Annotated in this window: 55 protein-coding genes, 1 pseudogene and 1 riboswitch (2 of these 57 only partly in view); of the genes and pseudogenes, 31 read left to right on the top strand and 25 right to left on the bottom strand. The window is 72.7% G+C overall.

Annotated elements, in window-relative coordinates; all coding sequences use genetic code 11:
* The 8 genes from BX283_RS09375 to BX283_RS09410 all read right to left on the bottom strand — a co-directional run.
* Positions 1-358, bottom strand: the start of a protein-coding gene (locus BX283_RS09375) for an alpha/beta hydrolase (protein WP_257582359.1). It extends 1,220 nt beyond the left edge of the window; 358 of the gene's 1,578 nt are visible here — the first part of the coding sequence; it begins with the start codon at positions 356-358; the stop codon falls past the left edge of the window.
* Positions 359-465: 107 nt separating this feature from the next.
* Positions 466-1,248 (bottom strand): urease accessory protein UreD, encoded by a 783-nt coding sequence (locus BX283_RS09380; protein ID WP_101387177.1) that lies wholly within the window; start codon positions 1,246-1,248, stop codon positions 466-468.
* Positions 1,236-1,913, bottom strand: coding sequence for an urease accessory protein UreG (gene ureG, locus BX283_RS09385; RefSeq protein WP_101387178.1), 678 nt, complete (start codon positions 1,911-1,913; stop codon positions 1,236-1,238). The genes BX283_RS09380 and ureG overlap by 13 nt, the downstream gene beginning before the upstream one ends.
* Before the next feature lie 187 nt (positions 1,914-2,100).
* Positions 2,101-2,775 (bottom strand): urease accessory protein UreF, encoded by a 675-nt coding sequence (locus tag BX283_RS09390; protein WP_101387179.1) that lies wholly within the window; start codon positions 2,773-2,775, stop codon positions 2,101-2,103.
* Between the two features lie 13 nt (positions 2,776-2,788).
* On the bottom strand, positions 2,789-4,510 hold the full coding sequence (locus BX283_RS09395) for an urease subunit alpha (RefSeq protein ID WP_101387180.1): 1,722 nt from the start codon (positions 4,508-4,510) through the stop codon (positions 2,789-2,791).
* Positions 4,503-4,814, bottom strand: coding sequence for an urease subunit beta (locus BX283_RS09400; protein WP_101387181.1), 312 nt, complete (start codon positions 4,812-4,814; stop codon positions 4,503-4,505). The genes BX283_RS09395 and BX283_RS09400 overlap by 8 nt, the downstream gene beginning before the upstream one ends.
* Before the next feature lie 15 nt (positions 4,815-4,829).
* Complete coding sequence (locus BX283_RS09405; protein WP_101387182.1) at positions 4,830-5,132, bottom strand: urease subunit gamma; 303 nt, start codon at positions 5,130-5,132, stop codon at positions 4,830-4,832.
* A 210-nt stretch (positions 5,133-5,342) separates the two neighbouring features.
* Positions 5,343-5,624, bottom strand: coding sequence for a type II toxin-antitoxin system Phd/YefM family antitoxin (locus BX283_RS09410; RefSeq protein ID WP_101387183.1), 282 nt, complete (start codon positions 5,622-5,624; stop codon positions 5,343-5,345).
* A gap of 83 nt (positions 5,625-5,707) precedes the next feature.
* Between BX283_RS09410 and BX283_RS09415 the strand changes: the two genes are divergently transcribed.
* From BX283_RS09415 to BX283_RS09425, 3 genes are all read left to right on the top strand, one after another.
* On the top strand, positions 5,708-6,340 hold the full coding sequence (locus BX283_RS09415; RefSeq protein ID WP_101387184.1) for an ATP-dependent Clp protease proteolytic subunit: 633 nt from the start codon (positions 5,708-5,710) through the stop codon (positions 6,338-6,340).
* 4 nt (positions 6,341-6,344) lie between these two features.
* Positions 6,345-6,653, top strand: coding sequence for a hypothetical protein (locus BX283_RS09420; protein ID WP_101387185.1), 309 nt, complete (start codon positions 6,345-6,347; stop codon positions 6,651-6,653).
* A gap of 315 nt (positions 6,654-6,968) precedes the next feature.
* Positions 6,969-7,152, top strand: a riboswitch (cyclic di-AMP (ydaO/yuaA leader).
* Positions 7,153-7,156: 4 nt separating this feature from the next.
* Positions 7,157-7,630, top strand: a complete 474-nt coding sequence (locus BX283_RS09425; RefSeq protein WP_101387186.1) for a C40 family peptidase — start codon at positions 7,157-7,159, stop codon at positions 7,628-7,630.
* A 68-nt stretch (positions 7,631-7,698) separates the two neighbouring features.
* Here the strand turns inward: BX283_RS09425 and BX283_RS09430 are convergent, their stop codons facing one another.
* Entirely contained in the window at positions 7,699-8,130 is a 432-nt protein-coding gene (locus tag BX283_RS09430; RefSeq protein WP_101387187.1) for an ATP-binding protein, read from the bottom strand.
* A 242-nt stretch (positions 8,131-8,372) separates the two neighbouring features.
* On the opposite strand from BX283_RS09430, the gene BX283_RS09435 reads away from it, so the two are divergent.
* Together BX283_RS09435 and BX283_RS09440 are read left to right on the top strand one after the other, a co-directional pair.
* Complete coding sequence (locus tag BX283_RS09435) at positions 8,373-9,230, top strand: helix-turn-helix transcriptional regulator (protein WP_101387188.1); 858 nt, start codon at positions 8,373-8,375, stop codon at positions 9,228-9,230.
* A gap of 10 nt (positions 9,231-9,240) precedes the next feature.
* Complete coding sequence (locus tag BX283_RS09440; protein ID WP_101392242.1) at positions 9,241-9,486, top strand: DUF397 domain-containing protein; 246 nt, start codon at positions 9,241-9,243, stop codon at positions 9,484-9,486.
* Between the two features lie 16 nt (positions 9,487-9,502).
* Here BX283_RS09440 and BX283_RS09445 read toward each other — a convergent pair whose 3' ends face one another.
* The gene (locus tag BX283_RS09445) at positions 9,503-10,645 is read right to left on the bottom strand and encodes an 8-amino-7-oxononanoate synthase (protein ID WP_101387189.1); all 1,143 of its coding nucleotides are present in this window, start codon (positions 10,643-10,645) and stop codon (positions 9,503-9,505) included.
* 144 nt (positions 10,646-10,789) lie between these two features.
* Here BX283_RS09445 and bioB point away from each other — a divergent pair, with 144 nt between their 5' ends.
* The 9 genes from bioB to BX283_RS09490 all read left to right on the top strand — a co-directional run bounded on the left by bioB (position 10,790) and on the right by BX283_RS09490 (position 21,558).
* Positions 10,790-11,983, top strand: a complete 1,194-nt coding sequence (gene bioB, locus BX283_RS09450; protein ID WP_101387190.1) for a biotin synthase BioB — start codon at positions 10,790-10,792, stop codon at positions 11,981-11,983.
* A complete protein-coding gene (locus tag BX283_RS09455) occupies positions 11,976-13,283 on the top strand; it encodes an adenosylmethionine--8-amino-7-oxononanoate transaminase (protein ID WP_101387191.1) in 1,308 nt (435 codons plus the stop codon). The genes bioB and BX283_RS09455 overlap by 8 nt, the downstream gene beginning before the upstream one ends.
* Position 13,284: 1 nt before the next feature.
* Positions 13,285-13,977: a dethiobiotin synthase gene (gene bioD, locus BX283_RS09460; protein WP_101387192.1), complete on the top strand. Its 693-nt coding sequence runs from the start codon at positions 13,285-13,287 to the stop codon at positions 13,975-13,977.
* Positions 13,977-14,330, top strand: coding sequence for a VOC family protein (locus BX283_RS09465; RefSeq protein ID WP_373979153.1), 354 nt, complete (start codon positions 13,977-13,979; stop codon positions 14,328-14,330). The genes bioD and BX283_RS09465 overlap by 1 nt, the downstream gene beginning before the upstream one ends.
* Before the next feature lie 115 nt (positions 14,331-14,445).
* Complete coding sequence (locus BX283_RS09470; protein ID WP_101387193.1) at positions 14,446-15,117, top strand: class I SAM-dependent methyltransferase; 672 nt, start codon at positions 14,446-14,448, stop codon at positions 15,115-15,117.
* Between the two features lie 114 nt (positions 15,118-15,231).
* Positions 15,232-16,056 (top strand): ABC transporter ATP-binding protein, encoded by an 825-nt coding sequence (locus tag BX283_RS09475; RefSeq protein ID WP_373979154.1) that lies wholly within the window; start codon positions 15,232-15,234, stop codon positions 16,054-16,056.
* 6 nt (positions 16,057-16,062) lie between these two features.
* Positions 16,063-18,627 carry an ABC transporter permease gene (locus tag BX283_RS09480; protein ID WP_101387195.1) on the top strand — a complete coding sequence of 855 codons (2,565 nt, stop codon included), beginning with the start codon at positions 16,063-16,065 and terminating at the stop codon, positions 18,625-18,627.
* A gap of 298 nt (positions 18,628-18,925) precedes the next feature.
* Positions 18,926-20,542 carry a hemolysin family protein gene (locus BX283_RS09485; RefSeq protein ID WP_101387196.1) on the top strand — a complete coding sequence of 539 codons (1,617 nt, stop codon included), beginning with the start codon at positions 18,926-18,928 and terminating at the stop codon, positions 20,540-20,542.
* Entirely contained in the window at positions 20,539-21,558 is a 1,020-nt protein-coding gene (locus BX283_RS09490; protein WP_101387197.1) for a hemolysin family protein, read from the top strand. Before BX283_RS09485 ends, BX283_RS09490 begins: the two co-directional genes overlap by 4 nt.
* A 32-nt stretch (positions 21,559-21,590) precedes the next feature.
* Here the strand turns inward: BX283_RS09490 and BX283_RS09495 are convergent, their stop codons facing one another.
* Both BX283_RS09495 and BX283_RS09500 read right to left on the bottom strand, forming a co-directional pair.
* Complete coding sequence (locus BX283_RS09495) at positions 21,591-21,881, bottom strand: holin (RefSeq protein ID WP_101387198.1); 291 nt, start codon at positions 21,879-21,881, stop codon at positions 21,591-21,593.
* 237 nt (positions 21,882-22,118) lie between these two features.
* A complete protein-coding gene (locus BX283_RS09500) occupies positions 22,119-23,159 on the bottom strand; it encodes a maleylpyruvate isomerase family mycothiol-dependent enzyme (RefSeq protein ID WP_101387199.1) in 1,041 nt (346 codons plus the stop codon).
* Between the two features lie 65 nt (positions 23,160-23,224).
* Between BX283_RS09500 and BX283_RS09505 the strand changes: the two genes are divergently transcribed.
* The 3 genes from BX283_RS09505 to mug are packed head-to-tail and all read left to right on the top strand — an operon-like array spanning position 23,225 to position 26,149.
* Positions 23,225-24,052: an SGNH/GDSL hydrolase family protein gene (locus BX283_RS09505; RefSeq protein WP_101387200.1), complete on the top strand. Its 828-nt coding sequence runs from the start codon at positions 23,225-23,227 to the stop codon at positions 24,050-24,052.
* Between the two features lie 59 nt (positions 24,053-24,111).
* A complete protein-coding gene (gene purB / locus BX283_RS09510; RefSeq protein ID WP_180357117.1) occupies positions 24,112-25,554 on the top strand; it encodes an adenylosuccinate lyase in 1,443 nt (480 codons plus the stop codon).
* A gap of 31 nt (positions 25,555-25,585) precedes the next feature.
* Positions 25,586-26,149, top strand: coding sequence for a G/U mismatch-specific DNA glycosylase (gene mug, locus BX283_RS09515; RefSeq protein WP_101387202.1), 564 nt, complete (start codon positions 25,586-25,588; stop codon positions 26,147-26,149).
* Positions 26,150-26,271: 122 nt separating this feature from the next.
* Here mug and BX283_RS09520 read toward each other — a convergent pair whose 3' ends face one another.
* From BX283_RS09520 to BX283_RS09535, 4 genes are all read right to left on the bottom strand, one after another.
* A complete protein-coding gene (locus tag BX283_RS09520) occupies positions 26,272-26,673 on the bottom strand; it encodes a hypothetical protein (RefSeq protein ID WP_101387203.1) in 402 nt (133 codons plus the stop codon).
* A gap of 106 nt (positions 26,674-26,779) precedes the next feature.
* Positions 26,780-27,217: a hypothetical protein gene (locus BX283_RS09525; protein WP_101387204.1), complete on the bottom strand. Its 438-nt coding sequence runs from the start codon at positions 27,215-27,217 to the stop codon at positions 26,780-26,782.
* 37 nt (positions 27,218-27,254) lie between these two features.
* A complete protein-coding gene (locus tag BX283_RS09530; RefSeq protein ID WP_101387205.1) occupies positions 27,255-28,004 on the bottom strand; it encodes an ABC transporter permease in 750 nt (249 codons plus the stop codon).
* A gap of 3 nt (positions 28,005-28,007) precedes the next feature.
* Complete coding sequence (locus tag BX283_RS09535; RefSeq protein WP_101387206.1) at positions 28,008-29,075, bottom strand: ABC transporter ATP-binding protein; 1,068 nt, start codon at positions 29,073-29,075, stop codon at positions 28,008-28,010.
* A gap of 107 nt (positions 29,076-29,182) precedes the next feature.
* Between BX283_RS09535 and BX283_RS09540 the strand changes: the two genes are divergently transcribed.
* From BX283_RS09540 to BX283_RS09550, 3 genes are all read left to right on the top strand, one after another.
* Positions 29,183-30,355, top strand: a complete 1,173-nt coding sequence (locus BX283_RS09540; RefSeq protein WP_101387207.1) for a sensor histidine kinase — start codon at positions 29,183-29,185, stop codon at positions 30,353-30,355.
* A gap of 4 nt (positions 30,356-30,359) precedes the next feature.
* Entirely contained in the window at positions 30,360-31,010 is a 651-nt protein-coding gene (locus tag BX283_RS09545) for a response regulator transcription factor (RefSeq protein ID WP_101387208.1), read from the top strand.
* Between the two features lie 88 nt (positions 31,011-31,098).
* Complete coding sequence (locus BX283_RS09550) at positions 31,099-32,256, top strand: ROK family transcriptional regulator (RefSeq protein WP_101387209.1); 1,158 nt, start codon at positions 31,099-31,101, stop codon at positions 32,254-32,256.
* A gap of 277 nt (positions 32,257-32,533) precedes the next feature.
* Here BX283_RS09550 and BX283_RS09555 read toward each other — a convergent pair whose 3' ends face one another.
* Together BX283_RS09555 and sigJ are read right to left on the bottom strand one after the other, a co-directional pair.
* Entirely contained in the window at positions 32,534-33,295 is a 762-nt protein-coding gene (locus tag BX283_RS09555; RefSeq protein WP_101387210.1) for a GntR family transcriptional regulator, read from the bottom strand.
* 249 nt (positions 33,296-33,544) lie between these two features.
* On the bottom strand, positions 33,545-34,462 hold the full coding sequence (gene sigJ / locus BX283_RS09560) for an RNA polymerase sigma factor SigJ (protein WP_101387211.1): 918 nt from the start codon (positions 34,460-34,462) through the stop codon (positions 33,545-33,547).
* Between the two features lie 186 nt (positions 34,463-34,648).
* Between sigJ and BX283_RS09565 the strand changes: the two genes are divergently transcribed.
* The gene (locus tag BX283_RS09565) at positions 34,649-35,479 is read left to right on the top strand and encodes an alpha/beta fold hydrolase (RefSeq protein WP_101387212.1); all 831 of its coding nucleotides are present in this window, start codon (positions 34,649-34,651) and stop codon (positions 35,477-35,479) included.
* Positions 35,480-35,578: 99 nt separating this feature from the next.
* Here the strand turns inward: BX283_RS09565 and BX283_RS09570 are convergent.
* Positions 35,579-36,424 (bottom strand): annotated as a pseudogene (locus tag BX283_RS09570) (DMT family transporter); the annotation flags it as partial.
* Between BX283_RS09570 and BX283_RS09575 the strand changes: the two are divergent.
* Positions 36,415-37,932 (top strand): PLP-dependent aminotransferase family protein, encoded by a 1,518-nt coding sequence (locus BX283_RS09575; RefSeq protein ID WP_101387213.1) that lies wholly within the window; start codon positions 36,415-36,417, stop codon positions 37,930-37,932. The pseudogene BX283_RS09570 and the gene BX283_RS09575 sit on opposite strands and share 10 nt — an antisense overlap.
* On the opposite strand, the gene BX283_RS09580 is transcribed toward BX283_RS09575, so the two are convergent.
* Positions 37,929-38,342 (bottom strand): VOC family protein, encoded by a 414-nt coding sequence (locus tag BX283_RS09580; protein WP_101387214.1) that lies wholly within the window; start codon positions 38,340-38,342, stop codon positions 37,929-37,931. The genes BX283_RS09575 and BX283_RS09580 overlap by 4 nt on opposite strands.
* Positions 38,343-38,702: 360 nt before the next feature.
* Here BX283_RS09580 and BX283_RS09585 point away from each other — a divergent pair, with 360 nt between their 5' ends.
* Positions 38,703-40,286, top strand: a complete 1,584-nt coding sequence (locus tag BX283_RS09585; protein WP_101387215.1) for an alkaline phosphatase — start codon at positions 38,703-38,705, stop codon at positions 40,284-40,286.
* Positions 40,287-40,482: 196 nt separating this feature from the next.
* Positions 40,483-41,931 (top strand): GNAT family N-acetyltransferase, encoded by a 1,449-nt coding sequence (locus tag BX283_RS09590; protein ID WP_101387216.1) that lies wholly within the window; start codon positions 40,483-40,485, stop codon positions 41,929-41,931.
* Here BX283_RS09590 and BX283_RS09595 read toward each other — a convergent pair.
* The gene (locus tag BX283_RS09595) at positions 41,825-43,072 is read right to left on the bottom strand and encodes a PLP-dependent aspartate aminotransferase family protein (protein WP_101387217.1); all 1,248 of its coding nucleotides are present in this window, start codon (positions 43,070-43,072) and stop codon (positions 41,825-41,827) included. The genes BX283_RS09590 and BX283_RS09595 overlap by 107 nt on opposite strands.
* A 59-nt stretch (positions 43,073-43,131) precedes the next feature.
* Here BX283_RS09595 and BX283_RS09600 point away from each other — a divergent pair, with 59 nt between their 5' ends.
* Positions 43,132-43,662 (top strand): Lrp/AsnC family transcriptional regulator, encoded by a 531-nt coding sequence (locus tag BX283_RS09600; RefSeq protein WP_101387218.1) that lies wholly within the window; start codon positions 43,132-43,134, stop codon positions 43,660-43,662.
* A 50-nt stretch (positions 43,663-43,712) separates the two neighbouring features.
* Positions 43,713-45,395 (top strand): DUF885 domain-containing protein, encoded by a 1,683-nt coding sequence (locus BX283_RS09605; protein WP_101392244.1) that lies wholly within the window; start codon positions 43,713-43,715, stop codon positions 45,393-45,395.
* A 190-nt stretch (positions 45,396-45,585) separates the two neighbouring features.
* On the opposite strand, the gene BX283_RS09610 is transcribed toward BX283_RS09605, so the two are convergent.
* On the bottom strand, positions 45,586-46,074 hold the full coding sequence (locus BX283_RS09610) for a rhodanese-like domain-containing protein (RefSeq protein WP_101387219.1): 489 nt from the start codon (positions 46,072-46,074) through the stop codon (positions 45,586-45,588).
* A 94-nt stretch (positions 46,075-46,168) separates the two neighbouring features.
* Here BX283_RS09610 and BX283_RS09615 point away from each other — a divergent pair, with 94 nt between their 5' ends.
* A complete protein-coding gene (locus BX283_RS09615) occupies positions 46,169-46,615 on the top strand; it encodes an Lrp/AsnC family transcriptional regulator (RefSeq protein WP_101387220.1) in 447 nt (148 codons plus the stop codon).
* Positions 46,616-46,631: 16 nt separating this feature from the next.
* Here the strand turns inward: BX283_RS09615 and BX283_RS09620 are convergent, their stop codons facing one another.
* From BX283_RS09620 to BX283_RS09630, 3 genes are all read right to left on the bottom strand, one after another.
* The gene (locus tag BX283_RS09620; protein WP_101387221.1) at positions 46,632-49,646 is read right to left on the bottom strand and encodes an AAA family ATPase; all 3,015 of its coding nucleotides are present in this window, start codon (positions 49,644-49,646) and stop codon (positions 46,632-46,634) included.
* Positions 49,643-50,842 carry an exonuclease SbcCD subunit D gene (locus BX283_RS09625; RefSeq protein WP_101387222.1) on the bottom strand — a complete coding sequence of 400 codons (1,200 nt, stop codon included), beginning with the start codon at positions 50,840-50,842 and terminating at the stop codon, positions 49,643-49,645. The genes BX283_RS09620 and BX283_RS09625 overlap by 4 nt, the downstream gene beginning before the upstream one ends.
* Positions 50,843-50,912: 70 nt before the next feature.
* Positions 50,913-51,539 (bottom strand): YigZ family protein, encoded by a 627-nt coding sequence (locus tag BX283_RS09630; RefSeq protein ID WP_101387223.1) that lies wholly within the window; start codon positions 51,537-51,539, stop codon positions 50,913-50,915.
* Between the two features lie 304 nt (positions 51,540-51,843).
* Between BX283_RS09630 and BX283_RS09635 the strand changes: the two genes are divergently transcribed.
* The 4 genes from BX283_RS09635 to BX283_RS40570 form a co-directional block, all read left to right on the top strand.
* Positions 51,844-52,494 carry a hypothetical protein gene (locus BX283_RS09635; RefSeq protein WP_101387224.1) on the top strand — a complete coding sequence of 217 codons (651 nt, stop codon included), beginning with the start codon at positions 51,844-51,846 and terminating at the stop codon, positions 52,492-52,494.
* Complete coding sequence (locus tag BX283_RS09640; RefSeq protein WP_101387225.1) at positions 52,481-54,181, top strand: GH3 auxin-responsive promoter family protein; 1,701 nt, start codon at positions 52,481-52,483, stop codon at positions 54,179-54,181. Before BX283_RS09635 ends, BX283_RS09640 begins: the two co-directional genes overlap by 14 nt.
* An 80-nt stretch (positions 54,182-54,261) precedes the next feature.
* Entirely contained in the window at positions 54,262-55,119 is an 858-nt protein-coding gene (locus BX283_RS09645) for an SAM-dependent methyltransferase (RefSeq protein WP_101387226.1), read from the top strand.
* Positions 55,119-55,730, top strand: the 5' end (the start) of a protein-coding gene (locus tag BX283_RS40570) for a hypothetical protein (RefSeq protein WP_180357118.1). It continues 813 nt past the right edge of the window; the window shows 612 of its 1,425 coding nt (coding positions 1-612); it begins with the start codon at positions 55,119-55,121; the stop codon falls past the right edge of the window. Before BX283_RS09645 ends, BX283_RS40570 begins: the two co-directional genes overlap by 1 nt.

Raw genomic sequence — 55,730 nt, forward strand, 5'->3', positions numbered from 1 at the left:
CGGACGCGCCGGGGCCGCCCGGGTTGTAGATGAGCGCGCCCTGGCGCTCGGCCGGGGTGCCGGTCGAGGCGACGCGGTCCACGGCGAGCTTGATCTGCTGGCCGTACGGGTGGGCGTAGTCGAGCGGAACGCTGACGTAACCGCACTGGATCGGCTTGGCGAAGCCCCAGTCGGCGGGGCAGTCGGTCCAGTCGATGCCCTTCTTGGCGGCCCGCTCGGCGGCGAGCTGCACGCCGCGCGCCTCGGACGTGCCCTTGTGACGGCTTTCGGCGGTGGCCGCCGGTGCCGCGATCGCGCCCGCTATGAGCGTGCCCGCGATCAGAGTGCCGGCCGAGCCGAGCACTGCGGTGCGTCTCAAGTCGTTCCCCCCTGCTGAAGTGCGCCGCGTCGGAGCGGCGCGTTCCATGGTCTCGGGGGATCCTCGCGCCTCGGTGGCCGTCGAGAACAGGTCGTACTGGTGTTTCTTTACCGAACCGATAGCCGGGGCAGGAAGTCCCGCTGAGCGGTGCCGATGTCGTCCAGGACGCGCCGCAGCAGCCGGGCGTCCGGCGCGAGGGCCGTCACCAGGAACGCGGGCCCGGCCAGCGGTGTCAGTACCGCGCTCTCCCCCAGCAGCCGCGCCTCGACGGGCTTCTCCCCCAACCCCGGGTCGACGACGAGGAGTTGCCCCACCGCCCGGTGCCCGCCGAGCACCGCCGAACCGTTCCAGCCACCGGGCGCGCCGGGCCCGTACGACAGCGCCTGGTCGAGGAGCGGGCGGCCCGCACGGTGCACGGTGAGCCGGGTGGCGAGCGTACCGGGCTCCTCGCCGTGGCGCCCGAGGATCTGCTCCTCGCGCAGCACGAGCCGCGCGTCCGCCGCGAGCTCGACGCGGGTGCGCATCCGCAGATCGCTGCCGCGCGCCGAGATCAGCTGCTCGGGCAGCCAGTGCAGCGCGCCGCCGGACCCGACGCTCAGGCGTACGTCGTAGTGCGCGGGCGCGCCGGTCCGCCCCGGCAGGGCGATGGTGGCGGCGGCCGAGTCCACGGTGAGCCGGGCCCCGTCCCGCACCTCGGCCTCCACGGCGATCCGGTCGCCGCCGAGCGGGGCGCTCATCGCCCCGACGACGGTGACCCGCTGATGCTCGCCGGTGGCCCGGGTGCGGCGCAGCGCGAGCGGCCCCTCTCCCGCGAGCACCGGCAGCCCGTCGGGGGTGGCGACGATCCGGGCGGTGGCGCGCACTCCCGCGCCCGGGGTCAGCCCGTCCATGCGGCGAGCCGCTCCCGCACCCACTCGGCGACCGCGTCCACGCCGTCCTCGGACCTCAACGACTGGAAGACGACGGGCAGTTCGGCCCGCTGCTCCTTGGCGTCGCGGGCCATCCGCCCCAGGTCCGAGCCGACGTACGGGGCGAGGTCGGTCTTGTTGACGACGAGCAGGTCGGCCGTGGTGACTCCGGGCCCGCCCTTGCGCGGGATGTCGTCGCCGCCCGCCACGTCGATGACGAAGATCTGCGCGTCGACCAGCCCCTTGGAGAAGGTGGCGGTGAGGTTGTCGCCGCCCGACTCGACCAGGATCAGATCGAGCGGCCCGACCGCCTCCTCCAGGTCCTCGACGGCTTCGAGGTTGGCGGAGATGTCGTCCCTGATGGCGGTGTGCGGGCAGGCACCGGTCTCCACGGCCTGGATGCGCTCGGGCGGCAGCACGGCGTTGCGCAGCAGGAACTCGGCGTCCTCGCGGGTGTAGATGTCGTTGGTGACGACGGCGAGCGAGTACCGGTCCCGCAGGGCCCGGCAGAGCGCGGCCACGGTAGCGGTCTTCCCGGACCCGACGGGCCCGCCGAGCCCGACACGCAGGGCACGGCGGGTCCCGTCGGGCCGGTGGGCGTCGGCGCTGAGGGCGGCGGGGCCGGGGTGGGAGTGGTCGAGGTGCATGGTTGCGGCTCCATTTCGGCTTGGAGGCTTCGTGTCCGCCCTGGCGGGGCGGGATTTCCTGTGGTCCGGCGGGCTTGTTGCGGCCCGACCAGGCAGTCTTTTCAGCCCGTCCGGCGTTTGAGGACGAGCCCGTTCAGGGCGATCGGGGGTCGGGGGCGGAGCCCCCAGCGGCTCCGCAAGAGGTCTCTTACGACGCGAACAGCCGCACCGGCCACGCCGCATGCGCCTCCGCCATGACATCGAGCAGCGGCGCCGACGCGGCGGGCAGCGCGTCCAGCCCCTCCACCGCGGCCGAGGCCGCCAGCCGGGCGGCCCGCGAGGCCACCTCGTCCAGCTCGGGCGCCAACCCCGCCAGCACACCCGTCGCGTCGAACGGATCGAGGCTCAGCAGCCGCACCACCGCCGTCGCGGGCCCGCTCACACACTCGTACGCCACACAGTGCGCGGCGTCCTCCGCTCCGAGCCCCGCCGCCCGCGCGGCGAGCCCGAGCACGATCGGCTGATGCGCCCCGCGCGGCCGGGCCGCGGCGAGCGCGGCCAGCTCCTCGCCGGGCCAGGTGGCCCGGGCCGCCCGCATCATCTGGCGGCCGAGCCTGCGCGCGGCCGCCCGCAGCGCCGGGGACGGGGTGCGGGCGTCGGCGGCCTCGTCCAGGGCGAGCGGGTCGAGCCCGAGGGCGGCCGCCGCGGCGAGCGAGGCGGACACCAGACCGGCCGTGTGCAGCCGCCCCCGGCAGAACTCCGCCAGGGAGGCCGCGTCATGGACCCGGCCCGCCTTGACGGCCGGTTCGGCACCCCCCGAGTGGGCGTGCCCACCGGCCGGGAACCGGCCGTCGGCGAGGACGAGCAGAGCTGCGCGAGTCATGTACCAGCCGCTCTCAGAAGAGGAAGTACCGCTGGGCCATGGGCAGTTCGGCGGCGGGCGCGGGCTCGACCGCCTCCCCGTCGATCGTCACCGTGAAGGTGTCCGGATCGACCCTGACGTCCGGCATCGCCGAGTTCTCGCGCATGTCCGCCTTCCCCACCCGCCGCGTGCTCTTGATGGCGGTGAACTCCTTGGCCAGGCCGAGCCGTTCGGGCAGCCCGTCGTCGAGCGCGGCCTGCGACACGAAGTTGAGCGAGTTGGCCGCGGGGGCCTTCCCGTACGCGCCGAACATCGGACGGGGCAGGACCGGCTGCGGCGTGGGGATGGACGCGTTGGCGTCGCCCATCTGCGCGTACGCGATCTGGCCGCCCTTGATGACGAGCTGCGGCTTGACGCCGAAGAACGCGGGCTCCCACAGCACCAGGTCCGCGAGTTTGCCCGGCTCGACCGAGCCGATCTCGCCGTCGAGGCCCTGCGCGACCGCCGGGTTGATCGTGTACTTGGCGACATAGCGGCGCGCCCGGTGATTGTCCGCGCGCCCGTCCCCCGCGAGCGCTCCCCGGCGCACCTTCATGACATGCGCGGTCTGCCACGTACGCAGGATGACCTCGCCGATCCGGCCCATCGCCTGGGAGTCGGAGGAGAGGATCGAGATGGCACCCAGGTCGTGCAGGATGTCCTCGGCCGCGATGGTGGAGGGCCGGATACGGGACTCAGCGAACGCCAGGTCCTCCGGCACGGCCGGGTTGAGGTGGTGACAGACCATCAGCATGTCGAGGTGTTCCTCGATGGTGTTGACGGTGTGCGGCCGGGTCGGATTGGTCGAGCTGGGCAGGACGTACGGCTCGGAGACCACGGTGATGATGTCCGGGGCGTGCCCGCCGCCCGCGCCCTCGGTGTGGTACGCGTGGATGGAGCGGCCGGCGATGGCGGCGAGGGTGTCGCCGACGAAGCCCGCCTCGTTCAACGTGTCGGTGTGGATGGCGAGTTGGGCGCCGGTCTCGTCGCAGACGCTCAGACAGGCGTCGATGACGGCCGGGGTCGCCCCCCAGTCCTCGTGGATCTTGAATCCGAGGGCGCCGCCGCGCAGTTGGGAGTGCATGGCCTCGCGCGACATGGTGTTGCCCTTGCCGAGCAGACCGATGTTGACGGGCGCGTTCTCCAGGGCCGCGAACATCCGGGCGAGGTGCCAGGGGCCGGGGGTGACCGTGGTGGCCTTGGTGCCCTCGGCGGGGCCGGTGCCGCCGCCGACGAGGGTGGTGATGCCCGAGGAGAGCGCCTGGTCGATCAGGGTCGGCGAGATGAAGTGGACATGGGTGTCCACCGCGCCCGCCGTGAGGATCTTCCCGTTGCCCGCGATGATCTCGGTCTCGGGGCCGATGACGAGGTCGGGGTGGACGCCGTCCATGGTGTCCGGATTGCCCGCCTTGCCGAGCGCGGTGATCCGGCCGTCCCGGATGCCGAGGTCCGCCTTGACGATGCCCCAGTGGTCGAGGACGACGACGCCGGTGATCACGGTGTCGGGCGCGCCCTCGGCCCGGGTGGTGCGGGCCTGGCCCATCGACTCGCGGATCACCTTCCCGCCGCCGAACACCGCCTCGTCGCCCGCGCGTCCGGGGCCGCCGCAGCGGTCCTCCTCGATCTCCACGAGCAGATCGGTGTCGGCGAGCCGGACGCGGTCGCCGGTGGTGGGGCCGAACAGGTCGGCGTAGACGGCACGGTGGAGCTCAGTCATCGAGGGGACCTCCGGTCTCGCCGCGCAGCCCGCTGACGATCCGGCGGCCGGTGAGGGGCACGAGCTCGACATCGACGGGGATGCCCGGCTCGAAGCGCACGGCGGTGCCCGCGGCGATGTTCAGCCGCAGCCCGCGGGCGGCGGCGCGGTCGAAGTCCAGGCCGGGGTTGGCCTCGGCGAAGTGGTAGTGCGAGCCGACCTGGACGGGCCGGTCGGCGGCGTTGAGGACGGTCATCGCAGTGATCGCGCGGCCCTCGTTGAGGGCGACGGGCTCGTCCGCGAACAGGATCTCTCCGGGAATCATGGCGGCGCTCCCCCGTCAGACGATGGGCTCGTGGACGGTGACGAGCTTGGTGCCGTCCGGGAAGGTCGCCTCGACCTGCACGTCGTGGATCATCTCCGGGATGCCCGGCATGACGTCGTCGCGGGAGAGCACCTTGCGGCCGGACGCCATGAGTTCGGCGACGCTCCGGCCGTCGCGGGCGCCTTCGAGGATGTGCGAGGTGATGAGCGCGACGGCTTCGGGGTGATTCAGCTTCACCCCGCGGGCGCGGCGTTTCTCCGCGACGTCCGCGGCCACATGGATGAGCAGTCTCTCCTGCTCGTGCGGCGTCAGTTGCACGCTTCCCACCTCACAGTCGTGCCCGGAACGGGGGAATCCCGCCTCGACGCTGCGGGACCCCGGCCAAGTTCAACACCTTGTTGACCTGGGGTTCCCTGCTCCGCAGCCAGGCATTGCACGTTACGGCGGAAGTTTTTCCGGCTCGTTAACTGACGCTTTGCATATCCATGGCCAATGCATCCATCACCGGCCCCGGCGATCCGGAACCCGTCAGTCACCCACCGGCGGCCGCCGGTGCTCGGCGGCGATGCCGAACCGGCGCCGTTCGCCGGGAGCGGACGGAACCTGACCCACCGAGGACACGGAGCTGATCACCTGCTCCTCGGCCGGCTCCGCCGCGCCTTCGAGTCGCTCCAGGTCAGCGGCGGACACCAGGGCGACCAGGGGCTTGCCGTGCCGGGTCACGACGACGCGCTCGCCGCCGTACACCACACGGTTGATCAGCTCGGCGAGCTCGGCTCGGGCTTGCGTCACCGGAATTTCATAGGCCATGCTCCCATCATAACGGCCTGTACGTCCTGTACATTTTTTACAGAAGCACCGGCTGAAGCACCGGCACGAGAAGGAGGTACGTCATGCACGGCCCGTCCGCCCGCTACGTCCTGCCCGAGTTCTCCGAGCGCACCGCGACCGGGGTCCGCACCCTCGATCCGTACGCGAAGCTCCTGGAGGAGCGGATCGTCTTCCTCGGCACCCCCGTCGACGACACCGCGGCCAACGACGTGATGGCGCAGTTCATGCACCTGGAGCACGCCGACCCGGACCGCGACATCTCGCTGTACATCAACTCCCCCGGCGGCTCGCTCACCGCGATGACGGCGATCTACGACACCATGCGGTTCGTCACCTGCGACGTGGAGACGGTGTGTATGGGCCAGGCCGCCTCGGCCGCGGCCGTGCTGCTGGCCGCGGGCACCCCGGGCAAGCGGCTCGCACTGCCCGGCGCGCGGATCCTCATCCATCAGCCCGGGGTCGACGAGCCCATCCAGGGCCAGCCCTCCGATCTGGAGATCTACGCCAGTGAACTCCAGCGCGGGCGCGAGCTGTTGACCGAGCTGCTGGCCCTGCACACCGGGAAGTCCGTCGAGCGGATCAGCGCCGACATCGAGCGGGACACCATCCTCGACGCCGGCGCCGCCGCCGCGTACGGGCTGGTCGACCACGTCGTCACCAGCCGCAAGAACTCGGCCCCGCCGCAAGGGAGGTAGCGCCGTGGTGCCCGAACTGCCGCCGCTGCCCGCGCTGACGCGCGCCGAGGGCGAGTTCATCGACGCGTATCTCGACGCGCTCGACAAGCTGGGCCGGATCAACCCCGCCCGGCACCGCGACACCTACGGCGCGCTGCGGGCCGCCCAGGCGCTCGTCGGGCGGGCCGTGGCACTGCGGGACGCGCTGACGACCATGCACCGGCGTGGTGAGAGCGAGTTGCACTCCGAGACGCTGGCGCGGGCGCTGCGGACCCTCGACGGGGAGCGCCGGGCGGGCCGGCTGACGGTGCCGCCGCCGTCAGCGGCGAGTTGACGCCACGGCGTCCGCTCACCCCGGCGCGGGTACGAGTCGGCGTCCCTCGTTCGCACCATCCGATGGTCCGAACGACGTACCGCAGGTGTTGCTCCGAATGTGCAGACACCGGACGGAATGAATCGTTCCATCGCTGTTGCGACGCAGGTCGGACACGCCGTCAGGGGCGTTGAAACATCGATGTCCACCCGAACGGGTCAGTCGTGAGGAGCCTCACAAAACGCCGTTTCGGCTCGGAAATCCGACACTTCTTGGGTCAAGATCCCTTCCGACGACAAGCCCCCGCCACCGCGGCGGGGCGGTCCGGGCGGACGCCGAGTCCTGCCGCCGTACCCGGATGACTGGTCGACTGAGTGGATCGGCAGGAGTGGAGGACCCAAGCAGTGCGGGCCCACCGGGAGACCGGGAGGCCCTTGGGGTGAAGCCGCGTGAGCGGCCGGGCATCTTCGCCAGTCCGAACCCGACAGGTCATCCTTCGCAGGCGGTTTGACGAAGGGTTGCGCATGCCTGCGCAGAATCATGTCCCGTCCCTGCTGACCCGTGTCGGCGCGGTCTCCGCCCTCACCCTCGCCGCCGTCGGCGGCACCATGCTGGCACCGGGGGCCAGCAGTGAGGCGAGCGCCGCGACACTCGCGACGAAGGCGCTCAATGTCGCCGCGTCGAAGAAGGGATCGCCTTACAAGTACGGGGCCAGCGGCCCGTACCGTTTCGACTGCTCGGGGCTCACCCTCTACTCGTTCAAGAAGGCGGGCAAGAAGCTGCCCCGCACCACCCAGCAGCAGTACAACAGCACCCGGCACATCTCGTCGTCCGCGCGCCAGCGCGGGGACCTGGTGTTCTTCCACTCCGGCTCGAACGTCTACCACGTGGGGATCTACGCCGGGGACGGCAAGATATGGCACTCCCCCAAGACGGGGTCCGTGGTCCGGCTGGAGAAGATCTGGTCGAAGAGCGTCTGGTACGGACGCGTGCGCTGACGCACGCGGCATCAAAGGCCGGTGACGCGGGCGCCCGCGTCACCGGCCTCCGCGAGGGGGCACGGGGCTCAGCTCTGGACCGGCGCCGTCCACGGCAGCGCGATCCAGACGGTCTTGCCGCCGTCCGGCGTCGGGGTGACCGACAGCCGCCCCCCGCACTCGGCGGCGAGCCAGCGGATGATCACCATGCCGCGTCCGTTGTCCTGCTGGACGGCGGCGGGAAGACGTTTCGGCCAGCGGGGATGGCTGTCGGTGACACCGATGTGGAGCTGCTCGTAGCGCTCCAGGCGCAGATCCACGGTGAAGGTGGGCGACTGGCCGAACGTGTGCTGCACGGCGTTGGTCGCGAGTTCGGAGACGATCAGGCGGATCGTATCGGCGGTGTCGGCATCCGTCGGAAGACCCCACTCGGTGAGTACGCCGACGACGTGTCTGCGGGCGGCGGAGACCGAGGCGGGATCGCTCGGCAGAGTGACGGTGGATTCTTGGTGGTCTGCCATGGCGACGCTGTCCCTTTCCCACCCGGGCCGGCCAGCTGGACGCGTAGCGAGCGGACAAACGCGAGGACGGCCCGGACTTGTGCTTCGCGCCAGAGTGCCACTCATCGTGCCGCCGGATGCGCCGATCCACCAAGATGTGCATATATCTGTCGCTCAAAGCGGTGAACTCTGCGACGAAGGACCGTATTTGGGCGCCACACTTGCCCATCACCCGAATCCCGGCCGGGTGGAAGGAGACCGACATGTGGCACGGGCCCGCGGTACGCCGCCGCAAACTCGGCGAGGAACTGCGCCGGCTGCGCTGCGCGGCCGCCCTCACGAGCGGCGAGGTCGCCGGGCAGCTGGGCTGGCACCAGTCCAAGGTGAGCCGGATCGAGACCGGCCGCAGCGGGGTGAAGCCCGCCGACGTGGCCCTCCTCCTTGAGGTGTACGGGGTGGACGACCCCGGGCTGCGGGCGCTGCTCGAGGCGCTCGCGGGGTCGCGGGACGGGCGCGGCGGCCAGTGGTGGCAGGCCTATCGTGGGCTGCTTCCGCCGCAGTACCGCGACTTCATCAGCCTGGAGTCACAGGCGTCGGCGGCGCGCACCCTGGAGACGTCCGTGGTGCCGGGGCTGCTCCAGACGCCCGAGTACGCCCGTGCGGTGACCCGGGCGGCCCTCGGCGGGCTCGACGCGGTACGGGTGGACTCCCTGGTGGAGGTGCGCCTGGCGCGCCAGGAGGTGCTGCGGGCCGATCCGCCGCTGGAGCTGAGCGCGGTGGTCGACGAGGCGGCGCTGCACCGCGAGGTGGGCGGGCCGGACGCGATGCGGCGGCAGTTGCGCCATCTCCTGGAGGCGGCTCAGCTGCCGCATGTCCGGCTGCGGGTGCTGCCTTTCAGCTGCGGTGGCCATATCGGTCTCACCGGGCCTTTCATTATCTTCTCCTTTCCGCACATTTCCGATCTGGACGTTGTTGTTATCGACCACTTGACGAGTAGCCTCTATCTCGAACGGAGAGAAGACCTTGAGGCGTACAGCGCCGCGTTCCACCTGGCCGAGGCGCAGGCCCTCTCGTTCAAGGAATCATTGAATCTCATCGCCGGGATGACTCACGGCGTGTAAGGGAGGCATGATGCCCGCACCCCCCGCGCATGTACCTTCCAGCACTTCTCTGAACGGTGCGCAGTGGCGGCGCAGCAGCCGTAGTACAGGAATGAACAATTGCGTCGAGGCCGCATTCCTCGACGCCGGACTGCTCGCCGTCCGCGATTCCAAGCGGACCGCCGGACCCGCGCTGCTCTTCGGAGCACGGGCCTGGCACAGCTTCCTTTCCGGTCTGCCAGTCGAGCTCAACGAGGCGCCCGACAGCAGGGATTGAGCATGCGAACGGGGGACTAGGCGGTGGGCGCGGTCCGCAGGATCGTGTCCACTGCCCACTGGACCTGATCCTCAGTCAGGTCCGCCCGGGCGGTCAGCCGCAGCCGGGAGACGCCGTCCGGCACCGACGGCGGCCGGAAGCACCCCACCGCGAGTCCCGCGCCCCGGCAGTCGGCCGCCCAGGCCACCGCCTGCTCCGGCGAGGGCGCCCGCACCGAGACCACGGCCGCGTCCGGGCGCGCCGCCCGAAGGCCCGCCGCCGTCAGCCGTCCGTGCAGCTCGGCCGCCACGGCCCTGGCCCGGCCCGCCCGCTCCGGCTCGGCCTCCAGAAGCCGCAGCGCCGCCAGCGCGCCGCCCACCGCAGCGGGTGCGAGACCGGTATCGAAGATGAACGTGCGGGCGGCGTTGACCAGGTGCCGGATGACCCGGGCCGGGCCCAGGACCGCGCCGCCCTGGCTGCCGAGCGACTTGGACAGGGTGAGGGTGGCCACCACGTCGTCGTCGCCCGCGAGCCCCGCGGCGTGCAGCCCGCCCCGGCCGCCCTCGCCCAGGACGCCGAGGCCGTGGGCGTCGTCCACCACCAGCGCCGCCCCGAACTCCCGGCAGGCGGCGGCGAGTCCGGGCAGCGGGGCGGCGTCGCCGTCCACCGAGAAGACCGAGTCGCTCACCGTGAGCGCGGGCCCGCCGTGGGCGTCCAGCGCCTTGCCGACGGCCTCGGGGTCGGCGTGCGGGACCACCTCGGTCCGCGCGCGCGAGAGCCGGCACCCGTCGACGATCGAGGCGTGGTTGCCCGCGTCGGAGACGATCAGCGAGTCCCGCTCGCCGAGGGCGGTCAGCGCGGCGAGGTTGGCCGCGTACCCGGAGGAGAAGACGAGCGCCGCCTCGAACCCGCAGAACCGGGCCAGCGCCTCCTCCAGCTCGGTGTGGAGCGCGGTCGTCCCGGTGACCAGACGCGATCCGGTGGCTCCGGCGCCCCAGCGCAGCGCCGCGTCGGCGGCGCCCCGGGTGACGGCCGGGTGCCGGGTGAGGCCCAGGTAGTCGTTGCTGGCCAGATCCAGGAGGTCCTGGTCGGCGGCGCGCGGCCGCAGCACCCGTACGAGACCGGCGCGCTCGCGCCGCTCGGTCGCTCCGTCGATCCAGTCGAATGGCGCTCGGGGCATGGTGAAGATCCCTTTTGTAGGCAGCGGACAGACCCTATTCCTGGACGGGCGAGGTCAGGGTGTGGCAATACACACACCTTCCGGGAGCGCAGTTGTACGATCCCTCCTTGGCTGGAAGCGGGGTCTTGGGCAAGGATCGGCGCCATGGACCTGCTGAACACGCTGGTGGACAAGGGGCTGCGGCGCGAGCTGCCGAGCCGTGAAGAGGCGCTCGCCGTACTGGCGACCTCCGACGAGGAACTGCTCGACGTGGTGGCCGCGGCCGGCAAGGTGCGCCGTCAGTGGTTCGGGCGCCGGGTGAAGCTGAACTACCTGGTGAACCTGAAGTCCGGGCTGTGCCCCGAGGACTGCTCGTACTGCTCGCAGCGGCTCGGTTCCAAGGCCGAGATCCTCAAGTACACCTGGCTGAAGCCGGACGAGGCGTCCAAGGCGGCCGCCGCGGGTGTCGCGGGCGGCGCCAAGCGCGTCTGCCTGGTGGCCAGCGGCCGCGGCCCGACCGACCGCGACGTGGACCGCGTCTCGAAGACGATCGAGGCGATCAAGGAGCAGAACGAGGGCGTCGAGGTGTGCGCCTGCCTCGGTCTCCTCTCGGACGGCCAGGCCGAGCGGCTGCGCGCGGCGGGCGCCGACGCGTACAACCACAACCTCAACACGTCCGAGGGGACGTACGGGGACATCACGACCACCCACACCTACGCCGACCGCGTCGACACCGTGCAGAAGGCGCACTCCGCCGGGCTCTCGGCCTGCTCGGGGCTGATCGCGGGCATGGGCGAGAGCGACGAGGACCTCGTCGACGTCGTCTACGCGCTGCGCGAGCTCGACCCGGACTCGGTGCCGGTCAACTTCCTCATCCCGTTCGAGGGCACCCCGCTCGCCAAGGAGTGGAACCTCACCCCGCAGCGCTGTCTGCGCATCCTGGCGATGGTCCGGTTCGTCTGCCCGGACGTCGAGGTCCGGCTCGCGGGCGGCCGCGAGGTGCATCTGCGCTCGATGCAGCCGCTCGCCCTGCACCTGGTCAACTCGATCTTCCTCGGCGACTACCTCACCAGTGAGGGCCAGGAGGGCAAGGCGGACCTGGAGATGATCGCGGACGCCGGCTTCGAGGTGGAGGGCGCGGGCACGACCACGCTGCCCGAGCACCGCGCCGACGCGCTGGCCGCCGCGGGCTGCGGCTCGCACGCGCAGAGCGGCTGCGGCTCGCACCAGGGCGGCGGCTGCGGCCCGTGCGGCTCCGAGAGCGTCCCGGCCGCCGCGGCCGAGGTCTCCGAGGCGCGTACGGACCTGGTGGCGGTACGCCGCCGGGGTGCGGGAACGGACCTCGCGCCCAATGCCTGATCGCGGTTACGACGTCGCCGAGCTGCGGGCTCTGGACCGGCAGCACGTCTGGCACCCCTACGGCCCCATGCCGGGCCGCCAGGAGCCGCTGGTCGTGGAGTCCGCGTCCGGGGTGCGGCTGCGCCTCGCCGAGGAAGCGCACGGGCAGCGCGAGCTGGTCGACGGCATGGCGTCCTGGTGGGCGGCGCTGCACGGCTACCGCCACCCGGTCCTGGACGAGGCCGTGCGCGGCCAGCTGGACCGGATGAGCCATGTGATGTTCGGCGGGCTCACCCACGAGCCCGCCGTGCGCCTGAGCACGAAGCTCGTGGAGATCACCCCCGAGCCGCTCCAGCACGTCTTCCTCAGCGACTCCGGTTCGGTGTCGGTCGAGGTCGCCATCAAGATGTGCCTGCAGTACTGGAAGTCGGTCGGGCAGCCGCGCAAGCAGCGGCTGCTGACCTGGCGCGGCGGCTACCACGGCGACACCTGGCAGCCGATGTCGGTGTGCGACCCGGACGGCGGCATGCACTCGCTGTGGTCCGGCCGGCTGCCGGAGCAGGTCTTCGCGGACGCGCCCCCCACGGGGTACGACGCGGAGCCGGACGAGGCCTATGTACGCCATCTGCGGGAGGTGATCGCCCGCCACGCCGACGAGGTGGCGGCGGTGATCGTCGAGCCGGTGGTGCAGAACGCGGGCGGGATGCGGTTCCACTCCCCCGGCTATCTGCGGGTGCTGCGCGAGGCGTGCGACGAGTACGGCGTGCTGCTGGTGTTCGACGAGATCGCCACCGGCTTCGGCCGCACCGGCACGCTCTTCGCGTCCGAGCACGCCGGTGTGTCGCCCGACGTGCTGTGCGTGGGCAAGGCGCTGACCGGCGGCTATCTGTCGATGGCGGCGACGCTGTGCACCACCCGGGTGGCCGAGGGCATCTCCTCGGGCGAGGTCCCGGTGCTTGCGCACGGCCCCACGTACATGGGCAATCCGCTGGCCGCGTCCGTCGCCTGCGCCTCGATCGACCTGTTGCTGTCCCAGGACTGGCAGGGCGAGATCAAGCGCCTGGAGACGGGGATGCGCGACGGTCTGGGCGAGCTGGTGGGGACGCCGGGGGTCAAGGACGTCCGCGTCCTCGGCGCGATCGGCGTCGTCCAGCTCGACCACGACGTGGACATGGCGGCGGCGACCCGGGCGGCGGTCCGCGAGGGCGTGTGGCTGCGCCCGTTCCGCGACCTCGTCTACACGATGCCGCCGTATGTGACGAACGACGAGGACCTGGCGCGGATCTGCCGTGCCGTGGGCGCTGCGGCTCGGGAGGGCTGAGATGACGGTGCTGGTAGTGAGCGGTACGGGGACGGAGATCGGCAAGACGGTCGTCACGGCGGCCGTGGCCGCTCTCGCGCGCGCCGCCGGACGCACGGTCGCCGTACTCAAGCCGGCCCAGACCGGGGTCGCCCCCGGCGAGCACGGCGATGTGGCGGAGGTGCGGCGCCTGGCGGGCGACGACATCACCGGCGCGGAACTCGCCCGCTTCCCCGAGCCGTTGGCCCCCAACACGGCCGCCCGGCGGGCCGGGATGACGGCCGTGCGCCCCGAGGAGGTCGCCGAGGCGGCCGAGAAGCTGGCCGCCGAGCACGACCTGGTCCTCGTGGAGGGCGCGGGCGGGCTGCTGGTCCGCCTCGACGACGAGGGCGGCACGCTCGCGGACGTGGCCCGGCTACTCGGCGCGCCCGTCCTGGTCGTCACCCCGGCCGGGCTCGGCACGCTGAACATGGCGGCGCTGACCGGCGAGGCGCTGCGGGCCCGGGGCATCGCCTGCGCGGGCGTGGTGGTGGGCAGCTGGCCCGCCGAGCCGGACCTGGCGTCCCGCTGCAACCTGGCGGACCTGCCGGAGTCCGCGGGCTCGCCGCTGGTCGGGCTGGTGCCGGAGGGCGCCGGACGGCTGTCGGGCGCCGACTTCCGTGCGGCGGCGCCGAGTTGGCTCGGTCCGGAGCTCGGCGGCGACTGGAGCCTGTGATGGCGGTCATCCGGGCACGGCTGCGCCAGATCGTCGTCGACTGCGCCGTGCCGGACCGCCTGGCGCGGTTCTGGGCGGCGCTGCTCGGCGGCGCCCCGGTGGTCCGCGACGCGGGCTGGGCGTACCTCGACGCACCCGGCACCGCGCGGCTCGCCTTCCAGCGGGTGCCGGAGGCGAAGGCGGGCAAGAACCGGCTCCATCTGGACCTCGTGGTGGAGGACGTCGCCCGTGCCCGGGCCGCCGCGGTGCGCCTGGGCGCGCGGTCGGTGGGCGCGGTCGTGACGGACGCGCAGGGCGCGTTCCAGGTGATGCGCGACCCGGAGGGGAACGAGTTCTGCTTCGTGAGCGGCTGACGGCCGTCCCCCAGACACGAGGGACGGGCCGCGCACGGGTGACGCGGGGCCGGGGCGGGGACAATCACTGTGTCCGCCCCGCCCGTTCTCCCGCCCGTCGTTGGAGGGTTCCCCCATGGCGAAGCGCGCCAAGATCGCCCCGGACGCCGTGCACCATCCCCTGTTCGCCCGCTTCTACGGCCGGTTCAGCGAGGCGGCCGACCAGCGGGCGGGCGTCGCCGCCCACCGCCGCGAGCTGCTGGCCGGGCTCTCCGGCCGGGTCATCGAGATCGGCGCGGGCAACGGCCTGAACTTCCCGCACTATCCGGGCGGCGTCTCCGAAGTGGTCGCCATCGAGCCCGAGCGCGGACTGCGCGCGCTGGCCGTCCGGGCGGCGCTGCGCGCCGAGGTGCCGGTCGACGTGGTGCCGGGCGCCGCCGAGGCACTGCCGGTCAAGAGCGAGGCGTTCGACGCGGCCGTGGTCTCCCTGGTGCTGTGTTCCGTACGCGATGTGGACCGCTCGCTGGCGGAGATCCGCCGGGTCCTGCGCCCCGGCGGCGAGCTGCGGTTCTACGAGCATGTGCGGGCCGAGGGACGGGCCCTCGCGGCCGTCCAGCGCGCCGTGGACCGGACCCTGTGGCCGCTGCTGCTCGGGGGCTGCCACACCTCGCGCGACCCGCTCGCGGCGATCGGGGCGGCGGGGTTCGACGTGGTCGCGTTCCGCCGGCTGCGGGTGCCCGAGAAGGGGCCGCGGCACCCGGCGTCGCCCCATGTGCTCGGCACGGCACGGCGCCCGGATCTCGCCTGACCCCCTTGCGGGATCTCCTGCTTCCGCCGGATGGCCCGGACCGGTCCGCGCCTCTACTCTCGTATGCCGTACGGGAGTCGGTCCAGCCATGACGCAACGACCCGGGAGGCGGCCTTGTCCACACCCGCAGCGGCCACAGCGGCAACGGAAGGGGTCGCCGCGCGGGCCCGGGCGCTGACCAAGGCGTACGGCACGGGCGAGACGGCCGTCCTGGCGCTCGACTCGGTCGACGTGGACATCGCGCGCGGCCGGTTCACCGCGGTCATGGGCCCGTCGGGCTCGGGCAAGTCCACCCTGATGCACTGTCTGGCCGGGCTCGACTCGGTCTCGGCGGGCCAGGTGTGGCTCGGCGACACCGAGATCACCGGGCTCAAGGAGCGCGAGCTGACCCGGCTGCGGCGGGACCGGATCGGCTTTATGTTCCAGGCCTTCAACCTGCTGCCGACGCTCACCGCCGCCGAGAACATCACGCTGCCGATGGACATCGCCGGGCGCAAACCCGACCCGGAGTGGCTGGAACAGGTCATCGACACGCTCGGGCTGCGCGACCGGCTCAAGCACCGGCCCGCCCAGCTCTCCGGCGGCCAGCAGCAGCGGGTGGCGTGCGCGCGGGCGCTGGCGTCCCGCCCGGAGCTGATCTTCGCGGACGAGCCGACCGGCAACCTCGACTCGCGGGCCGGGACGGAGGTCCTCACGTTCCTGCGGGAGGCCGTGGACCGGCTGAGGCAGACGGTCGTCATGGTCACCCACGATCCGGTCGCGGCGGGCCGGGCCGACCTGGTGCTGTTCCTGGCCGACGGGCGGATCGTCGACGAGATGCCCCGCCCGACGGCGGAGGCGGTCCTGGACCGGCTGCGGCTCTTCTCCGGCGGGCCGGGGACGGACTCGGCCACCGCCGAGGACGGCAGCCCCGACTTCGACCCGCTGCGCAAGGGCTGAGCGGCCGTGCTGAAGGCGACCCTGCGCAGCTTCCTCGCCCACAAGGGACGGCTGCTGCTGTCCGCGCTCGCGGTGATCCTCTCGGTGGCGTTCGTCGCCGGTTCGCTGATCTTCTCGGACACCGTGGCCCGTACCTTCGACCGGCTCTTCGCCTCGACGTCCGCGGACGTGACGGTCGGCCCGCCCAAGGGGCTCGACGAGCGGGTGTCGTCCGGCGTGACCCGGACGGTCCCGGCCTCGCTCGCGGCGCGGATCGCGGGCGTCGACGGCGTGGCCGCCACACACGTCGACGCGGCCGTCCAGAACATCACCGTCGTCGACCGCGCCAACGACTCGGTCGGGCCGACCACCGGCGCCCCGACCATCGCCACCAACTGGTACGTCACCGAACGCAGTCCGGTGAAGCTGACCAGCGGCCACGAGCCGCACGGCCCCGGCGAGGCGCTGCTCGACAAGGACACCGCCGACAAGAAGCACGTCCGGATCGGGGACCCGCTCACCATCCTGGCCCAGCCCGGCTCCTTCAAGGTCGAGGTCGTCGGCATCGCCACCTTCACCACCACCAACCCCGGTGCGGCGCTGGTGTTCCTGGACACCCCGACCGCGCAGACCCGGCTGCTGGGCAAGGCGGACGCGGCCACCGCCATCTCGGTGGACGCGGCCGCCGGAGTGTCCGACGAGGTGCTCAAGCAGCGCGTCACGGCGGCCGTCGGCGGCTCGTACGAGATCAAGACGGCCGCCCAGCAGGCCAAGTCGGCCGCCGACGAGCTGGGCGGATTCCTCGACGTCATCAAATATGTGATGTTGGGATTCGCCGGTGTCGCCACGCTCGTGGGCATCTTCCTGATCGTCAACACCTTCTCCATGCTGATCGCCCAACGCACCCGTGAGCTGGGCCTGTTGCGGGCGCTCGGCGCGGACCGCCGCCAGGTGCGCCGGTCGGTGCTGCTCGAAGCGCTGCTGCTCGGCCTGGTCGGCTCCACCCTCGGCCTCGGCGCCGGGATCGGGCTGGCCGCCGGACTGATGGCGCTGATGGGCACGTTGGGGATGAAGCTCAGCGCCGCCGAGATGGTGATCGGCTGGGGGACGCCGGTGGCGGCGTACGCGGTGGGCGTCGGCGTGACGTTCGTGGCCGCGTATCTGCCCGCGCGCCGGGCCGCCAGGGTCTCCCCGATGGCGGCGCTCGCGGACGCCGAAGTCTCCGGCATCGGGCGGCCGTTGAAGGTACGGGCCATGGTGGGCACGGTGCTCACGGTCGCGGGAGCGGCGGCGCTCACCGGGTGCGCCACGTCGACCAAGACCGCCACCTCGTCCTCGCTGCTCGGACTCGGCGTGGTGCTCACGCTGATCGCGACCGTGGTGGCCGGGCCGCTGCTGGTGCGGCCGGTGATCCGGGTGCTCGGCGCCGCCTTCCCGCGCCTGTACGGTCCGGTGGGCCGGATGAGCCAGCGCAACGCCCTGCGCAACCCGCGCCGCACGGGCGCGACCGCGTCCGCCCTGATGGTGGGCATCGCCCTGGTGGCCGGGCTCTCGGTGGCCAGCGCCTCCATGACCAAGTCGTTCGACCAGCAGATCGACAAGACGCTGGGCGCCGACTTCGTCGTACAGAACGGCAACTTCCAGCCGTTCCCGCAGGAGATCACCGACAAGGTGCGCGCGGTGAAGGGCACGGAGACCGTCGTGCGCCAGCGGTTCGCGCCGCTGCGGCTGACGCTGCCCGACGGCAGGACACCGGAGACGACCGCGTCCGGCTACGACCCCCAGCTCGACGACGTCGCCCACATCACCTACGCGGCGGGCGGTTCGGCCGAGGCGCTGGCCCCCGGCAATCTGGCGATGGACCGCGACTACGCGCGCGACCACCGCGTCCGCCTCGGGGACACCCTCCCCGTCACCTTCTCCACCGGCGGCAGGGCACGGCTGCGGGTGGCCGCGCTGACCGACATGGACACCTCGGGCGGCTTCGGCGTGGAGGGCGGGGTGTTCATGGGCCTGGCCACCGTGGAGCGCTACCTTCCGGGCGGCCAGGACGCGGCGGTGTACGTCAACGCGAGCGGCGGCACCGGTGCGGACGAGCTGCGGACCGCGCTGGAGAAGGCCCTGGACCCGTATCCGCAGGTGCAGGTGCGCAACCAGGCGGACTACAAGAAGCTGATCCGCGACCAGATCGCCGTGATGCTCTACCTGGTGTACGCCCTGCTCGGCCTGGCGATCGTCATCGCGGTGCTCGGCGTGGTCAACACGCTGGCCCTGTCGGTGGTGGAGCGCACCCGCGAGATCGGGCTGCTGCGCGCCATCGGGCTCTCGCGGGTCCAGCTGCGGCGCATGATCCGGCTGGAGTCGGTGGTGATCGCGGTGTTCGGGGCGCTCCTGGGGCTGGCGCTCGGCATGGTGTGGGGCGTGGGCATCCAGCAGGTGCTGGCGCTCCAGGGACTCAAGGCGTTCGCCGTGCCCTGGTCCACGGTGATCGCGGTCGCGGTGGGCGCGGCGGCCGTGGGCCTGGTGGCGGCGCTGCTCCCGGCGCTGCGGGCGTCACGGATGAACGTGCTGGCGGCGATCGCGCACGAGTAGGGGGCGCGGCGCGTGCGGCGTTTCGGGTGCGCCGTTTCCGATGCGGCGGATTCGGCGATTCGGATTCGGCGTTTCCGATGCGGCGCTTCAGATGAGGTGCGTTGACCTGGGGTTTCCCGGTCTCCAGAGCCTGCCCCCACCGCCATTTTGCCAATGCTTTACCATGGGTGCACCTACCCACGACTGAAAGGTGTGAGCGTCCGCCCATGGGCGAGCCTCCCAGTACCCGTCCCCGTACCGGTACGCGACATCGCGCGATCCTCCTGGCCCTGCCCGATCATGGGACGGAGGTGAACCGATGACCGAAGTGCTTCTGCTCGTGGTGGCCGTGCTGCTGTCGCTGGCCTGCGGGGCCTTCGTGGCGGCCGAATTCTCCCTCACCACCGTGGAGCGCGGCGAGCTGGAGCGGGCCGTCGAGAACGGCGAGCGCGGCGCGAGCAGCGCTCTCAAGGCCGTCCGCAGCCTCACCTTCCAGCTCTCCGGCGCGCAGCTCGGCATCACCGTCACCAATCTGGTGATCGGCATGCTCGCCGAGCCCTCGATCGCCAAGCTGATCAGTGGCCCGCTCGGCTCCCTGGGCCTGTCCGACGCCGCCTCCCACTCGGCGGCACTGGTGCTCGGCACCGCCCTGTCCACCGTCTTCCTGATGGTCGTCGGCGAGCTCGTCCCCAAGAACTGGGCCATCTCCTCGCCGCTGGCGGTCGCGAAGGTCGTCGCGGCCCCGCAGCGCGCCTTCAGTGCGGCCTTCCGCCCGTTCATCAGCCACCTCAACAACACCGCCAACCACATGGTGCGCCGCCTTGGCCTGGAGCCCGCCGAGGAGCTGGCCTCCGCCCGCACCCCCCAGGAGCTGGTCGCGCTGGCCCGCCACTCCGCCAAAGAGGGCGCCCTCGAAGCGGACACCGCCGAGCTCTTCGTCCGTACGCTCAACCTGGCGGAGCTCGACGCCGAGAACGTGATGACGCCCCGCGTGCAGGTCACCGCGCTGGAGGTGCACGCCACCGCCGAGGACGTCGCGAACGCCACGCGCGCGACGGGCCTGTCCCGCTTCCCCGTCTACCGGGGCAGCCTCGACACCGTCGTCGGCATCGCCCACATCAAGGACGTCCTCGCCATCCCCGCCGAGCAGCGGCCCCGCCATCCGGTCACCGAGCTGCTGCGCGAGCCGCTGCTCGTACCGGAGACGCTGACCGTGGACCGGCTCCTGGACCAGTTGTACGGGCGGCGGACCATGGCCGTGGTCATCGACGAGTACGGCGGTACGGCCGGGGTCGTCACCCTGGAGGACATCGTCGAGGAGGTCGTGGGCGAGGTGCGGGACGAGCACGACCCGCACGAGACGTCCGACCTGGCCCGGGCCGGCGAGGACGCCGACGGGCGCGCGCTCTACTCGGCCGACGGCGCCGCCCGCACCGACCAGCTGGAGGCCATCGGGCTGCGCGTGCCGGAGGGCCCGTACGAGACGCTGGCGGGCCTGATCGCCACCGGGCTCGGCCGGATCCCGGCCCTCGGTGACAGCGTGGAGCTGGGCGGCTGGCGGCTCGACGTCGTCGACGCGTCCGGCCGCCGCGCCGCACGCGTCCTGCTGCACGCGCCGCTGCCCGGCGACGGGGACGACGAGGACGAGGCGGACGGCTCCCGGCGGCGCAGGGAGCACCGGGGCGCGGGGCGTCGCGGGCATGACGGACCCGGCGGGCACGGCGGGCGACGGGGTGCGCGGCGTGGCAGGGGGGCGCGGCGCGCGGGCCGGGACGATGGTGCGGTTGATTCCGTTGATGCCGCTGATTCCGACGGTGCTGTGACTTCCGATGGTGCTGTTGATGCCGACAGTGCTGTCGATGTCGACGGTTCCGCCGATAACAACGGTTCCGCCGATATCAACGGTTCCGCCAAGGACGAGGGGACCGGCCGATGACCGTCATCCAGTTGCTGATCGGTCTGGCGACGCTGGTCGTCAACGCCTTCTTCGTCGGCGCCGAGTTCGCGCTGATCTCCGTGCGCCGCAGCCAGGTGGAACCGCTCGCCGAGCAGGGCAACCGCCGTGCGCGCAGCGTGATCTGGGGTCTGGAACACGTCTCCGCGCTGATGGCGGCGGCCCAACTGGGCATCACGCTGTGCACCCTGGTGCTCGGTGTGGTCGCCGAGCCCGCCATCGAGCATCTCCTGGAGCCGGTGTTCCACCTGGTCGGGATGCCCGACGGCGCGGCACGCCCGGTCTCCTTCTTCATCGCGCTGGCGCTCGCCACCTACCTCCACATGCTGCTCGGCGAGATGGTGCCGAAGAACATCGCGCTGGCCGAGCCGGCCAGGACCGCGCTGCTGCTCGGCCCGCCGCTGGTGACGCTCGCCCGGGCACTGCGTCCGGTGATCTTCGCGATCAACGCCTTCGCCAACGCCCTGCTCAAGCTGTTGCGGGTGGAGACCAAGGACGAGGTCGCGGCGACGTTCTCGGACGACGAGCTGGCCCGGATGGTCCGGGACGCGGGCGACGCCGGGCTGCTCGACGACCGGGCCGCCGAGCGGCTGCACGACGCCCTGGAGCTGGGGCGGCGGCCCGTGCGGGACGTGGTGGTCCCGCTGGAGAAGGTCGTGCACACGCCGGTCGGCACGACCCCGGAGGAGCTGGAGCGGCTCGCCGCCCTGTCGGGCTTCTCCCGCTTCCCGGTCGTGGACGCGGGCAACCGCATCCTCGGCTATCTGCACGTCAAGGACGCGCTCGACGCGATGCCGCGCGACGTGCCGTTCCCGGTGACGGCCCTGTGGCCGATCGCCCGGGTCCGGACCTCGACGCCGCTCGACGACGTACTGACCGCCATGCGCCGCAGCCGTACGCACCTCGCGGCGGTGCTCGGCGAGGACGGACGGCTGTCGGGCCTGGTCACGATGGAGGACGTCCTGCGCGAGCTGGTCGGCCGACCGGACACGGCGTAGGACGGCGGGGCGCCGCCTGTACGGCTAGACGGCTATACGGCGGGCTTGGCGGCGCCTTCGGTTCCGGGTGTCGCCGTCGCCGGCTTGGCGGGGGCGTCGGGCACCGTGGTCTCGGTGAGACCCGGGCCCGGCCGCCCCAGGCCCGACGAGCCGATGGCCATCAGCACGGAGGCCAGCGTCGCCAGACCCGCGGTGGCCAGCGCCGCTTTCCAGTCCACGTCGAACAGGTTGGTCGCCCCGGCCGTCAGGACGGCCGCGAGGGACTGCGCGAACGTACGAATGGCCCGCTCGGCGGTGGCCTTCCAGAAGGCTTTGGTGAACATGGAACGCTCGCTCTCTCGTGCGTGATCAAATGCGGGGTCAAGTGGTCCGGGTACAGCGGGTGTTGAGCTGCGGTGAGTTGAGGTGTTCCTGGCATACCGCGGAACACCCCGCGCCGACAGGGCCCGCGCGGCGGGGATCGGCTGAGTTGGGCCGGGTTCGCCCAGGACAGGTGAGGGGCCGCCGTCGATGACGCCTTCGGCGGCCGGTTCGAGCGACCGGCTTCGGGCGGCAGCGGGTCAGAGCGCCGTCGCGGCCAGCCACGCGTCGAGCACCTCGCGCTCGCCCGTGACCGCGAACTCCTCGTCGCCGGGCGCCCGCCGCCCGTACACGAGCAGCAGCAGTTCGCCCGCCGGGCCCTCGACGGTGACGGTGGCGTCGCCCCTGGGGACGGCGGAGCCGCTCGCGCCGCCTGCGGCGTTCTCCCACCGGAAGTCGTTCGCGCCGCCGAGGACGACCGTCCAGGCAGCGCCGGTGTCGGTGGCGCGCAGCCGCAGGGACGCGCCGTCCCAGCCGAGCGCGGCGACCGACTCCGCGCGCCCGAGGAACGGCAGGTTCTCCAGGAACTCCTCGATGCCGTCGGCCGCCGTACACGCCTCGACGCGTGGCGTACGCCCCAGCGCCAGCTCGGCGTCCGCGAGGTGCACCACGGCCTCGAAGAGCAGCCGCCGGGCGAAGAACCGGACGTGCTGGTCCGCGCCGTGCGACCACATTGGGGTCTCGGGGTCGGCCGAGCGCAGCACCCTCAGCGACTCCTCGGCCGCGGCCGCCAGCCAGTCCGGATAGTCCTTCTCCTCGTCCGGCAGCTCCAGCGGCACGTCCCGCGACCAGACGCGCTCGGTGACCCGGTGGCGTACGAGATGGGCGATCCAGCGGTGCGTGGTGCCGTGGTGGCGGGTGAGGTCGGCGAAGGTCCAGCCCGGGCAGGCGGGCACCTCGGTCGCGGGGTCGACGGCGCGCACGGTCTCGACGAACCGCCGCACCCGCGTCTCGACCGCGTCGCAGTGCCGCTCGTGCTGGTCCTCGTCGAGCCCGAAACCGTCCCCGACCTTGAGCAGGTCGTCGCGCCAGGGCCCGGCCGGTTCGCGCAGCGCGGCGGCCCGGAACAGCTCGGCGAGCCGCCGCCGGTCGGCGGGGGCGAGCCGGTCGAGCACATACGCGCTGCCCTCCAGCCACTTCACTGCGGTGTCGGGGTCGAGCACGTCGTCCTCGCAGGTGTCCACCGCGGTGACCAGCCCCGCCAGCGCCTCCGCCAGCGCCTGTTCCAGCGCCTCGCTCATCCGCTTCCCCCTCGCCGTCACCACCCGGACCGCGTGACACTACCGCGCGGTACGATCGCTCCGCCATGGAGATGAATGCCAGCTACACAAGCTTTGTCGCAGTCGGCGATTCCTTTACCGAGGGCATGTCCGACCTCCTGCCCGACGGCTCCTACCGCGGCTGGGCGGATCTGCTCGCGGCCCGGCTCGCCGCCCGGACACCCGGCTTCCGTTACGCCAATCTCGCCGTACGCGGAAAGCTCATCGGCCAGATCGTCGACGAGCAGGTCGAACCCGCCGCGGCGATGCGGGCGGACGTGGTGACCCTGGTGGGCGGCCTCAACGACGCCCTGCGCCCCAAGTGCGACATGGGCAGGGTGCGCGGGCTCCTCACCGAGGCCGTCGAGAAGCTGGCGCCGTCCTGCGGCCAACTCGTCCTGATGCGCAGCCCCGGCCGCAACGGCCCGGTGATGGAACGCTTCCGCCCCCGTATGGAAGAGCTCTTCGCCCACATCGAGGACCTCGCCGCCAAACACGACGCCCTGGTCGTCGACCTGTACGGCGCGGCCGTGCTCGGCGATCCGCGCCTGTGGGACGTCGACCGGCTCCATCTGACCGCCGAGGGGCACCGCCGGGTGGCCGAGGCGGTCTGGCAGAAGCTCGGGCTCCCGGCCGAGGACGACTGGCTCGCCCCGCTGCCGCACGGTCCGCGGCCGCGCTGGGCGACGCGCCGCGTGGCCGACGCACGGTTCGCCCGGCAGCACCTCGCCCCGTGGATCGCCCGCCGCCTCACCGGCCGGTCCTCGGGCGACGGCCGCCCGGCGAAACGCCCGGAGCTCCTGCCGTACGACACGACCCCGGCGGCGGACGGGCGGGCGGGCACGGCGTCCGGCGATGTGACCGCGCTCTCGTAGCAAGCCACAAACCGGACCGGGGCGCTGGCCTGCAGAAATCGCCAGTAGAATCTGGACACGTGACTGCTGTGTCTGCGAAGCCTCGCATCCCCAATGTCCTGGCCGGCCGCTACGCCTCCACGGAGCTGGCCGTCCTCTGGTCCCCCGAGCAGAAGGTGAAGCTGGAGCGTCAGCTCTGGCTCGCCGTGCTGCGCGCGCAGAAGGACCTCGGGATCGAGGTGCCGGACGCCGCCCTCAGCGACTACGAGCGCGTACTCGACCAGGTCGACCTCGCGTCGATCGCCGAGCGCGAGAAGGTCACGCGCCACGACGTGAAGGCCCGGATCGAGGAGTTCAACGCCCTCGCCGGACACGAGCAGGTCCACAAGGGCATGACGTCCCGCGACCTGACCGAGAACGTCGAGCAGCTCCAGATCCGGCTCTCGCTCGAATTGATGCGCGACCGGACCGTGGCGGTCCTGGCCCGGCTCGGCAAGCTCTCCGGCGAGTACGCGGAGCTGGTCATGGCGGGCCGCTCGCACAACGTCGCCGCGCAGGCCACCACTCTCGGCAAGCGCTTCGCCACCGCCGCCGACGAGCTGCTCGTCGCCTACGGCCGCCTGGAGGAGCTGCTCGCCCGCTACCCGCTGCGCGGCATCAAGGGCCCGGTCGGCACCGCCCAGGACATGCTCGACCTGCTCGGCGGCGACGCCTCGAAGCTCGCCGAGCTCGAACAGCGCATCGCCGGACACCTCGGTTTCGCCCACGCCTTCACCTCCGTCGGTCAGGTCTACCCGCGCTCGCTCGACTACGACGTCGTCACCGCCCTGGTGCAGCTCGCCGCCGCGCCCTCCTCAGTCGCCAAGACGATCCGGCTGATGGCCGGGCACGAGCTGGTCACCGAGGGCTTCAAGCCCGGCCAGGTCGGCTCGTCCGCGATGCCGCACAAGATGAACACCCGCTCCTGCGAGCGCGTGAACGGCCTGATGGTCATCCTGCGCGGCTACGCCTCGATGACCGGCGAGCTCGCCGGCGACCAGTGGAACGAGGGCGACGTCTCCTGCTCGGTCGTCCGCCGGGTCGCGCTGCCCGACGCGTTCTTCGCCTTCGACGGCCTGCTCGAGACCTTCCTCACCGTGCTCGACGAGTTCGGCGCCTTCCCCGCCGTCGTGGCCCGCGAGCTGGACCGCTACCTGCCCTTCCTCGCCACCACCAAGGTGCTGATGGCGGCGGTACGCGCCGGGGTCGGCCGCGAGGCCGCGCACGAGGTCATCAAGGAGCACGCCGTCGCCTCCGCCCTGGCCATGCGCGAGCAGGGCGCCGAGCGCAACGAACTCCTCGACAAGCTGGCCGCCGACGACCGCATGCCGCTCGACCGCGCCCAGCTCGACGCCCTGATGGCCGACAAGCTCTCCTTCACCGGCGCCGCTGGCGACCAGGTCAGCGCGCTGGTCTCCCGTATCGAGGAGATCGCCAAGCAGCACCCGGCCGCCGCCGCTTACACCCCCGGCTCGATCCTCTGACCGCGCCCACCCCCTCCCACGGGTCTTCCCGATGACTCCCGAGGAACTCCAGGCCGCCCGCGACACCGTCATCCCCGACGTGGCCGCGGGCGGTCTGTCCGTGCTCTTCTGCGGCATCAACCCGAGCCTGATGTCCGGCGCCACCGGCCACCACTTCGCCCGCCCGGGCAACCGCTTCTGGCCGGTCCTGCACCTGTCGGGCTTCACCCCGCGCCAGCTGAAGCCCTGGGAGCAGAACGAGTTGCTCACTTACGGCCTCGGCATCACCAACGTCGTCGCCCGGGCCACCGCCCGAGCCGACGAGCTGAGCGCCGAGGAGTTCCGCGAGGGCGGCCGTCTCCTCACCGCCAAGGTCGAACGACTCCGCCCGCGCTACCTCGCCGTGGTCGGCGTCACCGCTTACCGCACCGCTTTCGACGACCGCAAGGCCCGGATAGGCCCCCAGACCCGCACCATCGGCGAAACCCGCGTCTGGGCCCTGCCCAACCCCAGCGGCCTGAACGCCCACTGGACGGCCCAGACGATGGCCGAGGAGTACGCCCGCCTCCGAGCGGCAGCGCAAGCGGACGCGGACACCGCCACCGCCACCGCCTGACCGCCCCACCGCCCGACCGCCGTGAACCGGCACCCTGGAGTCTCGGTACCTCGCCTCCGGACTTCGCCTCCGGCCCAGGGCCTGCCGTCACCTTCCCGTCCGCCCCGCGACACCCCCTTCCCTCACCCCGCCGCTTCCGGCCCCCGCCTCCGCAGACGGATGTCCGTGTCCATGGCATAGCTCTGCGTCCAGGTACGGCCCACGTCCGACTTCCACGTGACGTGCGCCGTCGAGATGGTCTCGTCCACCTTGACCCGGTCCACGGTCATCGACCGGTCGCCGTCCCGTACATCGCCCCGCCGCAGTTCCTGCGCCTTGACCGACACGGGCTCGCCCGGTGCCAGGTTCTCCGCCTCGTTCGCCGCCCGCACCAGCGCCGCCGCCAGCTCCCGGGCCTGTGCGGGGGTGAACTCGGCGACCGACGCCTCACCACCGCCCGCGTAGCCGGTCATCTGCACCACGCCGTCCGCGACGACGGACACTTCCGTCGTACCGCCACCCAGATCCGCCACTGCGTACGTCATCACGATCTCCTCACCCGCCGGCAAGAGACGGCGACGCCCCAGGACGTTACGCCACACCGGCCCGCCGACCTGTCACCCGGCGGCCCCGCCCGCGCCTCCTACGGCCTCACGGCGGATCGACCTCCGTCACCACCGCCATCAGCTGGAACTCCAACTCCGTGTCCCACTGCGAGACGCCGACGGCGACCCAGTGGTGTTCCGCCCGCCAGAGGTGGAGGTACGGGACGCTGTTGCTCAGCTCGCCCCACGGCTCGGCTATCTCCTCTCCTTCCATGCCCCGGGTCAGCACGCTCCAGAGGCTGAACATCTGCGCAGCGCCCCACCGCTCGCTCAGCAGCTGGGCGAGGGCCTCGCACTCCGCTTCGTACTGCTCCTGCACTTCGACGCGTCTGCTGCCGTCGTCGTCCCAGAAGTCCTCGCTGGTGCTGAGCTCCGCCAGGTGGTAGCCGGGTCCGCTGGTGATCGCCCCCGACCTGCCGCGCTCCGCGGGGAAGTCGCGGACGCGCAGCAGATCGATGACTTCGAGATGCCGTGCGGTGGTCATGCAGTCAGTAAACCCGCCGCCACTGACAATTGGCCTCTCAGGCGTCCCGCCGCCGCAGCGCCCACCAGCCCGCCCCCACGACCAGCCCGCTCCACGCCATGAGCACCGCCATGCCGCTCCAGGCCCCCAACGGCCCTTCCGGGTGGAGCAGCAGGATCTGCTGGCCCGCCCGATCCGGCAGGAAGTCCGCGGCGCTACCGCCGTGCGACACGTCCCCGACCACGAACGGCGCGATCAGGAACATGGGCACGAGCACGCTCATGGTGCCGGTGACGCTGCGCAGCAGCGCCGCGAGGCCGGCGGCCAGCAAGCTGAGCAGGGCGAGGTAGAAGGCGCAGCCGACCACCGCGCGAAGTGCCCCCGGATCACCGATGCCTATGCCGAACCCCTTGTCCATGAGCGCCTGGCCGGACAGGAACGAAGTCAGACTGGTGACGAGCCCTACGGCGAAGGCAAGACCGGCGATCACCACCAGCTTCGCCGCGTAGAACAGCCCCCGGTTGGGCACTGCGCCCAGCGAGACCCGTATCCCCCCGTTCTTGTACTCCGAGGCCATGGCTATCGCGCCGAAGGTGAGTGCCGCCATCTGCCCGAAGTTGAGGCCGTAGTAGGAGAACAGAATGGGCTCGACGAAATCAGTGCTGTCGGCGGCCGGGTGCCCCAGCGTGGCGCAGACGAGGACGGTCAGCCCGGCTGTCGCCAGGAACACCGATATCAGCGAGCCGACGAGGGACCGCAGCGAGCGGACCTTGATCCACTCGGCGTGCAGAACTGCGGGGAACGACACGGCTCATACCTCCTGGTCGGTGGCCGAACGGACGGAGCGGATAGACAGGGAGGAAGGGGAAGTAGAGGTCGTAGGGGAAGAAGGAGTGGATGGGTTCGTATGGTGGGATGAGTGAGGAGGGGTGGGACGATTGGGGCCGACGGCCGGGACGGACGAGACGGCTGAGGCGGACGCGAACTCCGCCTCGTCTGCCGTGAGGTCGAGATAGGCCTGCTCCAGCGTTGCCTCCTCCGTCGCGAGTTCGAGGATCGGGATGCCGTCCGTCGCCGCGAGGAGACCCACCTCCTCGACGCGTGCGCCCTCGACAATCCAGCGGCCGTCCTCGCCTTGGACGGGTGCGAAACCCCGCGATGTGAGCAGGGTGTGCAGGCGACTGCCGTCGGTGGTCCGCAGGCGCACTCGCGGCTGTATGCGCGAGTCGATGAAGTCCTGCATGGGTGTGTCGGCCAGGAGTCGTCCTCGGCCGAGGACGACCAGGTGGTCGGCGAACGACGCGGTCTCGTTCATCAGGTGGCTGGAGACCAGGACGGCCCGGCCCTCACGGGCAAGCCTCCGCATCAACTCCCTTATCCAGATGATCCCTTCCGGGTCGAGGCCATTGGACGGCTCGTCCAGGATCAGCACCGAGGGGTCGCCGAGCAGGGCCGCCGCGATCCCGAGCCGCTGACGCATACCAAGGGAGAAGGTCTTGATGCGTCGGCCCGCGACACGGGCGATACCCGCCTCTTCCAGGACCTCGTCCACGCGTCGTGCCGGTATTCGGTTACTGGCGGCCAGAGCCAGCAGATGATTCCGTGCGGTGCGCGAGCCGTGCGCGGCCTGGGCGTCGAGCAGCGCGCCGACGTGGCGCAGCGGCTCGTCGTATTCCGCGTACGGGCGGCCGCCGAGCGTGGCGGTGCCCGACGTCGGCCGGTCCAGGCCCAGGACGAGCCGCATGGTGGTGGACTTTCCGGCGCCGTTGGGGCCGAGGAAGCCGGTGACCCGGCCGGGCCGCACGCTGAATGTCAGGCGGTCCACGGCGCGGGTGGTTCCGTACTCCTTGGTGAGCTCTTGGACGTCGATGCTGGTCATGTCTCAACATTCGCCGTCACCGCAGGTCCCGGGCCTCCCCCGTGCGTGGGGATCGTCTCCCCCGTGCGGGGGAGCCGCGGCGATCCGGACGCTGGCACGATGGCGACATGATCCGCTTTCTCCGCCCGCTGGGCCGCTCCGTGACGTACACGCGATGGCTGCATCTGTCGATGCCCGCCGCGGTGTACGGCATTTGGCTGTTCATCGATATGGAAAAGCCGTATGTCCCCTTTCTCGCCCTGCTGTTGATAGGGCTGATACCGGCCGTGCGCCTGACCGAGGGGATACAGGCCCAGTTGCTCGTGGTGCCGAAGGAGCGGGGCCGACACGACGCGACCGTCTCCGCGGCGCCGTCGGCCAGTTGGGCCGAGCGCGGGCGGACGGTCATGTGGCTGGAGATACGGCTGGCGCTCGCGCTGGTGACCCTGGTGATATCGGTATGGCTTCCCGTGGTCACCTACGAGCTGGTCAGGGCCTCTCTGGGCCACGGCACGAGCGACGTCCCCGTCCTGCGTGACCTGGCTCCGCACTGGTGGTGGTTGCCGCTGTCTCCGCTGCCCGTTCTCCTCATGCTCGGCTGTGTCGCGGCCATGGGGGAACTGGACGCCGCCATCGCGCGGCGGCTGCTCGGCCCGTCGAAGGAGGAGCGGCTGACCGCGCTGGAGGAGCGGACCGAGCGGCTGCTCGAACGTAATCGGATCGCCCGCGAGATCCATGACTCGATCGGGCACGCGCTGACCGTCGCGGTGGTACAGGCCGGTGCTGCCCGGGCGGCGGGCGACCCGGCGTTCACGGCCCGGGCGCTGGCCGCGATCGAGGAGACGGGCCGGGCCGCGCTGGACGACCTGGAGCGCGTTCTGCTCGTGCTGCGTGAGAGCGGGGGGCCGGTGGGGCAGCGGCCGACGCTCGACGAGGCCGACCGGCTGCTCGAATCGGCGCGGGCCTCGGGGGCGAAGGTGGATTCCGAGCTCAGCGGCCCGCTGTCGTTGGTGCCGGGTCCGGTTTCCCGGGAGGGGTACCGGATCCTCCAGGAGGCACTGACCAATGTGCTGCGGCACTCGGGTCCGGTGCCCGTGCGGGTGCGGATAGCGGTATTGGGAGAGCGATTGGAGCTCGATGTGACGAATCCGCTGGCGGGTTCGACGCCCAGGGGGCAGGGCGGCAGCGGCCTGCGCGGCATACGTGAACGGGCGGCGCTGCTGGGCGGCGAGGCCCGGTCGGGTCCGCAGGCGGGGGAATGGAGGGTGCGCGTCCGGCTGCCGCTGGACGGCCTACGCTGACCGGATGCCGGTTACCGTTCTTCTCGTCGACGACGAACCCCTGGTCCGTGCGGGTCTGCGTGCCGTACTGGAGGCTCAGCCCGACATCGAGGTGGTGGGTGAGGCCGCCGATGGCGCCGCCGTCATCCCGCTGGTGCGCCAGCTGCGCCCCGATGTGGTGGCGATGGATGTCCGGATGCCGTTGCTCGATGGCATAGAGGCCACTCGGGCGGTGCTGCGCACGGTGCAGGATCCGCCGAAGATCCTGGTGGTCACGACGTTCGAGAACGACGAGTACGTGTACGAGGCGCTGCGGGCCGGCGCCGACGGGTTTCTGCTGAAGCGGGCCCGGCCCGCCGAGATCGTGCACGCGGTGCGGCTCGTCGCGGAGGGCGAATCGCTGCTGTTCCCGGCGGCGGTCCGGTCGCTCGCGGCCGAGTACGGCAACCGGGACGCCCGGGCGGCGCTGGACAAGGCGGCCCTCACCGAGCGTGAGGCGGCCGTGCTGCGGCTGATGGCGCGCGGGCTCTCCAACGCGGAGATCGCCGCCCGGCTGATCGTCGGCACCGAGACGGTGAAGACCCATGTCAGCGCCGTCCTGGCCAAGTTGGGCGCCCGGGACCGGACTCAGGCCGTGATCGCGGCGTACGAGTCGGGATTCGTGGCTCCGAGCTGATGCGCCTCCGTGACCATCCGCCACTCGCCGTATACCTGACCAGCGAGTACGATCCGGCAGACACGCGTACGAGCTGGGAGGACACACGTTGGGGCGGCTGACCGGCGGGGATCCCTCTCTGCTGCGGCGGATCAACTCCGCGGTGGTTCTCCATGCACTGCGTGGGGCGGAATCTCCCACGCTGACCGATCTGACCCGGATCACCGGCCTGTCGAGGCCGACGGTCGAGGGCGTGGTCGAGGGGCTCATGGAGGGCGGACTCGTCGTGGAGTCGGCTCCCGAGGAGGGCGAGGCGCGCCGTCAGGGACGCCCCGCGCGCCGGTTCAGGTTCCGGGCCGAGGCGGGCCATCTGCTGGGCATCGAGATCGGCCCGCACCGGGTGGCGGCGCTGCTGTCCGGGCTCGACGGACGGATCGTCGGCGCCGGGTCCCGCGAGGTGTCGGAGACGGCCTCGGCCGATGAGCGTCTGGAGAAGGTCAGGGCGACGGTGGCCGACCTGCTGCGGCGGGCCGGGGTGGCGCGCAGTTCGCTCCGCGCGGTCGGTGTCGGCAGCCCCGGCATAGTGGAGGCCGACGGCACCGTGCGGCTCGGCACGGCGCTGCCCGAGTGGACCGGTCTGGCTCTGGGCGAGCGGCTGCGGCGGTCGTTCCGCTGCCCGGTGCTGGTCGAGAACGACGCCAACGCGGCGGCCGTGGCCGAGCACTGGAAGGGCGCGGCGACCGACTCCGACGACATCGTCTTCGTCCTGGCCGGGCTGAGCCCGGGAGCCGGGTCGCTGATAGGCGGACGGCTGCACCGGGGGTTCGGCGGCGCGGCGGGCGAGATCGGCGCGCTGCATCTGCTGGGCCGCGACGTGACGCCCGAGAAGCTGCTGTCGACGACCGAGGAGCCGCTGCACCCGTTGGACGAGCAGGCGGTCGCCGATGTGTTCGCGCTGGCCAAGCGGGGTGACAGCGGTGCGCAGGAGGCGGTCGAGCGGTTCATCCAGCGGCTGGTCCACGATGTGGCGGCCCTGGTGCTCGCGCTCGACCCGGAGCTGGTGGTCGTCGGCGGCTGGGCGGCGGGGATCGACGGCGTGCTGGACCCCTTGCGCCAGGAACTGGCGCGGTACTGCCTGCGGCCGCCGCGGGTGACCCTCTCCCTCCTCGGGGAGGCGGCGGTGGCGACCGGTGCGCTGCGGCTCGCGCTCGACCACGTCGAGGAGCAGCTGTTCGCGGTCGAGGGCACGGTGACGGCTCGCCGCTGAGCAGGCGGGGGGCGGGGGCCGTAGGTGCACCCACGGCCCGGCCGGGGTACGCGGGGCTGGGCCCCGCCGTACCGGGCGATGACGTAGAGCCACGCCCTGGCCAGCCAGGACCGGCCCCTCAAGCCTCGCCGCACCGGGCATGCACCGCCCGACTCGGCATCTGCCCCAGTCGCTGTTCCTGACCCTGCCCTTGCCCTTGCCCTTGCCCTTGCCCTTACCCCAACGCGAACGGCCCGCCGCTCGTCGAGAGTGGCGGGCCGTATCGGGAAACGGGGCGTCAGGAGGCCTGGCGGTGGCCGGCGTGGCTGATCTGCAGGTCGCCGGAGTCGCCGAAGGTGAGGCGGCAGGTGTCGGCGCGGTAGGTCGCCACCGAGACGGCGACGGTCCGGCCGAGGGAGAAGTAGCGCGTCGTCACGACGAGGACGGGCGCGCCCGGCAGCCGGTCGAGCTCCTTCGCGTCGTCGGCGCGGGCCGAGCCGAGCTCGACCGCGCGGTCCTGGCCCTCCAGGTCGAGGCGCTGGAGCTCGCGCAGCACGCTGCGCGCGCGGGCCGGTCCGGACGGCGCGTCGATCGCGGTGAGGTCCGGCACGGAGGACGCCGGTACGTAGAGGAGCTCGGCGGCGACGGGCTGGCCGTGGGTGGTGCGGATCCGGCGGACGGTGTGCACCTCTTCGAGCGGCTCGGTGTCGAAGAGCCGGGCCACCGCGAGCGGCGGGGTGCCGACGGCGCAGTCGGCGGCCTGCCAGGAGTCACCGGCGGTGCCGGGCCAGTCGTGCTGCTCGGCGCCGACGGAGACGCCCACGCGCGGCGGGGCGACGGTCGTGCCGACGCCGCGGCGGCGCTGCAGCCTGCCTTCGAGTTCGAGCTGCTCCAGAGCCTGGCGGAGCGTGGCGCGCGCGACACCGAAACGGGCGGCCAGCTCACGCTCGTTGGGCAGGATCTCTCCCACCGCGAAGTCCGAGTCGAGCGCCTCGCTCAGCACGGTCTTGAGGTGCCAGTACTTCGGCTCCGGCACCGTTTCCAGCTGCGTGGTCCCCACCCTGTCCTCCGCAATCGCCGTGCCCCGGCGGCTTTTCTGCGCCCTTGTTTATTAAAGGTTCCTGCACTAACTCTGCGACCATAGGGCGGCACACCCCCTTGGTCAAGACCAATCCTCGTTCCGTTACGGAACGAATCCGAGCCCTGGCGCAGAGCGTTCACACGACGTTCGCGGTCCCGTGAGCAGGGCGCAGCAAAGTGACCTGTGCCCGGATCCGGGCACAGGGTCGTGCTACTGGGGCGCGTGCGGCTAACAGGACGACTGATCCACGCGCGCCTCGCACAGTTCGTGGGCGAGTGCGGTCAGTTTGTCCGGGTTCCGTACGACATAGATGCAGTGGATGCGGCCATCGAGGACGTCGAGCTGCAGGACGCTGTCGGGCTCGCCGTCGTAGAGGACCAGCACCGCGGGGCCGCCGTTGATCTCCGTGATGCGGAAGTCACCCTCGGGCCCGCCCTCCTGTGACACCGCGTACAGGAAGCGTCCGACCTTGTCGGCGGACTCGATGATCCGCATCGGGGCCTTGGACTTTCCGCCACTGTCGCCGATGAACCGTACGTCGGGGGCGAGCAGGGAGAGCATGGAGTCCAGGTCGCCGCCGCCCGCGGCGGCCATGAACCGCTCGGTGAGGTCGCGGCGGTGGGCGGGGTCGACGTCGTAGCGGGGCTTGCGCTCGTCGACGTGGCGCCGGGCGCGCCCGGCGAGCTGGCGCACGGCGGGCTCCGTGCGGTCCAGGGTGGCCGCGATCTCCGCGAACGGGAAGCCGAACGCCTCCCGCAGGACGAACACCGCGCGCTCCAGCGGCGAGAGCGATTCGAGGACGACCAGAACGGCGAGCGAGACGGAATCGGCCAGCATGGCCTGTTCGACCGTATCCGGTACGACAGGCCCGAAATCGGTCGAGATCAGCTCGGGCAGCCAGGGCCCCACGTACGCCTCGCACCGCGCCTGGATCTGTCTGAGCCGGTCGATGGCGAGCCGGGTGGTGATCCGCACGAGGAACGCGCGCGGGTCGCGCACGCCGTCGCGATCCTGCGCCGACCAGCGCAGCCACGCCTCCTGCACCACGTCCTCGGCGTCGGTCACACGGCCCAGCATGCGGTAGGCCACGCCCGTGAGGACGGACCTGTGGTCTTCGAAGAGTTCGGCGGCGGTGGGGGCAGTCACCGCTCCATCCCAGCCGACCGGCAACCGGCTGTCCAGAAGGCGAACTCTCGCTGTTCGATTCTGCGCCCCTGGCGCGGTGTCCGGGACCCGGCTCTTGAACTCCAAGCTACTGAAGGGTAATTGTTGCTGACAGGGTGTCTACCGCCGCCCGCGCGGCACCGTCCGTCCACCACCGGGAGCAGCAGCATGGCCGAAGAGGTCTCCTTCACGATCGGCTCCCCCCGGGGCAGCCGCACCGTCACCGTCTCCTACCGGCGGGCCGGTTCCGGCGACCCGCTGCTCCTGCTGCACGGCATCGGCCACCACCGCCAGGCGTGGGACCCGGTGTTCGACCTGCTGGCCGCCGAGCGCGATGTCATCGCCGTGGACCTGCCCGGTTTCGGCGAGTCCCCGGCGCTGCCCGAGGGCGTCTCGTACGACCTGCGGTCGGTCGTACCGACGCTGGGCGCGCTCTGCGAGGAGCTGGGTATCGAACGGCCGCATGTGGCGGGCAACTCGCTCGGCGGGCTGCTGGCCCTGGAGCTGGGGCGCGAGAAGCTCGTACGGTCGGTGACGGCGCTCTCCCCCGCCGGGTTCTGGACCCAGGCCGAGCGCCGCTACGCCTTCGCGACGCTGACCGCGATGCGGCGGGGCGCGAGGCTGCTGCCGCTGCCGGCCATCGAGCGGTTGTCCCGGAGCGCGGCCGGGCGCGCGGCGCTGACGAGCACCATCTACGCGCGCCCCGGGCGCCGTTCACCCGAGGCCGTCGTCGCCGAGACGCTCGCGCTGCGCGAGGCCACCGGCTTCGACGAGACCCTGGCCGCCGGGGTGCGGGTCCGGTTCACCGACGACGTGCCCGGAGTCCCGGTCACCGTCGCCTGGGGCGCCAAGGACCGGCTGCTGCTGCGCCGTCAGGGCATCCGCGCCAAGCACACGCTCCCCAGCGCCCGGCTGGTGCGGCTGCCCGGCTGCGGCCACGTCCCGATGAACGACGACCCCGCCCTGGTCGCGCGCGTCATCCTCGACACCAGCCGCTGAGCCGGTGCGCTTCGGGCGCCGGGCCAGCACTCCCGCGCCCAGCGCGACCCCGGCGGCGACCAGCGCACTGCCCGCGGCCTGCGCCGTGCCGTACGCTCCGGCGCCGACCAGCGGGGCCGTGAGCGCGGCCGACACCGGGATGAGGCCGGAGAAGAGCGTCGCCCGTTCGGCGCCGATCCGCTGCACGCCGATGTACCAGCAGACGAATCCGACCACGGTGACGACGGCGGCCTGCCAGACCAGGGCCGCCGTCTCGGCGGCGTCGGGCAGCCGCAGCGCCGACCGGCCGTCCAGTACGAGAGCGAGCGCCGCGGACTCGACGGCCGCGACGCCGCACACGGCCGCCGACAGCAGCTTCGGGCCGAGCGGTCGCAGCACCGGAACCGCCAGCACCGCGAACCCCACCTCGCCCACCAGCGCACCCGCCGACCAGGCGATGCCCGCCGCGTCGGTACGGCCCCACCCCTGCACGGTGAAGGCTCCGGCCGCCACCAGAAGCGCTCCGTAGAGCACCGGCCGGGTGGGCCGCCGCCCGTCGAGCAGCGGCACGAGGACCGCCACCATGACCGGCGCGCACCCGACGAAGACACCGGGGACGGCGGGCTCGGCCGTGCGCTCGGCGGCCAGCACCGCCATGTTGAAGCCCACCATCCCGACCGCGGAGACCAGCGCGAGCCGGCCCCACTGCGCCCCGCCCAGGGCGCGCAGCGGCGCGGTGCCGCCCCGGCCGAGCAGCGGGAGCAGCAGCAGACAGGCGAGGCCGTAGCGGAGGGCCTGGCCGCCCGCGTGCGGATAGTCGCCGAGGACGCTGTTGGCGGTGAAGGACCCGCCGACGAGGAAGCAGGCGACGGCGGCGAACGCCGCGCCCCGCAGCTGTGACACGTTCATGGGGCCGACGCTAGGCAGCGCGGTGGCCTTGTTTAAGGTCCACTTCCATGACTCCATCGGGGACCACTTCGCCCTCCGCGCCACAGGGCGACGACGCGCCGCCGTCCTGGAACGCGGCCTGGGAACTGCTGCTTCCGGCCGCCGCCGCTCCGGCCCGGCAGCGGGGCAGGCTGCTCCAGTCGGCGTTCCGCGAGGCCGTGCGGTCGGGGCGGCTCGCCGCCGGGACGCGGCTGCCGTCGAGCCGTGAGCTCGCCGCCGACCTCGGGGTGTCGCGCGGCCTGGTCACCGAGGCTTACGAACAGCTCACCGCCGAGGGCTATCTGCGCAGTGACCGGGGCGCGGGCACCTGGGTGGGCGCGGCGGCGCGCGCCGCCGACGCGCCACGCGCGCGTGACCTGGCGCCGCGCGACCCCGGCGCCCTGGCCGACTTCCTGCCCGGCACACCGGACCTGTCGCTGTTCCCGCGGGCCGCCTGGGCCGCCGCGCACAAGGGCGTCCTGGAGCGGCTGCCGCACCGCTCGCTCGGCTATCCCGATCCGCGCGGGCTGCCCGAGCTGCGCACCGCGCTGGCCGCGCTGCTGGCCCGGCGGCGCGGCGTGGTCGCCGACCCCGAGAGGATCGTGGTCTGCTCCGGGGTGGCCCAGGCCACGACGCTGCTCGGCTTCGCGCTCGGGGAGCGGGGCGAGCGGACCGTGGGCGTCGAGGACCCCGGCAGCCCCGAGCACACCGCGCTGTTCGCGGCCACCGGCGTACGGACCCGGCTGCTGCCGCTCGACGAGGAGGGCCTGGCGATCGGCCCGCTGTACGCGAGCGGGGTACGGGTCGCGGTGACGACTCCGGCGCACCAGTTCCCGTCCGGGATCGCCTACTCCGCGCGCCGGCGGGCCGAACTCCTGGACTGGGCGCGGGCGGTGGACGGGCTCGTCGTCGAGGACGACTACGACGGCGACTTCCGCTACGACAGGGCTCCGGTCGGAGCGCTCCAGGGACTCGACCCGGAACACGTCGCGTACACCGGGTCGGTCAGCAAGTCGCTCGCCCCCGGGCTGCGGCTCGGCTGGCTGCTCGCGCCGGAGCGGCTGACCGGCCCGATCGTCGCCCGCAAGCGCACCATGGATCTCGGCAACCCCGCCCTCGACCAGGCGCTGCTCGCGGACTTCCTCACCAGCGGCGCGTACGACCGCCAACTGCGCCGGTGCCAACGCGCCTACCGGGAGCGGCGGGACGCGCTGGTCGGCGCGTTGCGCGAGCACTTCCCCGGCACCGAGGTGAGCGGCATCGCGGCCGGGCTGCACATCATCGCCCGACTGCCCGCGCGGTACGGCCCGGAGCCCCGTCTGCTCGAACGCGCCGCCCACGCGCGCGTGGCCGTGCGCCCGCTCTCGTACTACAGCTCACGCGGGAGAGAAACGGGATCAGGAGCGGGTACGGGAACGGGAACGGGAACGGACACCGAAGCGGGCGTCGGCGTTGCGCTGGTGATGGGGTACGCCCATCTGACCCCGTCCGACATCGCGCGCGGGGTGCGGCTCCTCGCCGAAGCCGTGCCCACGCGTGACGCCTAGGAGTTCGACCAGCCCCGTATGCAGAGCACCAACCGGTACCCGTCCGGGTCCTCGATCGTCACGCCCCACTCGTTCCAGTACGGGTTGGGCGACTGCACCCGCTTGCCGCCGTGGGCCTCCAGGCGAGCCACCAGGTCCTGCGGAACTTCCTCGTCCACGTAGATGACCAGCAGGTCCTCCTCGGTCGGCCGGGGCTCCACGGGGGCGGCCGACTCGTGGACCAGCTCCAGGTGCCAGTCGGCGTCCGGCCAGCCGACCATCAGGAGCGCGTGCTCACCGGCGGCGGCGCTCGCCGCGTCGTGCCGCCACACGACGTCGAGCCCCAGGCCGTCGACCCAGAACCGCTCCGCCGCCGCCAGATCGCGCGAGGGGCGGGCGATGCGGATGTGTGAGCGGGCTCCGACCGGCATGGGAACTCCCTGTGCTTTCGCTGTTGCTGTCGTCCGGGGCCGCCTCGGCGGCGGCCCGTACCGGCAACGTACTCAACGAAGATCACCCGGTCGATGGTTCCTTGGTCCCCGGCCGATTGCCCTAGTCCGACCGCCCTAGTCCCAGCGCCCCGGGACGAGCCGTCCAGGCCGCCCACCCCCGAGCCGCCGACCCATCGGCCCATCGGCCCGTCGCCCAATGGCCCAATCGCCCCCGGGCCAACATCCCGTTGTTCACCTGGGGTTCGCGCCCGCGCCGCAGCCGGGCAGTAGGCATGGCACGGATCCGCACGCACCGGACCACCCGCCCCATCCCGCCACTCCGTCCCTGGAGGCACCTCGATGCCGTACCGCCCTCGGATCCCCTCGCCCAACCGCCGTACCGTACTCAAGGGTTCACTCGCCGTGTCGGCGGGTCTCGCCCTGCCCGCCGGGCTCGCCACGGCCGCGCCCGCGCTGGCGCTCTCCGGGCGGCCGAGCGCCGACTGGGGCGTGCAGGCCGGTGACATCACGGCGTCGTCGGGGCTCGTGTGGGCCCGGTCCGACCGGCCCGCCCGGATGGTCGTGGAGACCTCCGCCACCGAATCGTTCCGCCGCGCCCGCAGATGGCACGGTCCGCTGCTCGGACCGGGCACCGACTTCACCGGTACGACGCAGCTGCGCGGACTGCCCGCCGGGGAGCAGATCCACTACCGGGTGACGCTCGCCGACCCCGACGACCCGCGCCGTACCGGCAAGCCGGTGTACGGCACGTTCCGCACGGCGCCCGCCTCGCGCCACCAGGACGTGCGCTTCCTGTGGTCCGGCGACATCGCCGGGCAGGGCTGGGGCATCAACCCGGACATCGGCGGCTTCGGCGTCTACGACGAGATGCGGCAGCTCAACCCGGACTTCTTCCTGTCCAGCGGGGACAACATCTACGCGGACGGGGTGATCCTGCCCAGCGTGACGCTGCCCGACGGCCGGGTCTGGCGGAACATCACGACCGAGGAGAAGTCCAAGGTCGCCGAGACGCTGGCCGAGTACCGGGGCAACTTCCGCTACAACCTGCTCGACGAGAACGTCCGGCGGTTCAACGCGCAGGTGCCCTCCATCGTCCAGTGGGACGACCATGAGGTACGGAACAACTGGTACCCGGGGCAGATCCTGGACGACGCCCGGTACACCGAGAAGAACATCGACGTGCTGGCCGCCCGTTCGCTGCGGGCCTTCAGCGAGTACTTCCCCGTCTCCACGCTGCGGCCGGGCAGCCGGGAGGGGCGCGTGCACCGGGTGGTGCGGCACGGGCCGCTGCTCGACGTGTTCGTGCTCGACATGCGGACGTACCGCGATGCCAACTCCCCCGGGCGGCAGGCCGACGACACCGTGGGCATCCTCGGCGCGGAGCAGCTGGAGTGGCTGAAGCGGGAACTCGCGCGCTCCCGGGCGGTGTGGAAGGTGATCGCCGCCGACATGCCGCTCGGACTGGTCGTCAGCGACGGCCCGGCGAACTTCGAGGCCGTGGCGCAGGGCGACCCGGGCGCGCCGCTCGGGCGCGAGCTCCAGATCGCCGAACTGCTGCGGTTCGTCAAGCACCGCAAGATCACCGGCACCCTGTGGCTGACGGCCGATGTGCACTACACGGCGGCCCAGCACTACGAGCCGTCGCGGGCCGCGTTCAAGGACTTCGCCCCGTTCTGGGAGTTCGTGTCGGGGCCGCTCGCCGCGGGCGGGTTCCCGGCGAACAAGCTCGACGCGACCTTCGGTCCCGACCAGGTCTTCGTCCAGGCGCCCGCGCGGGCCAACGCCTCCCCGATGGAGACCCCGCCGAACTTCGGCGAGATCGAGATCGACGGCGGCAGCGGCGAACTGACGGTGCGACTGCGCGCCCAGGGCGGTTCGGTACTCTTCACCAAGGTACTCAGGCCGGGTCTGGTGGGCCAGTAGCGAGGTACGGCAGTGGTGAGGCAGCCCAGAGCGACGTACGCCGAAGCGACGTACGGACTGCGGCACCGACCCGGTCATTCCGCGCCACAGACCGTAAGAAACGGCCAGAAAAGCACCAGAATCACACTTAACCCATCAGTCACAAAGCGTTCGTGATCACGCAACACCGCTCGGCCACAGTGAGGGCATGACTGAGATGCCTGAGTTGACTGCCCGCAAGAGCGCCCGCCGCCACCACTGGCGGCGGGACATGATCGAGCTGGCCGCGCTGTTCACGGCCGTGGCGGTGGCCGACGGGCTGGCGAACACGGTCGCCCACGGGCCGGACGGACCGTTCCTGCTCATCGCCTCGGCGGTCGCCCTGGTGGCCACTGCGGCGTTCCACACCTGGTGGGCCCACCGCCACAGCCACGCACCCCCGGCGGACACACGGGCCGATACGGACGCGGCGCCCGCGACAGCCGGCGCCGCGTCCACCGACGGGTCCGCCGCACCGCAGGCGGCGCCCCGCGAGACCTCGCTGTGGCGGATGCGGGCCACCGTGCGGGACGAGCCGGGCAGTCTGGCCGCCCTGTGCACCGCGCTCGCCCACAGCCGGGTCGACATCCTCACCCTCCAGACGCACCCGCTGGCCGACGGCACGGTCGACGAGTTCCTGCTCCGGGCCCCCGCCGAGCTGACGGCCGCCCGGCTCACCAAGGAGATCGCGGCAGCGGGCGGCGGCGACATCTGGCTGGAGCGCGCGGACGCACACGACCTGGTGGACGCGCCCACCCGGGTGCTCGGCCTCGCCACCCGGACCGCGCTCGACGCGGCCGAACTGCCTCTCGCACTGAGGCAGTTGCTGGGCAGGTGCACCATCCACTCGCTGCCCGCCGTGTCCCTGTCGGGCCGCCCGACCGGTGAGACGGCGCCGGTCGAGGGCGTACTCGAATCGACCACCATGCGGCTGCGCGACCCGAACGGCGGGGCCATCACCATCGAGCGACCCTACCTCCCGTTCACCCCGACCGAGTTCGCGCGGGCGCGCGCGCTGGTCGAGCTGGACGCGCGGCTCGGCCCGCGCATCCCGCGCAGCCAGGACGTCCTCACCCTGCCCGAGGGCAACGAGATCGCCGTTCGCCGGGCCGGTCAGGACGACGTCGAGGCCGCCAAGGCCATGCACGAGCGCTGCTCCGACCGCACGCTGAGCCTGCGCTACCACGGTCCCGTCGGCGACGCCGACCGCTACCTCAACCACCTGCTCAGCCCCCGCTACGGCCGCACCCTCGCCGCCCAGACCGCCTCGGGGCGGCTCGTCGCCCTCGGCCATCTGCTGTGGGACGGCGACGAGACCGAGGTGGCGCTGCTCGTCGAGGACGACTGGCAGCGCCGGGGCATCGGCTCCGAGCTCCTGGAGCGCCTGGTGGCGCTGGCGGTCGAGGCGGGCTGCGAGAGCGTGTACGCGGTCACGCAGTCCTCCAACACCGGGATGGTGGCGGCGATGCGCGGCCTCGGCCTGCCGCTGGACTACCAGATCGAGGAGGGCACGCTGGTGGTCACCGCCCGGCTGCCGAAGGCTCGGGTGCCGGCGCGTCCGTCGTTCGAGCAGCAGGCTTCGTTCGGGCAGACGCCGTTCGGGCAGGCGTCGCGGGCGGAGCGCTGAGCGCCAGACTCAGATCGCTCCACAGGTCGTCGACGTCCTCCAGTCCGACGGAGAGCCGCAGCAGGCGGTCGCTCACTCCGGCGGAGCGCCGGTCCCCCTCGGCCACGATGCGGTGGCTGATGGAAGCGGGGTGCTGGATGAGGGTGTCGACGCTGCCGAGGCTGACGGCCGGGGTGATGAGCCGGACGCCCGCGATGACGCGGTGCGGATCGCCGTTCACCTCGAAGGAGACCATCGCCCCGCCCACCTTGGGATAGTGGACCCGTTCCACGCGCGGATCGGCGGCCAGTCTGCGGGCCAGCTCCGCGGCGCTCCCCGCGGCCGCCCGCATCCGTACCGGAAGCGTCGACAGGCCCCGCAGCAGCAGATAGCCCGCGAGCGGGTGCAGGACGCCGCCGGTGGCGAACCGCACCTGGCGCAGCTGCCGCGCGAACGCGTCGTCGCAGGCGACGACTCCGCCCATGACGTCGCCGTGGCCGCCCAGGTACTTGGTGGCGCTGTGCAGCACGATCCGCGCGCCCTGTTCGAGCGGCCGCTGGAGCACGGGCGTGGCGAAGGTGTTGTCGACCAGCAGCGGCACCGAGCCGCAGGCGTGGGCGACGGCCCGGATGTCGACCTCGGCGAGGGTCGGGTTGGCCGGGGTCTCCACGATCACCAGTCCGGTGTCGGGCCGCAGGGCGTCGGCGATGCCCGCCGGGTCCACCCAGGTCACCTCCGTACCGAGGAGTCCGGCGTCCAGGAGGTGGTCGCTGCAGCCGTACAGCGGCCGGACCGCGACCACGTGCCGCAGGCCCGCCGAGGCCCGGGCGAGCAGCACCGCGGTCAGCGCGGCCATGCCGCTGGCGAACGCGACGGCGCCGGCGGCCCCTTCCAGCCGTGCGAGGGCTGTCTCGAAACGGCCCACGGTCGGGTTGTCCAGACGCGCGTAGACCGGGGGTCCTTCGGGCAGCAGCCCGGTGGCCGCGAAGGCGTCGATCCGAGCGGCCTCGGCCGCGCTGTCGTACGAGGGGTAGGTCGTCGAAAGGTCGATCGGCGGGGCGTGCAGGCCGAGTCCCGCGAGGTCGTCGCGGCCGGCGTGGACGGCTTCGGTGGCCAGGGCACGGGGTGCGGCCTGGGTACGGTCCTGCGTGTCGGTGTCCATGGCGGCACTGTGATGACGTGACCGGAATTGAGCGGCGAGGTCCGTGCTACGTTCGGCCAATGGCCGATTCTGTCGCACTGGACCCGGTGGATCTGGACATTCTGCGCCTCCTGCAGAACGACGCCCGGACCACCTACCGTGACCTGGCCGCGCAGGTCGGCGTGGCGCCCTCCACCTGCCTGGACCGGGTGACCAGGCTGCGCCGCTCCGGAGTGATCCTGGGCCACCAGCTCCGTCTCGACCCGGCCAGAATGGGCCGCGGCCTGGAGGCACTCCTCTCCGTACAGGTGCGACCACATCGGCGTGAACTGATCGGTCCGTTCGTCGAGCGCATCCGGGCGCTGCCGGAGTCCCGCGCCCTGTTCCACCTCACCGGGCCGGACGACTACCTGGTCCACGTGGCCGTGACCGGCACCGCCGACCTCCAGCGGCTGGTCATCGACGAGTTCACCTCGCGGCGCGAAGTCGCCCGGGTGGAGACGCGGTTGATCTTCCAGCAGTGGGAGTGCGGCCCTCTGCTGCCACCCTCGTCGACACCGGGCTCACCTTCCGCTTCGCCCCCTGTCTCCCCTTCCGCCTCCGGTGGCTGAAGGTCGACTGTTGGTGACGCGGAGCCTCCGCTCGTACGAGTATGTGGTCCATGCCAGACACTTCCAGCAGCGTGCTGCCCCGCCAGGTCGCCGACGCCCATGTCGACGCACTCATCGAACTCGACCCCATCACCGGTACCTATCTGGGCGTGCGCAGAAGCGCCCGGCTGCTTCCGGACTTCACACCCGCCGGGCAGGCGGCCGTGGCCGACCTGGCCCGCGCGACGCTGGCGCGGCTCGACGAGGCGGAGCGGCTGCCGGGCGCGGACAGCGACTCCGAGCGGCGCTGCGCCAGACTGCTGCGGGAGCGCCTGACGTCCGAACTCGCCGTCCATGACGCGCAGGAGGGCCTGCGCTGCATCAGCAATCTGCGCTCGCCCGTCCACTCGGTGCGCCAGGTGTTCACCATGATGCCGGTCGCCGACGAGGCGGACTGGGCGGACGTCGCGGCCCGGCTCACCGCCGTCCCCGCGGCCCTGGACGGCTATCGCGCCTCGCTGCAACTGGGGCTCGACCGGAAGCTGTTCGCGGGCCCGCGCGCCACGGCCACCTTCATCGGCCAGCTCACCGAGTGGATCGGCACGGACCGCAACTGGTTCGAGGAGTTCGTCGCGCCGGGCCCCGAGGCGCTGCGTCCCGAGCTGGACGCGGCCGCGCGCGTGGCGGGCGAGGCGCTGGTCGCCCTGCGCGACTGGCTGCGCGAGGTGTACGCGCCCGCGATCGCCGGGGCGCCCGACACGGTGGGCCGCGAGCGGTACGCCCGCTGGGTGCGCTACTTCAACGGGACGACCCTGGACCTCGACGAGGCGTACGCGTACGGCTGGTCCGAGTACCACCGCATCCTCGGTGAGATGAAGGCCGAGGCCGACAAGATCCTGCCGGGCGCGGGCCCCTGGGAGGCGCTGGCCCACCTCGACGAGCACGGCACCCACATCGAGGGCGTCGACGAGGTCCGCGAGTGGCTCCAGGCCCTGATGGACGAGGCGATCGCGGCCCTGGACGGCACGCACTTCGAACTCGCCGAGCGGGTACGGAAGGTGGAGTCGCACATCGCGCCCCCCGGCAGCGCCGCCGCGCCCTACTACACGGGCCCCTCGGAGGACTTCTCGCGCCCCGGCCGCACCTGGCTGCCGACCATGGGCGAGACCCGCTTCCCGGTGTACGACCTGGTCTCGACCTGGTACCACGAGGGCGTTCCCGGCCACCACCTGCAGATCGCGCAGTGGCGGCACGTGGCGGACCGGCTCTCGCGCTACCAGGCGACCATCGGCACGGTGAGCGCCAACGCCGAGGGCTGGGCGCTCTACGCCGAGCGGCTCATGGACGAGCTGGGCTTCCTGCCCGACCCGGAGCGGCGGCTGGGGTACTTGGACGCGCAGATGATGCGGGCCTGCCGGGTCATCGTCGACATCGGCATGCACCTGGAGCTGGAGATTCCGGACCACTCGCCGTTCCGTCCCGGCGAGCGGTGGACGCCGGAGCTGGCACAGGAGTTCTTCGGCAGCCACAGCGGACGCCCGGCGGACTTCGTGGAGAGCGAGCTCACCCGCTATCTGTCCGTGCCCGCCCAGGCGATCGGCTACAAGCTGGGCGAGCGGGCCTGGCTGATGGGCCGGGAGAACGCGAAGAAGCACCACGGCGACGCGTTCGACGCCCGGGCCTGGCACATGGCGGCGCTCTCCCAGGGGCCGCTGGGCCTGGACGACCTGGTGGACGAGCTGTCCAAGCTCTGACGCGGCGGGGTGGCGGGTTCCCGCCCGGCGGGGGTCGGGTTCCCACCCCGTGGGTGGCGCGTCCCTACCCGGCGGGTGGCGGGTTCCTACCGGGCCGGTGGCGCGTCCCTACCCGGCGGGTGGCGGGTTCCCACCCGGTGGGTGGCGGGTCCAGGCCCGCCACCCACATCCCGCCACCGCGGCCCGGCCGTCAGCAGCCGCAGTTCTCCGCGCCCACGGGCGCGGTCAGTGCGTCGGCCTCGCGCGTCTCGCGGCCCTCCCAGGTCTCGAACTCGAAGCCCTCGCGCACCCAGTACTCGAAGCCGCCGAGCATCTCCTTGACCTGGTAGCCGAGTTCGGCCAGGGCCAGGGCGGCGCGGGTGGCGCCGTTGCAGCCGGGGCCCCAGCAGTAGGTGACGACCGGCACGGACTTGTCGAGCAGCTGCTCGGCCTGCTCGGCGATGAGCGCGGTGGGCAGGTGTACGGCGCCGGGCACATGGCCCTGGTCCCAGGACTCCGTGGAGCGCGAGTCCAGCACCACGAAGCCCGGCTCGCCGCCTGCGGCCAGCACGGACGCCACGTCGGAGACGTCGGCGTGGAAGACCAGGCTGGCGCGGAAGTACGCGGCGGCGTCGGCGGGCGCGGCCGGGGCGACGCGGAGGACGGGGTTGGCGGCGGTGGCGAGCTGCGTTGTTGTCATGGCCAGAAATCTACGGTCCTTGATCATGAGCCGGAAGATGCGATCCCCGGAACATCTCTTGATTCGCCGGGGATTTCACTGTTGTCTGGCAGCCATGACCGAGTATTCCCCGGACGCCACCGACTGGCGCATCCTGGACGCCCTCCAGCAGGACGGCCGGGCCACATTCGCGGAGCTGGCCCGCGCCGTCGCCATGTCCCCGAGCGCCGTGACGGAACGGGTGCGGCGCCTCGAAGAGGCGGGGGTGATCTCGGGCTATACGGCGGTCGTCGACCAGGAGCGGCTCGGCCGGGGCATCCTCGCCTTCGTACGGCTGCGGTACCCGAACGGCAACTACAAGCCGTTCCACGATCTGCTGGAGGCGACTCCGGAGATCATGGAGGCGCACCATGTCACGGGCGACGACTGCTTCGTGATCAAGGTGGGGGCGCGGTCGATGAGCCACCTGGAGGAGATCTCCGGGAAGATCGGCGCCCTGGGGTCGGTGACGACCAGCGTCGTCTACTCCTCGCCGCTGCCCCGCCGGGCGATCGGCCGCTGAGCCCCGGCCGGATTGCTCACTCCCCGGCGTGCGCCGACCGGTGCCGCACCTCCGACCCGTTCCGCTCCTTGACGATCTCCAGCTGGGTCGGGATGCGGCGGCGCAGATCCCCGACGTGGCTGACGATGCCGACGCTGCGGTCCCGCTCGCGCAGCGAGTCCAGGACGTCCAGGACCTCGTCGAGCGCCTGGTCGTCGAGGCTGCCGAAGCCCTCGTCGATGAAGAGCGTGTCCAGCCGTACGCCCCCGGCCTCGTCGGTGACCACATCGGCCAGGCCCAGCGCCAGCGCCAGCGACGCGAAGAACGTCTCGCCGCCCGAGAGCGTGGCGGTGTCCCGCTCCCGGCCCGTCCAGGCGTCGACCACATGCAGCCCGAGGCCGGAACGGCCGCGTCCGCCCCGGGCGTCGGAGTGCACCAGGGTGTAGCGCCCGCCGGACATCCGGCTCAGCCGGGCCGTCGCGGCGGCCGCCACCTGCTCCAGGCGCGCGGCCAGTACGTACGACTCCAGGCGCATCTTGCGCTCGTTGTCGGCGGAGGTGCCCGCGGTGAGCCCGGCGAGGCGGGCCACCCGGTCGTACTCCTCGCGCAGCGGCCCGATCCTGCGCGTCTCCGTGGCGGCCTCGCGGCCCAGCCGGGCGAGCTCGGCGCAGCGGGCGCGTGCGGCGGCGAGCACCGAGGCGGCCTCGCGCAGCGCGCGCTCCACGCGCGCGTGGACGGCCTCGGCCTCTTCGGTGCGCGCGTCCGGGCGCTCGGCCGCTGCGACCGTGTCGGGCTCGGCGAGCCGGTCGGCGACCGCCGCCTCCTCGCGCTGCCACTCGTCGAGCCGGTGCTGGAGCTCCCGCTGGCGGTGGTCGTCGAGGAACGCCTCGGCCGCCGCCCGGGGGGTGTCGAAACCGGCCCGGAAGGCCGCTTCGGAGAGCCGTCCGTCGGCGTCCTTGAGGCGCTGGGCGGTCACCTCGACCTCGCGGACCGCCTCGGCGGCCCCGGCGAGCAGCCCGGCCCGGTGCTCCAGGAGCGCGGCCTGCTCGGCGACGCTGCGCGCCTCGCCCCGCGCCTGCGCCAACTCCCGTTCCAGGGCGGCCTGTTCCCGGTCGATCTCCTCGCGCCGGGCGTTGCGGGCCGAGACACGGTTCTCGGCCTCCCGCTGCTCCGAGACCCGGCGCGCGTGTTCACGCTCGGCACTGGCGAACGCCTCCTGCGCGGCATGCAGGGAGGCGGCAAGCGCCCGGACCTCGCCGTACTCGCGCTCCAACTCACCGACCTGGGACGCGAGTTCCGCCACGGTCTCGGCGCCCGCTTCCGCGCGCGTGGCCGCGAACCGCTCGCGTACGGAGGCGAGGGCACGCTCGGCGTCGGAGCGGTCCGCCTCGACGCGCCGGTACGCCTCGTGGGCGGCGTCCTCGGTCGCGCGGTCCACATGGCCGTCCGCCGCGCGCGCGGGAGCGGGGTGCTCGGCGGAGCCGCAGACCGCGCAGGCCTCGCCGTCGCGCAGCCCGGCGGCGAGCTCGGCCGCGATGCCGCGCAGCCGCTCCTCGCGCAGGGCGAGCCAGTGCTCATGGGCCTGGTTGGCCCTCTCCCGCGCGGAGGCCTGCCGTTCCTCCGCGGCGTCCAGCCGCGCCTGGAGGGCGTCGCGCTCGCGGGCGGCCGCGAGCCGGCGCCGGGCCGGGTCGAGCCGCCCCACCAGCTGCTCCGCGCGCGTGGCCGCGAGGTGGGCCGTCTCGATGCGCTCCTGGTGGCGCAGCCGGTCGGCGTCCCAGGAGGCGAGCCAGCCGGAGGCGTCCAGGAGCAGTTGCTCGTCGGCCCTGGCCTCGCGGTCCAGGGCGGCGCGCTCGGCGGTGATCTCGGCGCTGCGGGCCTCGGCCCTGCGGGCGGCGTCGAGCGCGCCGAGCTCCTGGCGCATCTGCCGCTCCAGGGCGCCGAGTTGATCCGCTCCGGCCTCGGCCAGATCGGCGGGCAGTAGCGCGCGGGAGCGCTCGCGGGCCGTGGCCGCCGCCTGGTGCTCGCGCTCGGTCTCGGCGCGCAGGGCGAGGGCGGGGGCGACGAGGTCGGCCTTGCGGGCCCGGTCGAGCCGCTCCCGTACGTCCGCGCGGCGGGGCTCGGCGGCGGCCAGCTCGTCGGCGCGGCGGCGGGCGTCCGCGTACCGGCGCTGCAGCTCGGCGAGGCGGCGCTCGTCGTCGAGCGCGATCCGGGCGGCGGCCTGCCGGCTCTCGGCGGCGGTAACGGCGCACTCGGCGACGGCGAGGCGCTCGCGTGCCCCCACGCGCGCGACGGCGGCCCACTCCAGGACGGCCTCGGCCAGGCCGGGCTCCCCGGGGCGGTGCTCGGGCAGCGGCCAGTCGCGCGCGTCCGCGCCGTCCCCGGCGGCCTGCGCCATCCGCTGGGCGAGCGCGAGCAGCCGCTCGTCACCGGCTTTGACCTGCTGTTCGGCGGCGCGGCGCAGCTCGGCGAGCCGCTCCTCGACAGCGGCGAAGCGGCCGGTGTCGAAGAGCCGCCCGAGCAGCTTGCCGCGCGCCTCGGCGTCGGAGCGCAGGAACTTGGCGAAGTCGCCCTGCGGCAGCAGGACGACCTGGCAGAACTGCTCGCGGCTCATACCGACGAGCTGCCCGATCTCCTCCCCCACCTCCTGGTGGGAGCGGCTGAGCGCCTCCCAGACACCCTCGCGCGCGTCGTACTCGCGCAGCCAGGTCTGCGCCTTCTCGGCGGTGAAGCCGGTGCCGCGCTTCTTCGGCCGGTTCTGCTGGGGCCGCCGGGTGATCTCCAACCGCCGCCCGCCGACGGTCAGATCGAGCAGGACCTCGGTGACGGTGTCGGGCGCGGCGTGGTCGCTGCGCAGGGTGGCGCCGGGGCTCTGGCGGGCGCCGGGCACCGCCCCGTACAGCGCGTAGCAGACGGCGTCGAGGACGGAGGTCTTGCCCGCGCCGGTCGCCCCGTGGAGCAGGAAGAGCCCGGCGGCCGAGAGCGCGTCGAAGTCCACTTCCTGGGTGCCGCCGAAGGGGCCGAAGGCGGTGACGCGCAGCCGGTGCAGCCTCATCGGGCACCCTCCCGCGCAGCCGCGGCCTCGCGCGCGTGGTCCTGGGTGAGCGCCGACTCCACCCGTACGTCGTCGAACGCGCCGCGCAGCACCGTCCGCTCCTGTTCGTCGGGGCCGCTGCCGCCGCGCACATGGGCCACGAAGTCCTCCGCGATCTCCTGGTCGCTACGGCCCTGGAGGCGGCGCGCGTACGAGGCGAGCGGGTCCTCGGGGGCCCGGTCCGGCTCGAAGACCAGGCTGAGGGTGTGCGGGAAGCGGGCGGCGACGCGGGCCATCGCGTCGTCGGGGCGGACCGGGTCGGTGAGCGTCGCCTCCACCCACGCGTCCTCGTGGGGCTCCAGGGCGGGATCTTCGAGCAGCTCGTCGAGGCGGCCCCGGATGCGGGCGAGGGGGCGCGGGACCGGGCAGTCGATCCGCTCGGCGGCGACGGCTCCGTCGGCGGCCAGGTCGACGAGCCACATCGACTTGCGGTGGGTGGTCTCGGAGAACGAGTACGCCAGCGGGGAGCCCGAGTAGCGCACGCGGTCGGTGAGGGTCTGGCTGCCGTGCAGATGGCCGAGCGCCACATAGTCGACGCCGTCGAAGACTCCCGCGGGCACGGCGGCGACCCCGCCGACCGTGATGTCCCGCTCGCTGTCGCTCGGCTCGCCGCCCGCCACGAAGGCGTGCGCGAGGACGACGGACCGGGTGCCTCGCGCGCGTGCCGCGAGATCCGCCCGGACGCGCTCCATGGCCGCGCCGAGAACCTGCTCATGCCCGGCCTTGTCGGTCTTGAACTCGTCGCGGACCAGGGCCGGTTCGAGGTAGGGCAGCCCGTAGAAGGCCACCTCCCCATGGGCGTCGGACAGCAGCACCGGGGTGCCGCACCCGGCCGGGTCGGTGCGCAGGTGGATGCCCGCCCGCTCGATGAGGCCCGCGCCGACGCCGAGCCGGCGGGCCGAGTCGTGGTTCCCCGAGATCATGACCGTCGGCACGCCCTCCTCGGCGAGCCGGTGGATGGCGCGGTCGAAGAGCTCCACGGCCGCGAGCGGCGGCACGGCCCGGTCGTAGACATCCCCTGCCACCAGGACCGCGTCCACGTCGCGCTCGCGCACCGTCGCCACCAGGTGGTCGAGGAACGCTGCCTGGGCGTCGAGCAGGGCGACCCGGTGGAACGACCGTCCCAGGTGCCAGTCCGACGTGTGCAGGAATCTCATGATCCCCGAGGGTAACGGTGGGGTCGGACATCCCGGGCGGCAACTGCCTTACCGGTACGGCGCAGAGCTGTCACGCGTCCCCGTACGCCTCTCCGCCGAGCTCCAGCGTCGCCGTGCCCGCGGTGACGTCCGCGAGCCAGCGCCGCAGGGACTCCACGTCCGCCTCCGGAATGCCGATCTCGATGGTCACGGCCTCGGCGTAGCGCACCTCGCGCACCGCGCGGCCGGTGGCCCGCAGGTCGTTCTCCAGCTTGCCCGCGCGCTGGTGGTCGACGGTGACGGTGGCGAGGCGGTACCGCCGGCGCACCACGGTGCCGAGCGCGTCCAGGGCTTCGCCGACCGCTCCCCCGTACGCGCGGATGAGCCCGCCGGCGCCGAGCTTCACTCCGCCGTAGTAGCGGGTGACGACGGCGACGGCGTACCGCACCTCGCGGCGGGTCAGCATCTGGAGCATCGGGACTCCGGCGGTGCCTCCCGGCTCGCCGTCGTCGCTCGCCTTCTGTACGGAGGCGTCGGCCCCGATGACGTACGCGAAGCAGTTGTGGGTCGCCGTCGGGTGCTCCCTGCGGACGCGCGCGATGAAGTCCTGCGCCGCCTGCTCGGTCGCGGCGGGCGCGAGCGCGCAGAGGAACCGCGATCGGTTGACCTCGGTCTCGTGCACGCCCTCGCGGGCGATCGTCCGGTACTGCTCCTGCATACGGCCACCCTATGCGGTGCCGGGCCGGTGACCCGCTGGTCACCGGGGCGCCGGGGCCCCGGGGGCGGAGATCCCCGGCCCGCCCCGGTGGCACGGGGTGACCGATGTCACCCGGCGCGGCTCCACAGCGGGCCGGGGCCGTCGCCCGGCCGCACACCCGGGCGACGAGCGGGTGGACGCCGGTTGAACCCTCACCCGCTCCTCCCCCTTGATCCTCAACTCTCGCTATAGGCACCTCCAGCAGGCTGCGGGGAGGAGTCGTGCCACAGCAGAGAGTGCGCCGGTTCATAAGGAGCAACCCGATATGTCATCAAACCTCCCGTTATTCTCCGTCCTCCTGGGAGGCGATTACGCGGGCAAGTCATCGGCGATGTCCCGGCTCGCCAAAGGCCCCGAGCCGGTCCGGGTCGTCTCGGTCGACGATCGCTTCCTCGCCGACCGGCACGCGCTGATCGGCCGGCTGCGGCGGGACGTGGTCAAGGACGTCGCCGCCCCGGACGGCGCCTACTCGCCGGACTTCATGGCGAGCATGCTCCAGACCGCCGTGGTGCACCTGCGCGACCAGCTCCTCACGGCCGCGGACGCCGCCGACGGACGGCCGCTCCTCGTCGACTCGTACTACTACAAGATCCTCGCGAAGTGCCGCCTCGCGGGTGTGCGCGAGAACCCCATGTACGACTGGTGGCGCTCGTTCCCGCAGCCGCGCCACATCGTCTACCTGAAGGTCTCGCCGCACGAGGCCTGGCGCCGGAGCCGCCGCGGGACCCGGCTCAACTCCCTGGAGCACTACGGCGAGCGGGCGAACCGGACGTCGTTCGAGCGGTACCAGACCGACCTGGAGAAGCTGATGTGGGACGAGATCCGGTCCCTCCCGGTCACCGTCGTCGAGCAGCAGAACTCTCCCGAGCGGACCGCCGACGCCGTGCGGGAGGCGGTCTGCCATGACTACGTCTGAGAGTCGTCGGGACGGCCCGTCCTGGCCGGATCCGGAGCGGGTGGAGCGGTACCGGTCGCGGGTGTTCGCCGAGCGGGCCCGGCTGCGGGCCGCGTTCGCGGATCCGGCCGGACTCCAACAGCGGGTCCTGGAGGACCTGCTCGCCTTCAACGCCGACACCGCGTACGGCCGCGCCCACGGATTCGCGCGGGTGCGCACCCTGGACGACTGGCGCAAAGCCGTCCCCGTCCAGGACTACAGCGGGCTCGCCCCCTGGATCGAGCGGGCGGCGGCGGGCGAGGACAACGTCCTCACCGCCGACAAGCCCGCCGTCTTCTTCACCAGCAGCGGCAGCACCGGCGCCCACAAGAAGATCCCCGTCACCCCCCAGTTCATGCACACCACGTTCTTCCCGTTCTACTACGCCGCGTGGGCGCCCTTGGCCGAACACTTCCCCGACGTCCTCGCGCGCCCGGACGCGGTGCTGAACCTCAAGCACGACCCGCTGGCCGCCCCGCCGACCACGGCCTCCGGCAAGCCCCATGTGGGGGCCAGCCAGGTCGACTTCGGCACCAGGTTCGGGGAGCCGCTCTCGGCGGAGCCCGGCACGAGCGCCCCCTGGGCCACGCTGGCGGTGCCCGTGGCGGCCGACGCGCATCTGGAGAAGATGTATCTGCGGCTGCGACTGGCGGTCGAGAGCGATGTGCGCTGTGTCATCGGCATCAACCCCGCCATGGTCGCCGCCCTCCCCCACCAGCTGAACCTGTGGTGGGAGCGCCTCGTCCAGGAGGTGCGCGACGGCACGCTCGGCGGCCACCCCTACCGATCCCCCAACCCCGATCGCGCCCGCGAACTCGACCGTCTCGCCGCGCACTTCGGGCGTGTCCGGCCCGCCCATGTGTGGCCGAACATGCGGGCCCTGTTCTGCTGGACCACCGGTCTCGCCTCGCTCTACCTCCCCCGGCTGCGCGAGGAGTTCGGGCCGGGGGTCACCCTGCTGCCCGCCCCGGTCGCCGCCTCGGAGGGCCCCACCGGCGTCGCCCTCGACCGCCACCCGAGCGCCGGAAGCCTCGTCGTGACCGCCTCCGTGTACGAGTTCGCCGACGCGGACCAGGACCTCACCCCCGACACACCGACCCTCCGGCCCCACGAGCTTGAAGCGGGACGCGACTACCACACCGTTTTCAGCCACATCGGCGGCCTCTACCGCTATGCCGTCGGCGACGTCGTACGTGTCGTCGACAGCGAGCACGGCGTACCCCGCCTCGAATACACCGGCCGCAACACGCTCTCCAACGCCGCCGGGGAACGCCTGCGCGACGCCCACGTGCTGCGCGCCCTCACGACCGCCCTGGCCGCGGGCGGACTCGAACTGCGCAACACCGCCTGCCGCGTCGTCCCCGGTCAACACGGCACCCCCTTCTACCAGTTCGCCCTGGCCTCAACCACCCCTTGGAGCGGCGCCGAGACCGACGCGTTCCTGACACGCCTCGACCGCGCCCTCGCCCACGAATCCCCCGGCTATCACCACGCCCGCGCCCAGCACCGCCTGGGCGCCCCCACCGCTCTCCCGCTGCACCCCGACGCCTTCCTCGACGACTGGCACGCCGCCGTCGCCACCGGCGTCCGCCCCACCCAGGTCAAAGACCGGCTCTTCCGCCAGGACCCGGCGCTATGGCAACGACTCACCGACGGGAACGGTTCCTGACCGGCACTCCTCCCGGCGCGGCCCCGCCCCCCACCGCGGTCCCGCACTCCACCCATCCGACCGAAGGAGACGAGAACCCCGTGACCGAGTTGCTCGACGCCGTCGAACGCACCGCCCTGCTCACCGCCGCCCTGCGTGCCGCGGAGACGCGCCGGCCCGACCGCATCTACCAGGATCCGTACGCGGACGCGCTCTGCGGTGAGACCGGGCCGGAGCTGCTCGCGGAGATCCGGCAGGCCACCTTCCCGGCGGACGCCTCGCGTACGCTCCCCAGCACTCCCGACTACAACGCCATCCGCACCCGGTTCTTCGACGACTACCTCCAAGAGGCCGCCCGCGAGCCCGGGATGCGGCAGATCGTGCTCGCCCCGGCGGGGATGGACTCGCGCGCCTACCGGCTCGACTGGCCCGAAGGGCTGCGCTACTACGAGGTCGACCGGCCCGCGGTGCTCGCGTACAAGAAGGACCGGCTGGAGGGCGTCAGCCCGCGCACCGACCACCGTACGGTCGCCGTGGACCTCACCTCTCCCGACTGGGAGGACGACCTCCTGGCGGCGGGGTACGACCCGGCCCTGCCGTCCACCTGGCTGCTCGAAGGGCTGCTGTACTACATCCCCGAGCAGGACACCCACCGCATCCTGCGCCGCGTCGCCGACTTCTCGGCGCCCGGCAGCCGGATCGCCGCCGACCTGGTCAACGCGGCCGCCCTGACGCTCCCCCAGATGCGCGGGCTGCTGGAGATCTTCGCGGGCTGGGGCTGCCCGTGGCTGTTCGGGACCGACGAGCCCGAGGCGCTCTTCGACAGCTTCGGGTTCTCCGTCGAGGCGCTGCAACCCGGCGAACCAGGAGCCGACTTCGGCCGCTGGCCGGACCCGGTGCCGCCCCGGGACGAGGCGAACGTGCGCCGGGTGTTCTTCATCCACGGTCGGCGGCGCTGATGCCGACAGCTTTGGTCGTAGGAGGCAGCGTCGCGGGTCTGGCCTCCGCGCTCGCGCTGGCGGGCACCGGGCGGCGGGTCGTCGTCCTGGAGCGCTCCGCCCCGCCGCCCCGGGGCGCGATGGCCGACCTGCACAGCCGCTGGCAGCGCCCGACCGTGCCGCAGGCCCAGCACTCCCACACGCTGACCTCGCTCGGCGTACGCACGCTGCGCACGCGCGCGCCCGAGGTCCTGGCACGTCTGGTCGCCGCCGGTGCCCCGCTGTTCGACCTCACGCGCGCGTTGCCGCAGGGCGCGACCGACCGGGCGCGCGAGGTGGGCGACGACGAACTGGTCGCGCTGGGCTGCCGCCGCACCACGCTCGAACTCGTCCTGTACCGGACGGTCGAGGCCCTGCCGCAGGTGGAGATCCGGCACGGCACGACGGTGCGCGGGCTGCGGCTGAGCGGCGACCGCCGGTCCGTGCGCGGCGTGGTGACGACGGACGGCGCGCACCTGCCCGCCGACGTGGTCGTGGACGCCACCGGCCGCCGCGCGGCCGCCCGGGGCTGGCTCTCGGATGCCGGGGTCGCGGTGGCGGGGGATCTGACCAGCCCGTCCGGTCTGCGCGGC

Source organism: Streptomyces sp. TLI_146, assembly GCF_002846415.1.
GTDB lineage: Bacteria > Actinomycetota > Actinomycetes > Streptomycetales > Streptomycetaceae > Streptomyces.

Bases quoted from the DNA above. Each gene is read 5' to 3' on its own strand.
- BX283_RS09380 (WP_101387177.1), bottom strand. From the start codon at position 1,248: ATGGACGGGCTGACCCCGGGCGCGGGAGTGCGCGCCACCGCCCGGATC.
- ureG (WP_101387178.1), bottom strand. From the start codon at position 1,913: ATGCACCTCGACCACTCCCACCCCGGCCCCGCCGCCCTCAGCGCCGAC.
- BX283_RS09390 (WP_101387179.1), bottom strand. From the start codon at position 2,775: ATGACTCGCGCAGCTCTGCTCGTCCTCGCCGACGGCCGGTTCCCGGCC.
- BX283_RS09395 (WP_101387180.1), bottom strand. From the start codon at position 4,510: ATGACTGAGCTCCACCGTGCCGTCTACGCCGACCTGTTCGGCCCCACC.
- BX283_RS09400 (WP_101387181.1), bottom strand. From the start codon at position 4,814: ATGATTCCCGGAGAGATCCTGTTCGCGGACGAGCCCGTCGCCCTCAAC.
- BX283_RS09410 (WP_101387183.1), bottom strand. From the start codon at position 5,624: ATGGCCTATGAAATTCCGGTGACGCAAGCCCGAGCCGAGCTCGCCGAG.
- BX283_RS09415 (WP_101387184.1), top strand. From the start codon at position 5,708: ATGCACGGCCCGTCCGCCCGCTACGTCCTGCCCGAGTTCTCCGAGCGC.
- BX283_RS09425 (WP_101387186.1), top strand. From the start codon at position 7,157: ATGCCTGCGCAGAATCATGTCCCGTCCCTGCTGACCCGTGTCGGCGCG.
- BX283_RS09430 (WP_101387187.1), bottom strand. From the start codon at position 8,130: ATGGCAGACCACCAAGAATCCACCGTCACTCTGCCGAGCGATCCCGCC.
- BX283_RS09435 (WP_101387188.1), top strand. From the start codon at position 8,373: ATGTGGCACGGGCCCGCGGTACGCCGCCGCAAACTCGGCGAGGAACTG.
- BX283_RS09440 (WP_101392242.1), top strand. From the start codon at position 9,241: ATGCCCGCACCCCCCGCGCATGTACCTTCCAGCACTTCTCTGAACGGT.
- BX283_RS09445 (WP_101387189.1), bottom strand. From the start codon at position 10,645: ATGCCCCGAGCGCCATTCGACTGGATCGACGGAGCGACCGAGCGGCGC.
- bioB (WP_101387190.1), top strand. From the start codon at position 10,790: ATGGACCTGCTGAACACGCTGGTGGACAAGGGGCTGCGGCGCGAGCTG.
- BX283_RS09455 (WP_101387191.1), top strand. From the start codon at position 11,976: ATGCCTGATCGCGGTTACGACGTCGCCGAGCTGCGGGCTCTGGACCGG.
- bioD (WP_101387192.1), top strand. From the start codon at position 13,285: ATGACGGTGCTGGTAGTGAGCGGTACGGGGACGGAGATCGGCAAGACG.
- BX283_RS09465 (WP_373979153.1), top strand. From the start codon at position 13,977: ATGGCGGTCATCCGGGCACGGCTGCGCCAGATCGTCGTCGACTGCGCC.
- BX283_RS09470 (WP_101387193.1), top strand. From the start codon at position 14,446: ATGGCGAAGCGCGCCAAGATCGCCCCGGACGCCGTGCACCATCCCCTG.
- BX283_RS09485 (WP_101387196.1), top strand. From the start codon at position 18,926: ATGACCGAAGTGCTTCTGCTCGTGGTGGCCGTGCTGCTGTCGCTGGCC.
- BX283_RS09490 (WP_101387197.1), top strand. From the start codon at position 20,539: ATGACCGTCATCCAGTTGCTGATCGGTCTGGCGACGCTGGTCGTCAAC.
- BX283_RS09495 (WP_101387198.1), bottom strand. From the start codon at position 21,881: ATGTTCACCAAAGCCTTCTGGAAGGCCACCGCCGAGCGGGCCATTCGT.
- BX283_RS09500 (WP_101387199.1), bottom strand. From the start codon at position 23,159: ATGAGCGAGGCGCTGGAACAGGCGCTGGCGGAGGCGCTGGCGGGGCTG.
- BX283_RS09505 (WP_101387200.1), top strand. From the start codon at position 23,225: ATGGAGATGAATGCCAGCTACACAAGCTTTGTCGCAGTCGGCGATTCC.
- mug (WP_101387202.1), top strand. From the start codon at position 25,586: ATGACTCCCGAGGAACTCCAGGCCGCCCGCGACACCGTCATCCCCGAC.
- BX283_RS09520 (WP_101387203.1), bottom strand. From the start codon at position 26,673: ATGACGTACGCAGTGGCGGATCTGGGTGGCGGTACGACGGAAGTGTCC.
- BX283_RS09525 (WP_101387204.1), bottom strand. From the start codon at position 27,217: ATGACCACCGCACGGCATCTCGAAGTCATCGATCTGCTGCGCGTCCGC.
- BX283_RS09535 (WP_101387206.1), bottom strand. From the start codon at position 29,075: ATGACCAGCATCGACGTCCAAGAGCTCACCAAGGAGTACGGAACCACC.
- BX283_RS09540 (WP_101387207.1), top strand. From the start codon at position 29,183: ATGATCCGCTTTCTCCGCCCGCTGGGCCGCTCCGTGACGTACACGCGA.
- BX283_RS09545 (WP_101387208.1), top strand. From the start codon at position 30,360: ATGCCGGTTACCGTTCTTCTCGTCGACGACGAACCCCTGGTCCGTGCG.
- BX283_RS09565 (WP_101387212.1), top strand. From the start codon at position 34,649: ATGGCCGAAGAGGTCTCCTTCACGATCGGCTCCCCCCGGGGCAGCCGC.
- BX283_RS09575 (WP_101387213.1), top strand. From the start codon at position 36,415: ATGACTCCATCGGGGACCACTTCGCCCTCCGCGCCACAGGGCGACGAC.
- BX283_RS09580 (WP_101387214.1), bottom strand. From the start codon at position 38,342: ATGCCGGTCGGAGCCCGCTCACACATCCGCATCGCCCGCCCCTCGCGC.
- BX283_RS09585 (WP_101387215.1), top strand. From the start codon at position 38,703: ATGCCGTACCGCCCTCGGATCCCCTCGCCCAACCGCCGTACCGTACTC.
- BX283_RS09590 (WP_101387216.1), top strand. From the start codon at position 40,483: ATGCCTGAGTTGACTGCCCGCAAGAGCGCCCGCCGCCACCACTGGCGG.
- BX283_RS09595 (WP_101387217.1), bottom strand. From the start codon at position 43,072: ATGGACACCGACACGCAGGACCGTACCCAGGCCGCACCCCGTGCCCTG.
- BX283_RS09600 (WP_101387218.1), top strand. From the start codon at position 43,132: ATGGCCGATTCTGTCGCACTGGACCCGGTGGATCTGGACATTCTGCGC.
- BX283_RS09605 (WP_101392244.1), top strand. From the start codon at position 43,713: ATGCCAGACACTTCCAGCAGCGTGCTGCCCCGCCAGGTCGCCGACGCC.
- BX283_RS09610 (WP_101387219.1), bottom strand. From the start codon at position 46,074: ATGACAACAACGCAGCTCGCCACCGCCGCCAACCCCGTCCTCCGCGTC.
- BX283_RS09615 (WP_101387220.1), top strand. From the start codon at position 46,169: ATGACCGAGTATTCCCCGGACGCCACCGACTGGCGCATCCTGGACGCC.
- BX283_RS09620 (WP_101387221.1), bottom strand. From the start codon at position 49,646: ATGAGGCTGCACCGGCTGCGCGTCACCGCCTTCGGCCCCTTCGGCGGC.
- BX283_RS09625 (WP_101387222.1), bottom strand. From the start codon at position 50,842: ATGAGATTCCTGCACACGTCGGACTGGCACCTGGGACGGTCGTTCCAC.
- BX283_RS09630 (WP_101387223.1), bottom strand. From the start codon at position 51,539: ATGCAGGAGCAGTACCGGACGATCGCCCGCGAGGGCGTGCACGAGACC.
- BX283_RS09635 (WP_101387224.1), top strand. From the start codon at position 51,844: ATGTCATCAAACCTCCCGTTATTCTCCGTCCTCCTGGGAGGCGATTAC.
- BX283_RS09640 (WP_101387225.1), top strand. From the start codon at position 52,481: ATGACTACGTCTGAGAGTCGTCGGGACGGCCCGTCCTGGCCGGATCCG.